The sequence below is a fragment of the Amycolatopsis sp. genome (genome assembly GCF_035546795.1).
Taxonomy (GTDB): domain Bacteria; phylum Actinomycetota; class Actinomycetes; order Mycobacteriales; family Pseudonocardiaceae; genus Amycolatopsis_E.
On the sequence record NZ_DASZWC010000002.1, the window covers coordinates 111,719 to 167,440 of the forward strand.

The 55,722-nt window shown below is 70.6% G+C and carries 55 protein-coding genes (2 of these 55 only partly in view); 27 read left to right on the top strand and 28 right to left on the bottom strand.

Annotated elements, in window-relative coordinates; genetic code table 11:
• Positions 1–2 carry a 2-nt sliver of an NDMA-dependent alcohol dehydrogenase gene (locus tag VHD82_RS02140; RefSeq protein ID WP_325696373.1) on the bottom strand. Its footprint begins 1,120 nt before the window's first position, so just 2 of its 1,122 coding nucleotides fall inside the window; only part of the start codon is in view: it crosses the left edge, with 2 bases visible at positions 1–2; its stop codon lies off the left edge, out of view.
• Positions 3–21: 19 nt separating this feature from the next.
• The gene (locus VHD82_RS02145) at positions 22–1,464 is read right to left on the bottom strand and encodes an aldehyde dehydrogenase (RefSeq protein WP_325696375.1); all 1,443 of its coding nucleotides are present in this window, start codon (positions 1,462–1,464) and stop codon (positions 22–24) included.
• Positions 1,465–1,641: 177 nt separating this feature from the next.
• Here VHD82_RS02145 and VHD82_RS02150 point away from each other — a divergent pair, with 177 nt between their 5' ends.
• The 4 genes from VHD82_RS02150 to VHD82_RS02165 all read left to right on the top strand — a co-directional run bounded on the left by VHD82_RS02150 (position 1,642) and on the right by VHD82_RS02165 (position 5,070).
• Positions 1,642–2,073: an FAS1-like dehydratase domain-containing protein gene (locus tag VHD82_RS02150; protein WP_325696377.1), complete on the top strand. Its 432-nt coding sequence runs from the start codon at positions 1,642–1,644 to the stop codon at positions 2,071–2,073.
• Positions 2,070–2,486 carry a MaoC/PaaZ C-terminal domain-containing protein gene (locus tag VHD82_RS02155; RefSeq protein ID WP_325696379.1) on the top strand — a complete coding sequence of 139 codons (417 nt, stop codon included), beginning with the start codon at positions 2,070–2,072 and terminating at the stop codon, positions 2,484–2,486. The genes VHD82_RS02150 and VHD82_RS02155 overlap by 4 nt, the downstream gene beginning before the upstream one ends.
• 16 nt (positions 2,487–2,502) lie before the next feature.
• The gene (locus VHD82_RS02160) at positions 2,503–3,855 is read left to right on the top strand and encodes a TetR/AcrR family transcriptional regulator (RefSeq protein ID WP_325696381.1); all 1,353 of its coding nucleotides are present in this window, start codon (positions 2,503–2,505) and stop codon (positions 3,853–3,855) included.
• Between the two features lie 162 nt (positions 3,856–4,017).
• On the top strand, positions 4,018–5,070 hold the full coding sequence (locus VHD82_RS02165) for a ferredoxin--NADP reductase (RefSeq protein WP_325696383.1): 1,053 nt from the start codon (positions 4,018–4,020) through the stop codon (positions 5,068–5,070).
• Here the strand turns inward: VHD82_RS02165 and VHD82_RS02170 are convergent.
• The 7 genes from VHD82_RS02170 to VHD82_RS02200 form a co-directional block, all read right to left on the bottom strand.
• Positions 5,054–6,562, bottom strand: coding sequence for a class I adenylate-forming enzyme family protein (locus VHD82_RS02170; protein ID WP_325696385.1), 1,509 nt, complete (start codon positions 6,560–6,562; stop codon positions 5,054–5,056). The two genes, VHD82_RS02165 and VHD82_RS02170, sit on opposite strands and share 17 nt — an antisense overlap.
• Positions 6,559–7,707: an acetyl-CoA acetyltransferase gene (locus tag VHD82_RS02175; RefSeq protein ID WP_325696387.1), complete on the bottom strand. Its 1,149-nt coding sequence runs from the start codon at positions 7,705–7,707 to the stop codon at positions 6,559–6,561. The genes VHD82_RS02170 and VHD82_RS02175 overlap by 4 nt, the downstream gene beginning before the upstream one ends.
• Complete coding sequence (locus VHD82_RS02180) at positions 7,704–8,732, bottom strand: acyl-CoA dehydrogenase family protein (RefSeq protein ID WP_325696389.1); 1,029 nt, start codon at positions 8,730–8,732, stop codon at positions 7,704–7,706. Before VHD82_RS02180 ends, VHD82_RS02175 begins: the two co-directional genes overlap by 4 nt.
• A 109-nt stretch (positions 8,733–8,841) precedes the next feature.
• Positions 8,842–10,020 carry an acyl-CoA dehydrogenase family protein gene (locus VHD82_RS02185; RefSeq protein WP_325696391.1) on the bottom strand — a complete coding sequence of 393 codons (1,179 nt, stop codon included), beginning with the start codon at positions 10,018–10,020 and terminating at the stop codon, positions 8,842–8,844.
• A gap of 27 nt (positions 10,021–10,047) precedes the next feature.
• Complete coding sequence (locus VHD82_RS02190) at positions 10,048–10,800, bottom strand: aldolase/citrate lyase family protein (RefSeq protein WP_325696392.1); 753 nt, start codon at positions 10,798–10,800, stop codon at positions 10,048–10,050.
• Positions 10,797–11,609, bottom strand: coding sequence for a 2-oxo-hept-4-ene-1,7-dioate hydratase (gene hpaH, locus VHD82_RS02195; RefSeq protein WP_325696394.1), 813 nt, complete (start codon positions 11,607–11,609; stop codon positions 10,797–10,799). Before hpaH ends, VHD82_RS02190 begins: the two co-directional genes overlap by 4 nt.
• A 5-nt stretch (positions 11,610–11,614) precedes the next feature.
• The gene (locus VHD82_RS02200; RefSeq protein ID WP_325696396.1) at positions 11,615–12,487 is read right to left on the bottom strand and encodes an alpha/beta hydrolase; all 873 of its coding nucleotides are present in this window, start codon (positions 12,485–12,487) and stop codon (positions 11,615–11,617) included.
• Between the two features lie 169 nt (positions 12,488–12,656).
• Between VHD82_RS02200 and VHD82_RS02205 the strand changes: the two genes are divergently transcribed.
• The 10 genes from VHD82_RS02205 (at position 12,657) to VHD82_RS02250 (ending at position 22,497) form a co-directional block, all read left to right on the top strand.
• Entirely contained in the window at positions 12,657–12,935 is a 279-nt protein-coding gene (locus VHD82_RS02205; RefSeq protein ID WP_325696398.1) for a hypothetical protein, read from the top strand.
• Entirely contained in the window at positions 12,932–14,071 is a 1,140-nt protein-coding gene (locus VHD82_RS02210; RefSeq protein ID WP_325696400.1) for a thiolase family protein, read from the top strand. Before VHD82_RS02205 ends, VHD82_RS02210 begins: the two co-directional genes overlap by 4 nt.
• An 88-nt stretch (positions 14,072–14,159) precedes the next feature.
• Positions 14,160–14,603 (top strand): Zn-ribbon domain-containing OB-fold protein, encoded by a 444-nt coding sequence (locus VHD82_RS02215; RefSeq protein ID WP_325696402.1) that lies wholly within the window; start codon positions 14,160–14,162, stop codon positions 14,601–14,603.
• On the top strand, positions 14,600–15,865 hold the full coding sequence (locus tag VHD82_RS02220; RefSeq protein WP_325696404.1) for an aromatic ring-hydroxylating dioxygenase subunit alpha: 1,266 nt from the start codon (positions 14,600–14,602) through the stop codon (positions 15,863–15,865). Before VHD82_RS02215 ends, VHD82_RS02220 begins: the two co-directional genes overlap by 4 nt.
• Before the next feature lie 2 nt (positions 15,866–15,867).
• Complete coding sequence (locus VHD82_RS02225; RefSeq protein ID WP_325696406.1) at positions 15,868–16,356, top strand: aromatic-ring-hydroxylating dioxygenase subunit beta; 489 nt, start codon at positions 15,868–15,870, stop codon at positions 16,354–16,356.
• A complete protein-coding gene (locus VHD82_RS02230) occupies positions 16,353–17,918 on the top strand; it encodes a class I adenylate-forming enzyme family protein (protein WP_325696408.1) in 1,566 nt (521 codons plus the stop codon). Before VHD82_RS02225 ends, VHD82_RS02230 begins: the two co-directional genes overlap by 4 nt.
• Positions 17,915–18,676: an enoyl-CoA hydratase/isomerase family protein gene (locus VHD82_RS02235; RefSeq protein WP_325696410.1), complete on the top strand. Its 762-nt coding sequence runs from the start codon at positions 17,915–17,917 to the stop codon at positions 18,674–18,676. Before VHD82_RS02230 ends, VHD82_RS02235 begins: the two co-directional genes overlap by 4 nt.
• Positions 18,673–19,857 (top strand): CaiB/BaiF CoA-transferase family protein, encoded by a 1,185-nt coding sequence (locus VHD82_RS02240; protein WP_325696412.1) that lies wholly within the window; start codon positions 18,673–18,675, stop codon positions 19,855–19,857. The genes VHD82_RS02235 and VHD82_RS02240 overlap by 4 nt, the downstream gene beginning before the upstream one ends.
• Before the next feature lie 17 nt (positions 19,858–19,874).
• A complete protein-coding gene (locus tag VHD82_RS02245; RefSeq protein WP_414637429.1) occupies positions 19,875–21,020 on the top strand; it encodes an acyl-CoA dehydrogenase family protein in 1,146 nt (381 codons plus the stop codon).
• A 10-nt stretch (positions 21,021–21,030) separates the two neighbouring features.
• A complete protein-coding gene (locus VHD82_RS02250; protein ID WP_325696414.1) occupies positions 21,031–22,497 on the top strand; it encodes an aldehyde dehydrogenase in 1,467 nt (488 codons plus the stop codon).
• A gap of 39 nt (positions 22,498–22,536) precedes the next feature.
• Here the strand turns inward: VHD82_RS02250 and VHD82_RS02255 are convergent, their stop codons facing one another.
• Genes VHD82_RS02255 through VHD82_RS02270 form a run of 4 tightly spaced genes read right to left on the bottom strand, consistent with a single transcriptional unit; the run spans position 22,537 to position 25,525 of the window.
• Complete coding sequence (locus tag VHD82_RS02255; protein ID WP_325696416.1) at positions 22,537–22,887, bottom strand: hypothetical protein; 351 nt, start codon at positions 22,885–22,887, stop codon at positions 22,537–22,539.
• A gap of 3 nt (positions 22,888–22,890) precedes the next feature.
• Complete coding sequence (locus VHD82_RS02260; RefSeq protein WP_325696418.1) at positions 22,891–23,667, bottom strand: enoyl-CoA hydratase; 777 nt, start codon at positions 23,665–23,667, stop codon at positions 22,891–22,893.
• On the bottom strand, positions 23,664–24,674 hold the full coding sequence (locus VHD82_RS02265) for a TIGR03617 family F420-dependent LLM class oxidoreductase (protein WP_325696419.1): 1,011 nt from the start codon (positions 24,672–24,674) through the stop codon (positions 23,664–23,666). Before VHD82_RS02265 ends, VHD82_RS02260 begins: the two co-directional genes overlap by 4 nt.
• Complete coding sequence (locus VHD82_RS02270) at positions 24,671–25,525, bottom strand: acyl-CoA thioesterase (protein WP_325696421.1); 855 nt, start codon at positions 25,523–25,525, stop codon at positions 24,671–24,673. The genes VHD82_RS02265 and VHD82_RS02270 overlap by 4 nt, the downstream gene beginning before the upstream one ends.
• 98 nt (positions 25,526–25,623) lie before the next feature.
• Here VHD82_RS02270 and VHD82_RS02275 point away from each other — a divergent pair, with 98 nt between their 5' ends.
• Positions 25,624–26,838: a CoA transferase gene (locus VHD82_RS02275; protein ID WP_325696423.1), complete on the top strand. Its 1,215-nt coding sequence runs from the start codon at positions 25,624–25,626 to the stop codon at positions 26,836–26,838.
• Positions 26,839–26,988: 150 nt separating this feature from the next.
• On the opposite strand, the gene VHD82_RS02280 is transcribed toward VHD82_RS02275, so the two are convergent.
• From VHD82_RS02280 to VHD82_RS02290, 3 genes are read right to left on the bottom strand one after another with little or no spacing between them, the layout of a single operon-like run.
• A complete protein-coding gene (locus tag VHD82_RS02280; RefSeq protein ID WP_325696425.1) occupies positions 26,989–28,173 on the bottom strand; it encodes a thiolase family protein in 1,185 nt (394 codons plus the stop codon).
• Positions 28,170–28,595, bottom strand: coding sequence for a Zn-ribbon domain-containing OB-fold protein (locus VHD82_RS02285; protein ID WP_325696427.1), 426 nt, complete (start codon positions 28,593–28,595; stop codon positions 28,170–28,172). The genes VHD82_RS02280 and VHD82_RS02285 overlap by 4 nt, the downstream gene beginning before the upstream one ends.
• Entirely contained in the window at positions 28,595–29,218 is a 624-nt protein-coding gene (locus VHD82_RS02290; RefSeq protein ID WP_325696429.1) for a cysteine hydrolase, read from the bottom strand. The genes VHD82_RS02285 and VHD82_RS02290 overlap by 1 nt, the downstream gene beginning before the upstream one ends.
• A gap of 94 nt (positions 29,219–29,312) precedes the next feature.
• Here VHD82_RS02290 and VHD82_RS02295 point away from each other — a divergent pair, with 94 nt between their 5' ends.
• On the top strand, positions 29,313–30,146 hold the full coding sequence (locus VHD82_RS02295; protein ID WP_325696431.1) for an SDR family NAD(P)-dependent oxidoreductase: 834 nt from the start codon (positions 29,313–29,315) through the stop codon (positions 30,144–30,146).
• Here VHD82_RS02295 and VHD82_RS02300 read toward each other — a convergent pair.
• The gene (locus VHD82_RS02300; protein WP_325696433.1) at positions 30,139–32,217 is read right to left on the bottom strand and encodes a PKD domain-containing protein; all 2,079 of its coding nucleotides are present in this window, start codon (positions 32,215–32,217) and stop codon (positions 30,139–30,141) included. The two genes, VHD82_RS02295 and VHD82_RS02300, sit on opposite strands and share 8 nt — an antisense overlap.
• A 156-nt stretch (positions 32,218–32,373) precedes the next feature.
• On the opposite strand from VHD82_RS02300, the gene VHD82_RS02305 reads away from it, so the two are divergent.
• Complete coding sequence (locus VHD82_RS02305; RefSeq protein WP_325696435.1) at positions 32,374–33,135, top strand: SDR family NAD(P)-dependent oxidoreductase; 762 nt, start codon at positions 32,374–32,376, stop codon at positions 33,133–33,135.
• Positions 33,136–33,138: 3 nt separating this feature from the next.
• Here VHD82_RS02305 and VHD82_RS02310 read toward each other — a convergent pair whose 3' ends face one another.
• Positions 33,139–33,441 carry a hypothetical protein gene (locus VHD82_RS02310; RefSeq protein ID WP_325696437.1) on the bottom strand — a complete coding sequence of 101 codons (303 nt, stop codon included), beginning with the start codon at positions 33,439–33,441 and terminating at the stop codon, positions 33,139–33,141.
• Positions 33,442–33,536: 95 nt separating this feature from the next.
• On the opposite strand from VHD82_RS02310, the gene VHD82_RS02315 reads away from it, so the two are divergent.
• Positions 33,537–34,709 (top strand): amidohydrolase family protein, encoded by a 1,173-nt coding sequence (locus tag VHD82_RS02315; RefSeq protein WP_325696439.1) that lies wholly within the window; start codon positions 33,537–33,539, stop codon positions 34,707–34,709.
• Between the two features lie 75 nt (positions 34,710–34,784).
• Here VHD82_RS02315 and VHD82_RS02320 read toward each other — a convergent pair whose 3' ends face one another.
• The gene (locus VHD82_RS02320; RefSeq protein WP_325696440.1) at positions 34,785–35,849 is read right to left on the bottom strand and encodes a phosphotransferase family protein; all 1,065 of its coding nucleotides are present in this window, start codon (positions 35,847–35,849) and stop codon (positions 34,785–34,787) included.
• Positions 35,850–35,900: 51 nt separating this feature from the next.
• On the opposite strand from VHD82_RS02320, the gene VHD82_RS02325 reads away from it, so the two are divergent.
• Positions 35,901–36,980, top strand: coding sequence for a TIGR03857 family LLM class F420-dependent oxidoreductase (locus VHD82_RS02325; RefSeq protein WP_325696441.1), 1,080 nt, complete (start codon positions 35,901–35,903; stop codon positions 36,978–36,980).
• 1 nt (position 36,981) lies between these two features.
• On the opposite strand, the gene VHD82_RS02330 is transcribed toward VHD82_RS02325, so the two are convergent.
• From VHD82_RS02330 to VHD82_RS02345, 4 genes are read right to left on the bottom strand one after another with little or no spacing between them, the layout of a single operon-like run.
• The gene (locus tag VHD82_RS02330) at positions 36,982–37,902 is read right to left on the bottom strand and encodes an LLM class F420-dependent oxidoreductase (protein ID WP_325696442.1); all 921 of its coding nucleotides are present in this window, start codon (positions 37,900–37,902) and stop codon (positions 36,982–36,984) included.
• Positions 37,899–38,495, bottom strand: coding sequence for a nuclear transport factor 2 family protein (locus tag VHD82_RS02335; protein WP_325696444.1), 597 nt, complete (start codon positions 38,493–38,495; stop codon positions 37,899–37,901). The genes VHD82_RS02330 and VHD82_RS02335 overlap by 4 nt, the downstream gene beginning before the upstream one ends.
• A complete protein-coding gene (locus VHD82_RS02340; RefSeq protein WP_325696446.1) occupies positions 38,495–39,079 on the bottom strand; it encodes a flavin reductase family protein in 585 nt (194 codons plus the stop codon). The genes VHD82_RS02335 and VHD82_RS02340 overlap by 1 nt, the downstream gene beginning before the upstream one ends.
• The gene (locus VHD82_RS02345; protein WP_325696448.1) at positions 39,076–39,498 is read right to left on the bottom strand and encodes a limonene-1,2-epoxide hydrolase family protein; all 423 of its coding nucleotides are present in this window, start codon (positions 39,496–39,498) and stop codon (positions 39,076–39,078) included. The genes VHD82_RS02340 and VHD82_RS02345 overlap by 4 nt, the downstream gene beginning before the upstream one ends.
• A 138-nt stretch (positions 39,499–39,636) precedes the next feature.
• Here VHD82_RS02345 and VHD82_RS02350 point away from each other — a divergent pair, with 138 nt between their 5' ends.
• The gene (locus tag VHD82_RS02350) at positions 39,637–41,886 is read left to right on the top strand and encodes an acyl-CoA dehydrogenase (protein WP_325696450.1); all 2,250 of its coding nucleotides are present in this window, start codon (positions 39,637–39,639) and stop codon (positions 41,884–41,886) included.
• Between the two features lie 51 nt (positions 41,887–41,937).
• Here VHD82_RS02350 and VHD82_RS02355 read toward each other — a convergent pair whose 3' ends face one another.
• Positions 41,938–43,467, bottom strand: a complete 1,530-nt coding sequence (locus VHD82_RS02355) for a class I adenylate-forming enzyme family protein (RefSeq protein WP_325696452.1) — start codon at positions 43,465–43,467, stop codon at positions 41,938–41,940.
• Between the two features lie 149 nt (positions 43,468–43,616).
• Between VHD82_RS02355 and VHD82_RS02360 the strand changes: the two genes are divergently transcribed.
• Genes VHD82_RS02360 through VHD82_RS02370 form a run of 3 tightly spaced genes read left to right on the top strand, consistent with a single transcriptional unit; the run spans position 43,617 to position 46,468 of the window.
• Positions 43,617–44,696 (top strand): CaiB/BaiF CoA-transferase family protein, encoded by a 1,080-nt coding sequence (locus VHD82_RS02360; protein WP_325696454.1) that lies wholly within the window; start codon positions 43,617–43,619, stop codon positions 44,694–44,696.
• Positions 44,689–45,864, top strand: a complete 1,176-nt coding sequence (locus VHD82_RS02365; RefSeq protein ID WP_325696456.1) for an acyl-CoA dehydrogenase family protein — start codon at positions 44,689–44,691, stop codon at positions 45,862–45,864. The genes VHD82_RS02360 and VHD82_RS02365 overlap by 8 nt, the downstream gene beginning before the upstream one ends.
• A 10-nt stretch (positions 45,865–45,874) precedes the next feature.
• Positions 45,875–46,468: a DUF2889 domain-containing protein gene (locus VHD82_RS02370; RefSeq protein ID WP_325696458.1), complete on the top strand. Its 594-nt coding sequence runs from the start codon at positions 45,875–45,877 to the stop codon at positions 46,466–46,468.
• Positions 46,469–46,536: 68 nt separating this feature from the next.
• Here the strand turns inward: VHD82_RS02370 and VHD82_RS02375 are convergent, their stop codons facing one another.
• The 3 genes from VHD82_RS02375 to VHD82_RS02385 are packed head-to-tail and all read right to left on the bottom strand — an operon-like array spanning position 46,537 to position 51,283.
• Complete coding sequence (locus tag VHD82_RS02375) at positions 46,537–47,799, bottom strand: ABC transporter substrate-binding protein (protein WP_325696460.1); 1,263 nt, start codon at positions 47,797–47,799, stop codon at positions 46,537–46,539.
• Positions 47,800–47,834: 35 nt separating this feature from the next.
• A complete protein-coding gene (locus VHD82_RS02380) occupies positions 47,835–48,554 on the bottom strand; it encodes an ABC transporter ATP-binding protein (RefSeq protein WP_325696462.1) in 720 nt (239 codons plus the stop codon).
• A complete protein-coding gene (locus VHD82_RS02385) occupies positions 48,551–51,283 on the bottom strand; it encodes a branched-chain amino acid ABC transporter permease/ATP-binding protein (RefSeq protein ID WP_325696464.1) in 2,733 nt (910 codons plus the stop codon). Before VHD82_RS02385 ends, VHD82_RS02380 begins: the two co-directional genes overlap by 4 nt.
• 323 nt (positions 51,284–51,606) lie before the next feature.
• Here VHD82_RS02385 and VHD82_RS02390 point away from each other — a divergent pair, with 323 nt between their 5' ends.
• The 4 genes from VHD82_RS02390 to VHD82_RS02405 are packed head-to-tail and all read left to right on the top strand — an operon-like array spanning position 51,607 to position 55,475.
• Complete coding sequence (locus VHD82_RS02390; protein WP_325696466.1) at positions 51,607–52,653, top strand: phosphotransferase family protein; 1,047 nt, start codon at positions 51,607–51,609, stop codon at positions 52,651–52,653.
• Positions 52,650–53,414: an SDR family oxidoreductase gene (locus VHD82_RS02395; protein WP_325696468.1), complete on the top strand. Its 765-nt coding sequence runs from the start codon at positions 52,650–52,652 to the stop codon at positions 53,412–53,414. Before VHD82_RS02390 ends, VHD82_RS02395 begins: the two co-directional genes overlap by 4 nt.
• 19 nt (positions 53,415–53,433) lie before the next feature.
• The gene (locus tag VHD82_RS02400) at positions 53,434–54,726 is read left to right on the top strand and encodes an acyl-CoA dehydrogenase family protein (protein WP_325696470.1); all 1,293 of its coding nucleotides are present in this window, start codon (positions 53,434–53,436) and stop codon (positions 54,724–54,726) included.
• Entirely contained in the window at positions 54,723–55,475 is a 753-nt protein-coding gene (locus VHD82_RS02405; protein WP_325696472.1) for an SDR family oxidoreductase, read from the top strand. The genes VHD82_RS02400 and VHD82_RS02405 overlap by 4 nt, the downstream gene beginning before the upstream one ends.
• Positions 55,476–55,552: 77 nt before the next feature.
• On the opposite strand, the gene VHD82_RS02410 is transcribed toward VHD82_RS02405, so the two are convergent.
• A protein-coding gene (locus VHD82_RS02410) for a helix-turn-helix domain-containing protein (RefSeq protein ID WP_325696474.1) crosses the window boundary here: on the bottom strand, positions 55,553–55,722 show its 3' end. 457 nt of this gene lie beyond the right edge of the window; 170 of the gene's 627 nt are visible here — the last part of the coding sequence; its start codon lies off the right edge, out of view — the gene reads right to left on this strand; it ends in the stop codon at positions 55,553–55,555.

A 55,722-nucleotide genomic window follows, 5' to 3' on the forward strand; every position in this document is an offset into this window, starting at 1 on the left:
ACTGGTGTTTCTCCTTCGAAGTCAGTTGACGGGCAGCACGATCGTCTGGGGTTCGACGTAGGCGTCGATGCCCTCGGGCCCGCCTTCACGGCCGGTGCCCGAGGAGCGCACCCCGCCGAACGGGCTGCCGAGATCCATCGGCGCCGACGAGTTCACCGCGACCGAACCGGTGCGCAGCCGCGCGGCGACCGCTTCGCCCCTTTCCGGGTCGGTGGTCCAGACCGCGCCGGCGAGCCCGTAGTCGGAGTCGTTGGCGATCGCGACCGCCTCGTCCTCGGTGCCGTACGGGATGACGGTGGCGACCGGGCCGAAGATCTCCTCGCGGGCCACCGGCATCTGATTGTCCACTTCGGACAGCACGACGGGTTCGAGGAACCAGCCGGGCGCCGCCGGGCGGACCCCGCCGGTCACCAGCCGGGCACCGGCGCCGACCGCGGCGCGGACATGGCCCTCGATGCGCTCGCGCGAACGTTCCGAGATCACCGGGCCCAGCTGGGTTTCCGGGTCCGCCGGGTCACCGACCCGCAGCGCCGCGACGGCCGCGCCGAGCGCGTCGACCACCTCGGCGTAGCGGGCACGGGGCACCAGCACACGGCTCAGCGCCATGCAGACCTGGCCGCTGTTGTCCATCGCCCCGGACACCAGCTGCCCGATCGTGGCCTCGTCGAGGCGCACGTCGTCGAGCAGCACGGCGGCCGATTTGCCCCCGAGCTCGAGGGTGCAGCGGCGCATGTCGGCACCGCACCGCGCGCCGATCCGGCGGCCCACCGCGGTGGAGCCGGTGAAGCTGATCTTGTCCACGCCCGGGTGGCCGACCAGGTGCTCGCCGGCTTCCGGGCCGCCGGGCACGACGTTGAGCACGCCGTCCGGCAGGCCGATCTCGGCGGCGGCCTCGGCCAGCACGAAGGCCGACAACGGCGCCTCCGGCGCGGGCTTGAGCACGACGGTGCACCCGGCGGCGAGCGCGGGCCCGAGCTTGAGCGCGGCGATGAACAGCGGCGCGTTCCACGGCACGATCGCGCCGACGACGCCGACCGGCAGCTTGCGCACGCGCACGTCGTTGCCGAACACGCCGCGCCGGGTTTCGTTCCAGGGGTAGGAGTTCGCGACCGCGCGCGCGGCGTGCAGCGCGCCGAGCGCGGTGGCGACCTGACCGGTCCGCGCCCAGGTGCGGGGTGAGCCGACCTCGTCGGAGATCAGTTCGGCGAGTTCGCCCGCGCGCGTTTTGAGAGCTTTGCCCAGACGGCCGAGCAGGTCCGCCCGCTCCCCCGGACTCCAGCGCGGCCAAGGGCCGTTGTCGAACGCCTCGCGCGCCGCGCGCACCGCCGCGTCCACATCGGCCGCGGTCGCCATCGGCACGAACCCCACCGGCGCACCGGTTGCGGGCGAGCGCACCTCGATCCGGCCGTCCGTCGCGGGAGCACGCCAGTCACCGCCGACGAAGACGTGTTCGTAGCTGCGCAAGCCCGGCTCCTTCCCAGTCTGCTTCCTGAACAGTATTCTGACAGTAGCGTCACGATACTGCAACCAGGGATCTGGCAGAGAAATGACTTCTCCGCTAGCTTGTGCAGAACGAATTGACCGGCTGGTAGGCGGATGTTCTGACGTCACGTTACTGGGCCGGGAGCAAAGGGAGAGGCGATGAACGCACCAGTGGGCGCGCGCGGCGCGGAGTACGAGATGGTCGTCGAACGCGGCAAGATCGCCGAGTTCGCCACGGCCATGCAGTCCGAGGACCCGGCCTACCGCGGCCCCGGGGCCATCGTGCCGCCGACCTTCCTCACCAGCAGTGCCCTGTGGGCGCCCGAAGGCGCGCGAGTCGACGTCGGTTTCGACCGTAAACGCCTGCTGCACGGCGAACAGGAATACGTCTTCCACGGGCCGCCGCCACGGGCGGGCGATGTGCTGACCGTCGTGGACCGCGTCGAGGACAGGTACGAGAAGCCGGGCAAGCGCGGCGGGAAGATGCGGTTCGCCGTGGTCGTCACCGAATACCGCGCGCCGGACGGCACCCTCGTCGCCGAAGGCCGCTCGACCCTGATCGAAACCGCGCCGAAGGCAGGTGCCCAGTGACCAGCACACCAGCGCTGACCGTCGGCACCAAGGCCGAGCCGCGCGAGTACGGCCCCCTGACCACTCGCATGTTCGCCCGCTACGCCGGCGCGTCGGGCGACTTCAACCCGATGCACTATGACGACACGCTGGCGCGTTCCGCCGGCTATCCGTCGGTGTTCTCCCAGGGCATGCATTCCGCCGCGCTGCTGGCGTCCTTCGCGGTGGACTGGCTCGGCGCGGCGAACGTCCGCCGGTTCCGGGCCCGCTTCCGCGAGCAGGTGTGGCCGGGCGACGTGCTGACCTGCGGCGGCGAGGTGACGGCGATCGAGGAGACCGCCGAGGGCCGGCTCGTCACCGTGGAACTGACCGCGACCCGGCAAACCGGTGGCGTCGCCATCGGCGCGTCCGCGGACTTCCTGGTCACCGGTTAGCCGTACCCTGAAGCCGATGGCAGCACAGTCAGAAAACGAGACCCTCCGGCGCGAGGGCTACGGCCCCACCAGCCTCGTGGTGGGGCAGCGTGGCGCGCGCACCCGTCAGAAGATCGTCGAGGAGACCCTGCGGCTGTTCGAGGCGCAGGGCTTCCACGCCACCTCGGTCGACGCCATCGCCAAGGCGGCGGGCACCTCCCGGTCCACGCTCTACCAGTACTTCGAGAGCAAGGACCAGATCTTCGTCGAGCTGCTCGACGAGTGCGGGTCCGCGCTGATGCGGGTGGTCCGCCGGATCGGGCCGCTCGGGCCGACCAGGCTGGGCTTCGACAACCTGCACTGGTGGCTCGGCGAATGGGCCTACGTCTACGACAAGTACGCCACCATGTTCGTGCAGTGGGCCAGCGTCGACACGCCCGGCACGAGCGTTCGGCCGCTGGTCACCGGCTTCACGAAGGCCTATGACGCGCGTATCGCGCAGCGCCTGGAGTCCTCCGGGGTGAGCGGGCTGGAGCCACTGGACGCGGCGCTCGCGATGACCAGCGTCGTGCACCGGTTCAACTACTTCCGATACCTGGGGCTCACCCCGAAGCGGCTCAACCCGGACCAGCTGCTCGACGGGCTGGCCGTTTTCGTGCAGCTGCTGCTGTTCCCGGAAACCCCGCTGGACGTGTTCGACATGGTCGAGCTGCCGCCGCACCCGAAGCGGCGGGCCGCTCGTACCGCGCCGGCGCGGTACGAGAGCCTGGAGAACGTCCCCGACCGGCTGGCCGGGCTGCGGCCCCGTGCCGCGGCGACGGTCCGGCAGCTGATCGACGCGGGCGCGCATCTGTTCGCCGAGCGGGGCTACCACGGCACGGGTGTCGACGACGTCGTGGCCGAGGCGGGCTTCGCGCGCGGGACCTTCTACAAGTACTTCGACGAAAAGCTGGATCTGCTGCTGCAGCTGACCCGGGAATGCGCCGAGAACATGCGGGAGCTGGTCAGCGCCTTCCTCGACGTCGACCCCTCGGCCGAGGACGGCCCCACCGAGCTGCGCACCTGGCTGACCGGCTACCTGCCCTTCCACTCGCGCTACCTCGGCGTCATGCGGGCGTGGCTGGAGGGCACCACCTCCGACCCGCGCCTGCTCGCCGTGGTCGGTGAGTCCACCCGGGACATGCACTCCTCGGCGCTCCAGGTGCTGGCCAGGGTGCGGCGGCCGCATCCGCTGGACGCCGATCTGGCGGCCGTGATCCAGGGTGCGCTGCTGGAGCACGTGCCCCAGACCTCGCTGCAGCAGCGCCCGGACCGGCCCGCGAGCGAAATCGCCGATCTGATCGCGACCGCGATGGAGCGCGGCCTGTTCAATCCGGGCCCGAAAGCCTGAAACCCGGCCCGGCGTCCCTGCCTGTGGGACTCGCCATGTTGTCGCAGGCTCACGTTTCTGACAGTATGTATATCTAGCGAGCACGCGTGAGGACCGGCCTGGCCGGACTTGTCTCCGTGGCTCGCGGTTCGTGATCCCAGGTTCTGACGAACGGTACATACGATGACGGAAACCACCGGCCGTGCCAGCACACTCCGCGTCTCCCGCGTGGTCGAGGAGACCGCGGACGCCCGCTCACTGGTGTTCGACGTGCCCGACGCCGAACGCGAGCGGTTCCGCTACCGGCCAGGCCAGTTCCTCACACTCCGGATTCCCAGTGAGCGCACCGGATCCGTGGCCCGCTGCTATTCGCTCGCAAGCTCTCCCGACCAGGACGAGCAGCTCGCGGTCACGGTCAAGCGCACCGCGGACGGCTACGGTTCGAACTGGCTGTGCGAGAACGCCGTGCCGGGGATGGAGATCACCGTGCTGCCGCCCGGTGGCGTGTTCACCCCGAAGGACCTCGGCGCCGATCTGCTGCTGTTCGCGGGCGGCAGCGGGATCACGCCGATCATCTCGATCGTGAAGTCCGCGCTCGCGCGCGGGTCCGGCAAGATCGTGCTGATCTACGCGAACCGGGACGAGTCCTCGGTCATCTTCGCCGGTGAGCTGGCCGCGCTCGCCGCGAAGCATCCCCGCCGGCTGACGGTCATCCACTGGCTCGAATCGGTGCAGGGCCTGCCCGCGCGCGGGCACCTGCAGGCGCTCGCCACCCCGTACACCGGCTACGACGCCTTCATCTGCGGCCCCGGCCCGTTCATGGCCGCGGTGACCGACGCGCTGTCGACGGCGGGAATGCCGAAATCCCGGGTACACGTGGAAGTCTTCACCTCGCTGTCCGGCGACCCGTTCGCGGAGCCGGTGCCCACACCGGAGGACACCGAGGCCGCCGGCGGAGACACCGTGCCGGTGGAGGTCGAGGTCAACGGCGAGACGCACACACTGGACTGGCCCGCCACCGTGCCGCTGGTGGATTTCCTGCTGAGCAAGGGAATCGACGCGCCCTACTCCTGCCGCGACGGCGAATGCGGCTCGTGCCAGGCCACCCTGCTCAAGGGCAGGGTGACCATGCTGCACAACGAGGTGCTCGGTGAGGACGAGATCGCCGAGGGCTACTTCCTGGGCTGCCAGGCCGTTCCCGAGCCCGGCACCGACCCGCTCAAGATCGAGTTCTGACCGCCGCGGCGGTGGCGCGCAAGGCATCGCGATCGATCTTGAGCATCGCGGTGAGCGGCAGTTCGGGCACGATCCGCACCTCGTCCGGCGCCTTGTAGTCGGCGAGCCGGTCCTTGGTCCACGCGCGCAGCGCGTCGCGGGTCGGCGGCCGGGAGGGGTCGGCGGGCACCACGAACGCGACACCGATCTCGCCGATCACCGGCGCGGGCGTGCCCACGACCGCGACCCGCGCCACAGCGGGATGTTCGGTCAGCACGTTCTCCACTTCGAGCGGATAGACGTTGTAGCCGCCGCGGATGTACAGATCCGACGCGCGCCCGGACAACACGAGGTTGCCCTCGGGGGTGAAGCTCCCGAAGTCGCCGCTCAGTAACCAGCCGTCCGGCGTCAGCACCTCGGCCGTGAGCTCCGGCTGGCCCCAGTAGCCGCGCATCACGCACCCGCCGCGCACCCGGACCCGGCCCACTTTCCCTGGCGGCACCGGTACTCCCTGCTCGTCGGTGACCGCCACCTCCATCCCGTCCTGCGGACGGCCGACGGTGCGGAACTGTGTCTCGGGCGAGTCCTCGGGCTCGGTGCCGCAGATGGACGGGGACTCCGTCATCGCGTACCGGACGACCAGCGGCACCCCCAGCCGCGCCGCGGTCTTCTCCACCAGTTCCGGTGGCGCGGGCGCGGTCGCGGCGATCCCGATCCGGAGGTGGGGCAGCTCGCCGCTGTCCGGCTCCTCCAGCAGCTTCGCCCACTGCGTCGGCACTCCGCCCGCGACGGTGATCCGTTCCTCGCGCAGGATCCGCGCCATCTCCGGGGCCGACCACGGCACCGGCGAGATCACCATGGCGATCCCCCAGGCCAGCTGGTCCCACAGTTTGCCCATGTAACCGGCATGCGCGAACGGGGTCGCGACGAGCCGGCGGTCGTAGGGCGCGCTCATCACCCCGGCCGAGGCGGCCGCGGCGGCGAGGTTGCGCGAGTCGAACCAGGCACCCTTCGGCGTGCCGGTGGTGCCGCTGGTCCAGATGATCACGACCGGGTCGGCGGGCGACACCGGCACCGGCGCCGCGAGCCCAGGGCCGTCGCAGGCGGCCGCGAGTTCCTTCCGCGCCAGCACCGGAATTTCCGCTGGGGGCTCGGGCAGACCCGCCTCGGTGTCACGGATGACCAGCGCCGGGCGGGCGCGGTCGAGCACCGCGGCGACCTCCCGCGGGCCGAGGCGGGTGTTGAGACCCGTGGTGACGGCGCCCAGCCGCGCGATCGCGGCGTAGCAGATCGCGTAGTCGGCCGACGAGGGCAGCATCAACGCGACGACATCGCCGTGCCCGACGCCCCGCGCCGCCAGCGCGGCGGCGAGCCCGTCGGAGGCGCGGGCCAGCTCCGCGAAGGTGAGCCGGACTTTTCCCGGCTCGACATAGGCTTCCCGATCGCCGTGCTGCTCCCCCGCCGCGTCCAGCACCTCCGCCAGCGTGCTGAACTGTCCGCGCAACGCGGTCACGGCTGGTCCGTGCCGAGGATCACCGTGCCACTGGAACAGAACCAGCCGCCGGTGCCGCTGACACAAGCCAGTTTCGCGTCGGGCACCTGGCGTGGCCCGGCTTCCCCGCGCAGCTGGCGCACGGCCTCCACGACGAGGAAAAGGCCGCGCTGGCCCGGATGGCAGGCCGAAAGCCCGCCGCCGTCGGTGTTGGTCGGCAGCGCTCCGCCGAGCCGCAGCCGCCCGTCGGCGACGAACGGGCCACCCTCACCCTTCTTGCAGAAACCGAGGTCCTCCAAGGAGGTCAGCAGCATGTAGGTGAACGCGTCGTAGATCTCGCAGACGTCGATGTCGTCCGGCGTGACCCCGGCGCGCTCGAAGGCCAGCGGCCCGGAGACCGCGGCGGGCCCGGCGGTCATGTCCTCCCACTGGCTCGTCGACATGTGCGACGCCGCTTCGCCGGAACCCAGTACCCACACCGGTTTCCCGGGCAGGTCGGCAACACGGTCCTCGGCGACGAGCACCGCGGCGGCCGCCCCGTCCGAGCGGATGCAGCAGTGCAGCTTCGTGAACGGGTCGGCGATCATCCGCCCGGACAGCACTTCGTCCACCGTGATCGGGTCGCGGTAGGCGGCCTCGGGGTTGTCCTTGGCGTTGGCGCGCGCGGACACCGCGATCTCGGCGAGCTGCTCGATCGTCGTGCCGTACTCGTGCATATGGCGGCGCGCGGCCATCGCGTACTTCGCGATCAGTGTGTGCCCGTAGGGCGCTTCCCACTGCAGAGGACCGCGCGAACCCCAGTTGAGGTTCGCGGTGCGCAGCCCGCTGCGCAGGTCCGAACGCGACGTCGACCCGTAGGTCAGCAGTACGACATCGGCATGGCCCGCGGCGATGGCGTCGGCCGCGTGCGCGACCATGACCTCCCACGACGCGCCGCCGACCGAGGTCGAGTTGATCCAGCGCGGCCGCAGCCCGAGGTATTCGGCGACCTCGATCGGCGGCAGCGTGCCCTGGCCGGTGGAGCCGAGCCCGTCGATCTGGTCCGGCCGCAGCCCGGCCTCGGCGAGCGCGCGCCTGCTGGCCTGCGCGATCATCCCGTACGGGTTGGTGGCGAGCTTCGCGGTGTCGGCGAGCGCCACCCCGGCGACCACGGTCCGGCGGCTCATTGCGCGGCCTCCTCGGCGAGCAGTTCACCCAGATGTTCCCGTGGTGAACCGAAGAACTGGTCGAGCATGTGCGCACGCTTGAGGTAGAGGTGCATGTCGTGCTCGTAGGTGTAGCCCATTCCGCCGTGCAGCTGGATTCCCGCCTCGGCGTTGCCGATGGCGGCCCGGCCGGCGACGGTCTTGGCGGCCAGCACCTGGAACTCCGCGTCGGCACGGGCCGAGCGCAGGCTGATCGCGGCGAACACGGTCTGCTGCCACGCTGCCTCGGCCGCCACCGCCATGTCCACGCACGCGTGCTTGACGGCCTGGTTGACCCCGATCGGACGGCCGAACTGCACCCGGTTCTTCGCGTGCTCCACGGCCAGTTCCTTCGCCGCTTCGGCGAGGCCGACCTGGAGCGCGGCCGAGAGAACCAGTCCACGCAACCGGATCGGATCGTCCTCAGTGGACACCCAGCACAGCAACGGCGCTTCGGCGGCCACGGCCTCCGCCATCCGGGAGCCGGGGTCGATGCTCTCGACCGGTGTCAGTCCGGTGAACGACTCCTTCGCCACCAGCCCGGCACCGGCGGGCTCGACGACGAGCAGGTAGTCCGCGTCCGGGGCGTCGAACAGGTCGAACCGGCCGGTGACCGAGTGGGCCTGCCCCGGCTCGCCGTCGCGGCGCTGGGCCAGGCCGACCTGGGTCTCGCCCGCGACGATCGCGGCGGCCAGATCCCGGTGCCCGGTCAGCGAAGCGAGCCGCGCGCCGAGCACCGACGCCGTCAGCGGGCCCGGCACCAGCCGTCGCCCGAGCTCGCGGAACAGCAGGACCTCGTCTTCGAGCGGGAGGCCGGAACCGCCGGCGTCCTCGGCCACGCTCACCCCGAGCAGCCCCAGCTCGGCACCGGCCGACCAGAGCTTGCGGGCGATCGCGGCCGGCTCGGCCCGGCGGTCCCGGATGGCGCTGACCGGGAGCTGCTCGGCGCAGAACTCGGACGCGGCACCGACCAGTTCGAGCTGGTCGGGTGAGGGGAGAAGATCCACTGTTCCTCCTGCTGTGTTGTTGGCACCAATCCGACGGCAGCAACGGCGGAAACGGGGTGCCACGGGTAGGTCGGCTGCAGACCGTGTCCGCCTTCTTCGGATCGGATTGCTACCGGGGCAGACCGAGCACGCGGTCGCCGATGATGTTGCGCTGGATCTCCGACGTACCTCCGCCGATGGAGGCCGAGAAGGAGTACAGGTAGTGCCCGGACCAGCCGTAGGGCCGGTCCCAGCGCGAGGTCAGCCGCAGCGCGTCGGCGCCGAGGATGTCCATCGCCAGCCGGGCGACCCGTTTGGCGATCTCGGCGTAGTACAGCTTCAGCATCGAGCCTTCGGGGCCCGGCTGCGCCGCGGTGAGGTTGCGGCAGATGCCCGCGTACGTCATCGCCCGCAGCGCCGCGACCTCGGCGCGGGCGGTGGACAGCCGCCGGGCCAGCTCGTCGTCGGCGATGGCCGGGCGGCGGCCGTCCGGGCCGGGGCGCTCGCGGGCCGCGCCGATCAGGTTCTCCACCAGTTCGGCGAGGCGCACCTGGCTCGCGGTGTAGGCGGTGCCGCGTTCGAAGGACAGCGTGGACATCGCCACCCGCCAGCCCTTGTCCGGCGCACCGACCACATTGGACACCGGGATCCGCACCTCGTCGTAGAAGACCTCGCAGAACTCGGCGCCGCCCTCGATCGTCTCGATGGGCCGGACCTCGATACCCGGCGAGCGCATGTCGCAGATGAGCCAGGTGATGCCGTGGTGCTTGGCCTCGCCGCGGCTCGTGCGCACCAGCAGTTCCTGGTAGTCGGCCATCATCGCGAAGCTGGTCCAGATCTTCTGGCCGGTCACCACGTAGCTGTCGCCGTCGAGTTCGGCGCGGGTGCTCAGCGACGCGAGGTCCGAACCCGCTCCCGGCTCGGAAAACCCTTGGCACCACACGTCTTCCCCGCGCAGGATCCGCGGCAGATGATACGCCTTCTGCTCGTCGCGGGCCGTGGTGATCAGGGTCGGCCCGGCGTGGTTGAGGCCCACGAAACAGGCGTCGATACTGGGCAGCCCCGCCTTCGCGTACTCCTCGTACCAGATCAGCTGCTGCACCAGGGTCAGCCCGCGGCCGCCGTACTGCTCCGGCCAGGCGATGCCCGCCCAGCCCCCTTCCCACTGGGTGCGCTGCCAGGCCAGGTCGTACTCCCGGATCGCGGCGGGGTCCTCGGTGGGCCGCGCCTCGGTGGGAGCGTGCTCGGCGAGCCAGGTCCGCACCTCGTCGCGGAACTCGGCCTGCTCGGCCGTGAAGTCCAGATCCACTCGGGCTTTTCCTTTCGGGTCTTGGTCTCAGCGGTACCGCGCGGCGAGTTCTTCGCTGCCCCGGGCGAGCAGCGTGACGTCTGCGCCCACGACCACGAAGCGCGCACCGGCCGCCAGGTAGCGGCGTGCGGTGGGTTCGGCGAAAGCGTTGACACAGGCGGCTTTCCCGGCCGCGGTGACGGTGCGGATCGCGTCCTCGATCGCGGCCAGCACGTCCGGATGCTCGGGTTCGCCGAGATGGCCGAGTGAGGCGGCCAGGTCGGCGGGGCCGAGGAACACCGCGTCCACCCCGTCCACGGCCGCGATCGCTTTCAGCTCGTCCAAGCCGCGCTGGGATTCCACCTGCGCGGTCAGGGTCAGCCCGGCCGCCGCGTCACGCAGGTAGCCCGGCACGCGTCCCCAGCGGGATGCGCGGGCGAAGGCACCTCCGACGCCGCGAATGCCCTCGGGCGGGTACCGCGTCGCGGCGACCAGATCCCGCGCCTGCGCGCCCGTCTCGACCATCGGCACCATGAGGTTGTGCACGCCGACGTCGAGCATCTGCTTGATCAGCACCGGGTCGTCCGAGGGTGCACGCACCACGACGTCCACCGGGTAGGGCGCGACGGCCTGCAGCTGCGGCACCAGCAACGGCACGGTGTTGGGCGCGTGCTCGCAGTCGATGACCAGGCAGTCCAGCCCGCCGCCGGCACAGATCTCGGCGTTGTAGGCGCTGCCGGAGACCACCCACATGCCCACCAGTGGCGCGGATTCCCGCAGCCGTGCGCCCCAGCCCGTCATTTCGCCGCCTCGAACCGGATGCTGACGGTGCCCAGCGGGCCGTAGTCGGCGAGGAAGACGTCCCCGTCCTCGGCGTGGACCGGCCGGGTGAACGACCCGGCGAGGATGACCTGACCGGGCTCCAGCCGCACGCCGTGCGGGGCGAGCCGGTTGGCCAGCCACGCCACGCCGTTGGCGGGATGGTTGAGCACCGCCGCGGCGACCCCGGACTCCTCGATCACGCCGTTGCGGTGCAGGACCGCGGAAACCCAGCGCAGGTCGATGTCGAGCGGGCGGGCGACCCGGCCGCCGAGCACGATGCCCGCGTCGGCGGCGTTGTCGGCGATGGTGTCGACGATGGTGCGCAGATGCCCGGTCTCGGGGTCGCTCATCTGCACCCGCGCGTCCAGGATCTCCATCGCGGGCGTGACGTACTCGGTGGCGCTGAGCACGTCGAACACCGTGACCCCGGGCCCCTTGAGCGGTTTGCCGAGCACGAACGCCAGCTCGACCTCGATCCGCGGGTAGATGTAGCGCCCGTGCGGCACGGTGGCGCCGTCGTCGAAGAACATGTCGTCGAACAGCGCGCCGTAGTCGGGCTCGGTGATCGAGACCGCACGCTGCATGACCTGCGAGGTGAGCCCGATCTTGCGGCCGCGCAGGACCTGGCCGCGCGCCAGCTTTTCGGCCACCCACGCGCGCTGCACGGCGTAGGCGTCCTCGATGGTCATTTCGGGGTACTGCAGGGAAAGCTGCCTGATCGGGGCCAGGGTGCGTTCCGCCTCGTCGAGCCGGGCGACGGCGTCGGCGATCTGCTCCTCGTTGAGCATCTGCCTCACCCTCGCAGGAACTTGAGCGCGGCGGGGTTGAACGTCTCCGGGTCCTCGAAATGCGGCCAGTGCTTGACATCGGGCATCTCCAGCAGCTGCGAGTTCGGCAGCAGCGCGGCGACCCGGCGGGCGGTGTTCTCGTACTCGCTGTAGTCCTTGCCGGACGCGACGACCAGGGCGGGCGCCTTGATCGACGACCACTGCTGCTCGGTCAGCAGGTTGCGCTCACGCGCGTCGGGATCCTGCAGGATCAGCAGGTGGTCGATGGTTTCGCGGGTGTCGGGGAGCCGGTAGATCGCCTGGCGCAACGCGATCACGTCGGGGATGCGGTTGCGCTCGTCGGCGATCAGGTGGTCGAACATCGCCTTGATCGAGTCCCAGTCCGGGTTCTGCACGGCCTGGGTCCGCTCGGCCCGGATGCGGGCCATGTTCGAGGCGGTGGCGACCAGCCCGGCCGGTGACATCAGGATGATCTTCTCGACCCGGTCCGGGTGGTCCAGCGCGAGGCGCGCGGTGACCCAGGCGCCCAGTGACATGCCGATCACCGACGCGCGGTCCATCCCGAAGTGGTCCAGCACGGCGGCCGCCTGCCGGACGTAGACCGCGATTTCGTAGTCGTAATCCGGCTTTTCGGAGAACCCGTTGCCGACCATGTCCACCGCGACCACGTGGAAGTGCTCGCTCAGCGCGGCCAGGTTCGGCGCGAACGTCTCCCAGTGCCCGCCCGTGCCGTGCAGCAGCAGCACCCCGGGCGCGGCCGGGTCGCCCGCCTCGGCGAACCGGGTCCGGACGCCGCCCGCGTCACACCGGCCCTGCCGGAAATCCAGCTCCCGCAGCCAGGTCCAGATGCTGCGATACTCGTTCTCCTGGGCGCTCACGCGGTCTCCCTCCCGGCCAGAGCCGTGAATTTGGTGAAATCGGCCAACCTGTCCACGTCGGGAGCCTCGGCCGTTGTGCACTTGAGCTGGGCGATAGGAAGAGTATCCATCGCCTACCCTTCTTCGTAGGGCATTGTTTCTGACAGTGAGTGTACGATATAACGATGACGTGGTCACCGTCGACAGAAACCTGGCAGGCGTGATGGAAACCGCGAACGGCCAGGACCCCCGGATCCGCGAACTCGCCTTGCTGGCCAACGAGTTCGCCTCGGTCCGCATCGCGCTCGACGAGCGCGGCAACGGCCCGAGGCTGCTCGTGCAGGACCTGGAGAACGGTGCGGAGATCCTGTTGTCCCCACTCGAACTGGCGAGCTTCTGCCTCGCCAGTCCCGACGACCGGCTGGACTGGCTGCGGGTCGGGCACTACCGGGACGAGCGCGCCAGATGAGTCCCGAGCCCAGGATCACCGGCCTCGGCCGGACAGCCATGTCCATCCGCCCCGGCGGCACCGCGTCCGCCCTCGCGGTGGAGGCGCTGCAGGCGGCGCTCGCCGACGCCGGGCTCACCCGCGCCGACGTGGACGGGCTGCTCGTCGGGTCGAGCCAGGGCGTGCGCCCGGACCGGGTCGGCGTCACGCTCGCCCAGCACGGGGGCTTGCGTGACCTGCGGCTGCTGGAGCACGTGGAGATCAAGGGCGCCACCACGGTGGCGATGATCGAGCGCGCCCGGCTGGCGATCCGTTCCGGTGCGGCGCGCACGGTCGTATGCGTGTTCGCGGACGCGCCGATCTCCTCGGGCGGTGGCGCCGGGTCCACCTACGCCCACAGCGGCGGCAACTCCGGTACGCGGGGCCTGGAACGCGCCTCCGGCGTACTCGGCTCGGTCCCCACCTATGCCCTGCTCGCGCAGCGGTGGCTCACCGTCACCGGCGGCGACCCCGGCAGCCTGTGCGAGGTCGCGCTGACCGCCCGTGCCTGGGCCCTGCACAATCCCGAAGCCGTCCAGCGCAAGCCGCTCGACGCCGAGGCCTACTACGCGAGCCCGCTGGTCTCCACTCCCTTGCGCCGCTTGGACTGCGCGCGGCCCGTCAACGGTGCGGCCGCCGTCGTGGTCAGCAGCGAGGGCGACGGAATACGCATCCGCGGCGTCGGCCGCGAGCACCCCGTGCGGCGCCGCCGCGCCGGTGGCGAGTCGTGGTTCGGCGGAGGCCGTCGCGCGCTCGACGACGCGCTCGGCGAAGCCGGGATGAGCCGCGCCGATCTCGACGTGCTGGAGCTGTACGACCCCTTCAGCATCGTCACCCTGTGCCTGCTGGAGGAGTACGGGTTCTGCGAGCCGGGCAAGTCCGGTCCGCTCGTGTCCTCGGGCGCGCTGGCGCCGGGCGGAAGCCTGCCGACCAACACCGGCGGCGGCCAGCTCTCGGGTTTCTACCTCCAGGGCATGACGCCGCTCGTGGAAGCCGTCGTGCAACTGCGCGGCGAAGGCGGCGGGCGTCAGGTGCCCGGCGCGCGGACCGCGCTCGTCGGCGGCATCGGCGGCAGGCTGGACCACCACGCTTGCCTGATCCTGGAGCGTGCGGCATGAGGACTGCTTGCAGGTCCGAATCATCGGGCACCATGCTTGCCGACGAGAAGACACTGCCGCGGCTTGCCGCGTCCGGCAAGGAGGCTGCATGAGCACCGACTGGTTGCTGGACGACAGCCTCGCACCGTCCATTGAGGACGAAGCGCTCGGCGAGCTGTACCGCGGCGCCGCCAGGGGCGAGCTGGTGCTGCCGTTCTGCTCCGCATGCGAACTACCGCTGGAACCCGAACAACTGGTCTGCGACGGCTGCGGCGCCACGGGCCCGGTCTGGCGTCCCGTGCCGCCCCGTGGCCGCGTGCACACGGCGACCGTCGTGCACCGCCTCGAACCGGGGCTGGTGCGCACGGCCGAGCCGTACCCCGTCGCCGACGTCGAACTGGCCAGCGGCCACCGCCTGGTGCTCACCGCGGTCACCCCCGGCGGCCCGCCCTCGATCGGCGACCCGGTGTCCATCGGGTTCCGCGAGCTCGGCGGCGTCGCCGTCCCCGCCTTCGAAGTATCCGTAGCTGCCAACGCAAAGGAGTCCCGATGACCGAACTGGACACGCGGGCGCGCGATCTGGTCCGGCCCGACCGGATACACGGCTCGGTCTACACCGACCCCGCCGTGTTCGAGCTGGAGCTCGAGCGCATCTACCGCGAGGGCTGGGTTTTCGTCGCGCACGAGAGCGAAGTGCCCGAGCCCGGCGACTACGTGACCCGCCGGATCGGCCGTGAACCGGTGATCGTCAGCCGCGGCAAGGACGGCGAGGTGCACGTGCTGGCGAACCGGTGCGCGCACCGCGGGAACCGGCTGTGCAACGCCGAACGCGGCAACAGCACCACGTTCCGCTGCCCGTACCACGGCTGGACGTTCAAGAACGACGGCGCGCTGGTCGCCGTGCCGATGCGCGGCGGCTACTCCCCGGAGTTCCTCGCCGACCGGTCCCAGCTGGGCCTGTCCCCCGCGCCGAGGATGGACAGCTACGGCGGGTTCGTCTTCGCTTCCCTCGCCCCGGAAGGGATCTCGCTGCGCGAGCACCTCGGCCGGGCGACCGGCGCGATCGACCGGCTGCTCGCGCTGTCCCCCGACGGCAAGCTCGACCTGCGCGCGGGCTGGATGAAGCACCACCACTTCAGCAACTGGAAGATGGTGATCGAGAACAACGTCGACGGCTACCACGCCCTGTTCACCCACCAGTCGGTGTACGAGGCCGTGCGCGAGGCGAAGGTCTCGCACGTGCCGAGCAAGGTCGAGGTCTACGTGCGCGACCTCGGCAACGGGCACTCCGAGATCGACTACCTGCCCGAGTACTCGCGCCTCGACGAGGAGTTCGTCTGGTTCGGCCGCGCGCCCCGGGCGAAGCTGCCCCGTTACGTGGAAGCGATGGAGCAGGCGCACGGCAAGGAAGCCACGCACAAGGCGTTCGTGGTCGGCCCGCCGCACACGATGATCTTCCCCAACCTCTTCCTCGCCGAGATGAACATCATGTTCGTCGAACCGCTCGCCCCCGGCGAGACGATCGCCTACACCACCCCGGCGCTGATCCCGGGCATGGACGAGCTCAACAGCCGGATGCTGCGCCGCACCGAGGGCGCGATGGGCCCGGCCGGGTTCCTCATCGCCGACGACGGCGAAATCGGCGCGCGCAACCAGATGGGCCTCGCCGCCACGCATCCGGAATGGATCATGCTCGCTCGCGGCGCGACCACGGACCAGGCCGACGAGACCGGCATCGTCAACCACGACAAGAGCTCCGAGACCCCGCAACGCGGCCTTTGGCAGCACTGGGCGTCCGTGCTGGACGGAGAGTGACCATGACCAGTACCGAGACCACGGCCGTGGGTGTCGACCCGGCGATCCTGTCGTTCCTGTACCTCGAAGCACGGCTCGCGGACGAAGCACGCTACTCCGAGTGGGAAGCGCTCTGGGACGACGACGGGCTCTACTGGGTGCCGATGTCGGAGAACGCGGACCCGGCGCGCGACCTGTCCTACATCTACGACAACCGGCGCCGGATCCACAGCCGGATCGCGCAGCTCAACACGGGCGCGCGGCATTCCCAGACCCCGCCGTCGAAACTGCGCCGCCTGCTGACGAACACCGAACTGCTCGAGCGCGACGCCGAAACGGTCACCGTCGGCTCGAACTTCGTGCTGTACGAGTACCGCTACCAGATGACCACCTGGGCGGGCCGCGTCATCCACCGCGTCCGGCTCACCGAGCAGGGCCCGCGGCTGGTCGCCAAGACCGTGCACCTGGTCAACGCCGGTGGCCCGGTCCCGACGCTGGCGTTCCTGCTGTGAGCACGGCGGCGGCAACGGCGCCGCGGTCGGAGGACCTGCTCGCCGGCACCGTCTGGCACCTGGTCACCCGGCGAGCGGCCGAGAGTCCACATGCGACGGTCGTGGTCGACGAGAACCGCCACCGGGTCACCTTCGCCGAGCTGAAGGAGGCCGCCGAGCGCACGGCCGCCGGCCTGCTGGCCCGGGGCGTCCGGCCCGGGGACGTGGTGTCCTGGCAGCTGCCGAACCGGATCGGCACGATCACCCTCGCGGTGGCGCTGGCCCGACTCGGCGTGGTGCAGAACCCGCTGGTGATGATGCTGCGGGAACGCGAGCTGAAGTTCATCTGCGCTCAGGCGGGCACGCGCTGGCTCGCGGTGCCCGGCACGTTCCGCGGGGTGGACCACGAAGCGATGGGACGGGCCGTGGCGCAGGCCCAGCCCGGCCTGGAGGTCCTGCTCGTCGACGGCGAGCTGCCCGAGGGCGACCCGGCGGCACTCCCCCCGCCGCCCGAAGACCCCGCGGCCGTCCGGTGGATCTTCTACACCTCCGGCACCACGTCGGATCCCAAGGGCGCCAAGCATTGCGACCGTGGGCTGATCGCCGCGTCGAACACGTTCTGCGCCCATCTCGGCGTACGGCCCGAGGACGTCACGGCGACCCTGCTGCCGCTGGCGCACGTCGGCGGGATCGCGCACATCCTCACCGCGCTGATCGCCGGCAGCACCATGGTCACCAGCGCCGTCTTCGTCCCGGACGAGACCCCGGAACTGCTCGCCGCGGAGGGCGTCACGCTGCTGGGCTCGGGCCTGCCGTTCATCCAGGTCTACCTCGCCCGCCAGCGGGAACGGGACACACCGCTGTTCCCGAAGGTCCGGGTCACCATGTGCGGCGGGTCCCCGCGCCCGGAAGCCTTGCACTACCAGGTGAAAGCCGAGCTGGGCGGGGTCGGCGTGGTGTCCGGGTACGGGATGACCGAATGCCCGTACCTGACCTGGGGCCGCTGGGACGACAACGACGCCGACCACGCGAAGTCCGAGGGCCCGCCCGGCCCCGGCGGTGAAGCGATCGTGGTGCGCGAGGACGGATCGCGCGCCCCTGACGGCGAGCCGGGCGAGATCCGGGTCAAGGGGCCGCAGCTCATGCTGGGCTACGTCGATTCTTCGCTGGACGCCGACGCGTTCGACGAGCACGGCTACTTCCGCACCGGCGACCTCGGCTACCGCGACTCGCGCGGCTACGTCACGGTGACCGGCCGGCTGAAAGACGTGATCATCCGCAAGATGGAGAACATCTCCGCGCGCGAACTGGAGGAGCTGCTGAGCACCCATCCCGCGGTCGCCGACGTGGCGGTGATCGGCGTGCCGGACCCGGAGACGGGCGAGCGCGCCTGCGCCGTCGTCGTTCCCGGAAATCCCGCCGCACCACCGGATCTGGCGACGCTGTGCGCGCATCTGCGCGAGCACGGACTGAGCATCCGCAAGCTGCCCGAGCAGCTGGAGCTGATCGATTCGCTGCCCCGCAACGCGATGGGCAAGGTCGTCAAGCGCGAGCTGACCGCGCGGTTCGGGGGCACCCGATGACCGTGCTGTTCGACGTCACCGGCCACGTCGCGACCATCACCCTGAACCGGCCGGACAAGCTGAACTCGTTCAACGAGAAGATGACCCGGGAGATCGCCGGGATCTGGCAGCGGGTCCGCGACGAGGACGACATCCACGTCGCGGTGCTCCGCGCGGCCGGGGACCGGGCCTTCTGCACCGGCATCGACATGACCGAGGGCCCGTGGTGGACCGGGCAGAGCGTGTGGAACCAGGAGGACCCCGGCGTGCTGCTGGGGCCGAAGCAGCACCGGGTGTGGAAACCGGTGATCGCCGCCGTGCACGGGATGGCGGCGGGCGGCGCGATGTACTTCCTCAACGAGGCCGACATCGTGATCTGCTCGCAGGACGCGACGTTCTTCGATCCGCACGCCAACAGCGGCATGGTGTCCGCGCTCGAACCGGTCGGGATGCTGCGCCGCGGCGTCCCGCTCGGCGACGTCGTCCGCTGGGCCTTGCTGGGCAACGAAGAACGCATCACCGCGGAAACCGCGCTGCGGCTCGGGCTGGTCACCGACGTGCTCCCCCGCGACGAGCTGTGGCCCGCCGCGCAGGCGCTGGCCGAAGAGATCGCGAGCCGCCGCCCGGAGGCCATCCAGGGCACCATCCGGGCGATCTGGGAGTCGCTGGACGAACCGCCTTCGCTGTCGCAGCGGCACGGGCTGGCCTACACCCAGCTCGGCAACCCCGGCCGGGGTGAGATGCCGCGGGGACAGCGGCGGGAACGGCGGCTGCGGTGACCGGCCGCCCGCTCGACGGCATCACCGTGGTGAGCCTGGAGCAGGCGGTCGCGGCCCCGTTCGCGACCCGTCAGCTGGCCGATCTCGGCGCCAGGGTGATCAAGGTGGAGCGGCCGGGCAAGGGCGACTTCGCCCGCGGCTACGACGAGACCGTGCACGGGCAGTCGAGCTATTTCGTGTGGCTCAACAGGTCCAAGGAATCGGTCACGCTGGATCTGAAGTCCGAAGACGGCAGGCTGATCCTGGACGAGCTGCTCGCCGGGGCGGACGTGTTCGTGCAGAACCTCGCGCCGGGCGCGGCCGCGCGGATGGGGCTCGGCGCGCCCGAGCTGGCCGGCCGGTTCCCGCGGCTGGTGGTCTGCGACGTGTCCGGGTTCGGCGCGAGCGGGCCGTGGGCCGGCCGCAAGGCCTACGATCTGCTGGTACAGGCGGAAAGCGGGCTGATGTCGCTGACCGGCACGCCCGCGGACATGGTCAAGGTCGGCATCTCGGTGGCCGACATCGCCGCGGGCATGTACGCGTACTCGGGCATCCTCACCGCGCTGTTGCAGCGCGCCAACACCGGGCACGCGCCCGCCGTGGAGGTGTCGCTGTTCGAGGCGCTCGCCGAGTGGATGGGCTCGCCCGCCTACTACACCGAATACGGCGGCAGCGCACCGGAACGCGTCGGCGGCCAGCACGCCACGATCGCGCCGTACGGGCCTTACCCGACCGCGAGCGGCGATGTGCTCGTCATCGCCGTGCAGAACGACCGTGAGTGGGCCCGGTTCTGCGCCGACCTGCTCGCCGACGAAGGACTGGCGACCGATCCCCGCTTCGCCCGCAATTCGGCGCGGGTCGCGAACCGGGCCGTGCTCAACGACCTGATCGCCGCCCGGCTGTCCGATTTGGACACCGACGCCGCGGTGAAGCTGCTCGACGCGGCGGGTATCGCCAACGCACGGCTGCGCACCATGCCGCAGTTCCTCGACCATCCCGTGCTCGCCGGACGCGGGCGCTGGCACGAGGTCGGCACCCCCGGCGGCCCGGTGCGGGCCCTGCAGCCGCCGGTCACCCTGGGCGGGGTGCGCCCGCGGATGGACCCGGTCCCCGCCGTCGGCGAGCACACCGGGGAGATCCTGCGCGCACTCGGCCGCACCGACACCGAAATCGATCGGCTCCGCGCCGACCGCGTCATCTAGCTGGAGGCCTGGTGGAGCTGAATTCCGAAGAGCAGGCGGTGGTCGACACCGTCCGGGACTTCGTGGACCGCGACGTCCGGCCGGTGGCCGCCGAACTGGAACACGCCAACGAGTACCCCGAGAAGCTCATCGAGCAGATGAAGCAGCTCGGCATCTACGGGCTGGCGATTCCCGCGCCGTGGGGCGAAGCCCCGGTGTCGGCGCCCTGCTACGTCGGGGTGACCGAGCAGCTCGCGCGCGGCTGGATGAGCCTCGCCGGCGCGATGGGCGGGCACACGGTGGTCGCGAAGCTGCTGCTCGCGTTCGGCACGCGGGAACAGCAGGACCGGTACCTGCCCAAGATGGCGACGGGCGAGATCCGGGCCACGATGGCGCTGACCGAACCCGGCGGCGGCTCGGACCTGCAGGCGATGAAGACCGTGGCCAAGCGCGACGGCGACGGATATCTGGTCAACGGGGCGAAGACCTGGATCAGCAACGCGCGGCGCTCACAGCTGATCGCATTGCTGTGCAAGACCGATCCGGCCGCGATGCCCCGGCATCGCGGCATCTCCGTGCTGCTCGTCGAACACGGCCCCGGTCTGGAGGTCTCCCGCGACCTGCCGAAGCTGGGCTACAAGGGCGTCGAGGCCTGTGAACTGTCCTTTTCGGACTACCGCGCGCCCGCGTCGGCGGTGCTGGGCGGTGTCGAGGGGCACGGGTTCTCGCAGATGATGAAGGGCCTGGAGATCGGCCGCATCCAGGTGGCGTCGCGGGCGCTGGGCGTCGGCCGGGCCGCGTTCGACGACGCGCTGAGGTATTCGCAGGAACGGGAAAGCTTCGGCAAACCGATCTGGCAGCACCAGTCGATCGGGAACTACCTGGCCGAAATGGCGACGAAACTGACCGCCGCCCGCCAGCTGACGCTGTACGCCGCGCGCAAGTACGACGCGGGCGAACGGTGCGACATGGAGGCCGGGATGGCGAAGCTGTTCGCCTCCGAGGCCGCGATGGAGATCGCGCTGAACGCGGTGCGCGTGCACGGCGGCTACGGTTATTCGACGGAGTTCGACGTGGAGCGCTATTTCCGCGACGCCCCACTGATGATCGTCGGCGAGGGCACGAACGAGATCCAGCGCAACGTGATCGCTTCCCAGCTGGTCAAACGTGGCGGCCTGAACTAGGAGAAATGCGATGGAGCAGTTCAATCTCTACATCGACGGCAAGGCGGTGCCCGCCGCGTCCGGCCGGACCTACGAGAGTGAAGATCCCTACACCGGGAAGCCGTGGGCGCAGGTGGCGGACGGCGCCGCCGAGGACGTGGACCAGGCCGTGGCCGCCGCGCGGGCCGCGCTGTCCGGGCCGTGGGGCGCGCTGACCCCGCCGGAACGGGGTGAGCTGCTGCGCAAGCTGGCCGCGCTGATCACCCGCGACGCGGAGCGGCTCGCCGAGCTGGAGGTGCGCGACGGCGGCAAGCTGATGCGCGAGATGTCGGGGCAGGCCAAGGGACTCTCGGCCTGGTACACCTACTACGCCGGGCTGGTCGACAAGCTGCAGGGCGAAGTCATCCCGACCGGCAAGCCGAACTATCTGGTCTACACCCGGCACGAACCGGTCGGTGTGGTCGCCGCGATCACGCCGTGGAACTCGCCGCTGCTGCTGCTGACGTGGAAGCTCGCGCCCGCGCTGGCGGCCGGGTGCACGATCGTCGTCAAGCCCAGCGACTACACGCCCACGTCCACGGTCGCGCTCGCCGAGCTGATCACCGAGGCCGGGTTCCCGCCCGGTGTCTTCAACGTGATCACCGGCTGGGGCCCGGAAACCGGGAAGGCGCTTTCCTCGCACCCCGGGGTGGACCGGGTCGCCTTCACCGGCAGCACCGAGACGGGCCGGGCGGTGGCGCACGCGGCCGCCGACAACATCACGAGCGTCAGCCTCGAACTGGGTGGCAAGTCGGCGCAGGTCGTCTTCGCCGACGCCGACCTGGACGCGGCCGCCAACGGCCTGATCGCCGGGGTGTTCGCCGCGGCAGGGCAGACCTGCCTGGCCGGTTCCCGGTTGCTGGTCGAGGAATCCGTCGCCGAAGCGCTGGTCGAGAAGGTGGTCGAACGGGCGAACCAGATCGTCATCGGCGACCCGCGCGCCGCCGGCACCGAGATGGGCCCGCTGGCCAACGACCGCCAGTACGCCAAGGTGCTGGAGCATTTCAAGGCCGCCCGAGAGCAGGGCGTGACCATCGCCTGCGGCGGCGAAGCGGTGTCCGAACTCGGCGGCTACTTCGTCCGCCCGACGGTGCTGACGAACCTGCCCGCCGACGCGCGCGCGATCACCGAGGAGATCTTCGGCCCGGTGCTGGCGGTCAGCACGTTCTCCTCCGAGGACGAGGCGGTCAGCCTGGCCAACGGCACGCCCTACGGCCTGGCCGGTTCGGTGTGGACGAAGGACGTGCACCGGGCGCACCGGGTCGCCGCGCGGCTGCGGGCGGGCACCGTCTGGGTCAACGCCTACCGCGCGGTGGCTCCGGAGGTGCCGTTCGGCGGGATGGGCCTGTCGGGCATCGGGCGTGAGAACGGCGCGGACGCGATCCTCGACTACACCGAGACCAAGGCCGTGTGGGTGGAGCTGTCCGGCGAGACCCGCGACCCGTTCACCCTGGGCTGATTCCGTTGGGGCCCTTGGGAAAGGGCCCCAACGGTCAGCTCACGCGGTGCGCCGGGGGCCGTGCGGGCGCCAGGAGGTCATCACGATGGTCCCCATGTCCAGGCTCTCGCTCAGCGTCATCTCGCCGGCACCGATGCGGCGCAGGAACTCCGCCATCACCTCGTCCGGATCCCCGTCCAGCTCGTAGGTGGCGAGGTAGCGGTGGGCGGGCGAGCCCATGCCCTCGGCCTCCGGCGAGTTCATCGGCGCGAGCTCGTAGCGCTGCGCGGCGCACACCCCGGGCACCTTCAGCACATCCGCGAGATGGGTCTGGTCGTACCACTCGTTGTAGGCGTCTTCCTGACCCTCGGCCGGGTTGGACAGCACCAGCAGGACACTGTTTTCGGTCATCTGTTACCCCTTTTCTCCGTTGAACTGGGCACGATTGCGGTTCAGCACGGCGACCCGGCGCTCCTCCAGCCCGCCGAGGTCGGAGTCGTGCGCGCCGGCGATCCTGGTCTCGATCTCCAGTGCCGGGCCGAGCAGGCTGCCGGCGCTTTCGGTGTAGATCCGCTTGAGCCCGGCCATCGCCGGCACGGGCACCCCGGCTATCGCGGCCGCGAGTTCGAGCGCCCGGTCGCGCAAACCGTTGTGGGGTACCACTTCGGTGACCAGCCCGAGCCGCTCCGCGCGCGCGGCGTCGACCACCTCGCCGGTCATCGACATCCGGCGCGCCTGGGCCGGCCCGACGAGCTGGGGCAGGCGCGCGGTGAGGCCGCCACCGGGGAGGACACCGACGCGCACGTGCGTGTCGGCGAAGACGGCGCGATCCGACGCGACCAGGAAATCGCACCCCAGCGCCAGTTCCAGCCCTCCGGTGAAGGCGGCCCCGTTGACCGCGCCGATGATCGGCGTGCGCACCAGTGCGGCCTGGCCGATGCAGTTCTCCTCCTCGAACCGGCGGAAGTACGCGGCGCCTTCGGACGCGGCCTGCTTCAGGTCCACGCCCGCGCAGAACGCCGGATCGGCGCCCGTCAGCACTATCGCGTGCACCCCGGCGTCGCCGTCCGCGTCGAGCAATGCCTTGTACAGCGCGCTGATCAGCTCGCCGTTCAGCGCGTTGCGCGCCTCCGGCCGGTTCAGCGTGAGGACACGCACCGCGCCCACGTCTTCGGTCAACAGCACGCTCACGCCACCACTCCCGTCCGCGCCACGCCCGCCACTTCGGCGAGCACCTCAGGATCCGCCGCGTACGGCGTGTACAGCGGCGTGCGGGTGAACACGTCGCCGTAGCGCCGCACCAGTTCCCGGCCGGCTTCGGCCGGTTCGCCCACGACGGCGAAGGCGTGCAGCACCTCGTCGGGAATCAGCGAGCCCATCTCGGTCCACCGGCCCGCCTTCGACATCGTGTGCAGCTCGTCGCCGAGCGCGCCCCAGCCGTGCTTCTCCAGCACGGACCGGTAAGCGGGAGTCGAGGCGTAGAACGCGATCTGGCCGCGCACGGCCGAATCGGCGGCCGCGAACTCCGCTTCGGTCCGGCCGGTCACGACGAACGGCGAGCCCACGATCTCGAAGCCGTCCAGGTCTCCCCCGCGGCCGGCGGCGAGCGCGGGCAAGGTGACTTCACGCAGGTAGGCCTCGGTGGTGAAGCCGTGGCACAGGAAACCGTCGGCGACCTCGCCGGCGACCTTCGTCATCGCCGGCCCGACCCCGGCGAGCAGCACCCGCGGGCTGCCGTGCCCGTGCGGTTCCGGCGTGAACATCGGGGTCATCAGGGTGTGCTGGTAGAACTCGCCCTCGAACTCCAGCGGCGCGCCCTCGTGCCAGCAGGCCCAGATCGCCCGCAGCGCCAGGATGTACTCCCGCATCCGCGGCGCCGGATGCGACCACGGCATACTGAACCGGCGGGTGATGTGCGCCCTGATCTGGCTGCCCAGCCCGAGCAGCAGGCGCCCGCCGGAGAGCGCCTGCAGGTCGTTGGCCAGCACGGCGGTCGACATCGGGGTGCGGGCGAAGGCCAGCGCGATCGCGGTGCCCAGCGAGATCCGCCGGGTGGCCGTCGCGGCGAGGCTCAGCCCCAGGAACGGGTCGTGCTTGATCTCGCTCGTCCAGAGCCCGTCGTAGCCGTCACGCTCCGCGCGCTCGGCCGCGCCGCGCGGATCGAGCACGCCCGCCGGAACAGTGGTGTCGACCTTCACCGAGCCTCCTTACCGTATGGTCCGCGCGCCCAGTCGGGCCGGGTGTCGGGCCCGCGGAACAGCGCTTCCTGCGTCAGGCTCGCGGCCAGTGTCCCGTCGGCGCGGCGGACGGTGCCGGTGTACCAGCCGCGTCCGCCGGCGACGGTTTGCGGCACCAGGTCGGTCAGCACCCACTCGTCGAGCCGGACGGGCCGGTGGAACCAGAGCGCGTGATCCAGGCTCGCCCCGGTCACGCCGTCGTTGCCGTGCAAGGGAAAGAGGCCGCTGGAGATGTCCGAGAGGTAGGTCAGCACGCAGGCGTGCACGAGCGGCGACTCCGGCAGCGCCGCGGTGCAGCGCGCCCAGAACCGGGTCGGCCATTCGGCGTCCTCGTGCTCCTGGGGCGGCAGCCTGGCCTCGATCGAGAGCAACCGGGGCAGGAGCGCTTCGCCCAGCTCGTCCGCGGGCGGTACGGCCGGCGCTCCGCCGAATTCGCGGTCGGCACCCGGCTCGGGCGCCACGAACGAGGCGGAGAGGGTGAAGATGGGCTTACCGTCCTGGATCGCCACGACGCGCCGCGCCGAATACGAGCGGCCGTCGCGGTCGCGGTCCACCCGGTAGATCGTCGGCTTGGCGGTGGCGCCGCCGCGAAGGAAGTATCCGTGAAGTGAGTGCGGGGCCCGTTCCTCCGCGACTGTCAGACCGGCGGCCTTCAGCGCCTGCGCGGCGATCTGCCCGCCGTAGAGCGGATAGGGCTCGTCGGCGGACGGTGCCGCCCGGTAGAGGTCCTGCTCGACCCGCTCCAGCTCGAGCAGGCCGAGCACGGAGCCGGGGCCTGCCACCGGGGTGGCGGCCTGGTTCAGCGATGCCATTCCGGAAACATACCTTGAGTCAGATTCGTCGGTCCAGCCTCAGCAAAAGCCCACCAGAAACACATGACATAAGGTGACGCGACCGTTAGAATTCTCCCGTGATCGCCATCATGAACGGAATCCGCGTACTCGAAGTCGCGTCGTGGACCTACGTCCCCGTCGCCGGCGGCATCCTGGCCGAATGGGGCGCCGACGTCATCAAGGTCGAGCATCCCGAGACCGGAGACCCGCAGCGCGGGCTGGTCACCTCGGGCCTGGTCCCCCTCGGCGGCGTCGCCCACATGGTCGAGTTGCCCAACCGGGGCAAACGCAGCGTCGGACTGGACATCAAGTCCGAGGAAGGGCGCGAGCTGCTGCTTCGCCTCGCCGCGCAGTCCGACGTCTTCCTCACCAACTTCCTGCCCGCGCAGCGGGCGAAGCTGAGGATAGACGTGGACGACATCCGCGCGGTGAACCCCGACATCATCTACGCCCGCGGTTCGGCACACGGCCAGCACGGCCCGGAGGCCAACGAGGGCGGCTACGACAACTCCACCTTCTGGGCCCGCTCCGGCGCCGCCGACACGGTCAGCCCGGACGAGCTCGGCTACCCGGTCACGCAGCCCGGCGCCGCGTTCGGCGACGTGCTCGGCGGGCTGACCATCGCCGGCGGCATCTCGGCCGCGCTGCTGCACCGCGAGCGCACCGGCGAAGCCCTCACCGTCGACGGCTCGCTGCTGTCCATGGGTGCCTGGGCGATGGGCGCGAGCATCGCCGCGTCGGCGGCCTTCGGGGTCGAGCGCATCCCGCGCTACCGCCCGGCCGACGCACCGAACTCGCTGGTCAACAGCTACGCCACCAAGGACGGCCGGTTCGTCTCGCTGGTCATGCTGCAGACCGACAAGTTCTGGCCGGAACTGGTCGCCGCGCTGGGCCGCCCCGAGCTGGCGACCGATGAGCGCTTCGCCGACCACGCCGCCCGGATGAAGAACAACAAGGAGGCGAACGCCGAACTCGCCGCCCTGTTCGGCGCCCGCACCTTCGAAGAGGTCACCGAAGTGCTGTCCGCGGGCCGCGGGCCGTGGGCGCCGGTACAGCGGCCGATCGACGTGCTGTCCGACCCGCAGATGGTCGCCAACAACTATCTGCGGGAACTCAAGGACGCCAACGGGAACGCGTTCCAGCTGGTGCCGGCGCCGCTGCAGTTCAACGGTGAGCCGGGCGACACCCGCCGGGCGCCGGGGCACGGCGAGCACACCGACGAGGTGCTCGGCGAGCTGGGCCTGGACATGGACCGGATCATCGAGCTGAAGGTCGCCGGCGCCGTCCTGTAGGACGACCCGGTGGCGGTACCGTTTTCCGCGGTACCGCCACCGGGACTGTGCCGTTCGTTACCAATCCGGCCACAGCCACGGCGGAAACCGGTCTCTACGAGCAGATCGGCCGCGGGTGCGTATCCACCTATTTCCGGTCGGATTGGTAACTCAGCCTTCGCGGCGCAACAGCAGGCAGCCGGCCTCGGGCCCGCCGCCGATACCCACCGCCGCGATCTCCACGTCCTTGGTGATCTGCCGCTCCCCCGCCTCGCCCCACAGCTGCACACAGGCTTCGTGCAGGAACCCGTAGCCGTGCAGCCGGCCCGCGGAGAGCTGGCCGCCGTGGGTGTTGATCGGCAGCCGGCCGTCCGGCGCGTAGTAGGCCGAATCCTCCAGGAACGGGCCGACCTCGCCGTGCTTGCAGAAGCCCAGCGCCTCGATCCACTGCGCGCACAGGTAGCTGAACCCGTCGTACAGCTCGGCGAAGTCCACGTCCGCCGGGGTCAGCGTGGTCTGGCTCCACATGTGCTGCGCGGAATCGTGCGCGGCCATCGTGGTCAGGTCCGTGCGCTGGTCCCAGGTGTGCCGCTCGTAGAGGCCCGAACCGGCGGCCTCGATCGCGATCGCCGGACGGCCCGAGTTCCCGGCCGCGTCCCGGCGGGACAGGATCACCGCGGTGGCCCCGTCACACGGGACGTCGCAGTCGTAGAGGCCGAACGGGTAGGAGATCAGCCGCGCGGAGAGGTAGTCCTCCAGCGTCATCGGGGCGGTGTAGATCGCCTTCGGGTTGCGCGCCGCGTTCCGCCTGCCGTTGAGCGGAATCTGCCCGAGTTGCTCGCGGGTCAGCCCGAACTCGTACATGTAGCGCTGGGCGTAGAGGGCGATCCAGTTCGCCGGGGACGCCGCGCCGAAGGGCATCCGGAACTCCGAGTGCCCGCCGGCGCGTTGCGCGACGTTCGTGAGCGCCTGCGCACGCCCGGCCGCCTGCGCGGTGGACTCGAAGACGCTCCGGAAGCACAGCACGTGAGTGGCGCGGCCGGTGGCGATCGCGGCGGCCGCGTCCATCAGGGTGCCCGCCTGGCCCGGGGTCTCCGAACCGCTGATCACCCACGTCGTGCGCAGGCCCAGCGCGTCACGGATGTCGTGCGTGGTGGCCCCGACGAAGCCGCCCTCGGCCGGCACCGGGCCGGGATAGCTGGCCACACCGTCCACATCGGACGGATCGAGCCCGGCGTGCGCGATGGCCTCCAGTGCCGCGTCGATGGCCAGGTCCACCCCGCCGCGGCCGAGCTTACGGCCCACCGCGGACTGACCGACCCCGGCGATGACCGCCTTCCCGTCGACGAACGTCATGCCACAATCCCTTCAGCAGGCCGGAAAACCGGAATCCACACATCCTCGTGCTGCTCGAACACGACCTCGACGGCCATCCCGATCCGCACGTCCTCGACCGCGCAGTCCACGATCTGCGTGGTCAGCCGGACCTCGGGATCCTCGGCCAGCTCGACGATCGCCACCACGTAGGGCGGCGGGAACGCGTCGCCGAACCACGGGTGGTGGTTGACGGTGTACGAGGCCACCGTCGCGCGGCCGGAGACCGGCTCCGGGGCGACATCCCTGCTGCGGCAACGGAAACACACGCCCACAGGGGGGTGGAAGTAGCGCGAGCACGAGCGGCAGCGGTGGATCCGCAGCTCACCCTCGGCACCCCCGGTCCAGAACGGGGTGGAATCCGCGGTCTGGGCCGGCAGGATGCGATACGCGGGCCGGGTCATCAGGCCTTCCTTTCTCGGTCGGGCACCGGCGCGGCGATCTCGCGGCGCACGGTCTCGGAGTCGGTGATGCGCGCGACCGCCGAGAGCAGCCCGCGCATCATGAACTCGTGTTCCTCCGGCGAAGTGCCGGCGACGCAGTCGTCCGGGATCCGCACGTGGTAGCCGCGGTTGACGGCCTCCAGCGACAGCCCCGGCACGGCCACGTTGGTCGACACCCCGGTGACCACGAGGGTCTCCACATCCCACAGGCGAAGCACCGCGTCGAGATCGGTGCCGTAGAACGCGGTCAGCCCGGTGGTGCGGAGGCTGACGTGGTCGCCGTCCCGTGGCGTGAGTTCCGGTGGCGCCAGCGTGTCGGGCGTGCCCGCGATCATCGACCGGCGTTTGATCGCCAGTGCGTTGAGCAGCGAGTTGCGCCGCAGGCCGGCCAGGTCCGGGCGGTGCGCGATGTGGCAGTGCACCACCGGCAGCCCGGCCGCGCGGAAGTCCTCGGCCAGCCGCGCGATCCGGGGCACGATGCCCCGTTCGGCCGCCTGCCGCGCGAGCGCGGGCGTGACCGACCGCTCCGGGTCGAGGATGCCCTGCTGGCACTCGCTGATCACGAGCGCCGGGTTCGGCCCCATCGCCGCTCCCCTCATAAGTCTGACGTGTCGACTACAGACTATTCCCAGTAGAGAGCAGCTTCGCAAGGAATTCTGTTGACAGAATCTGACAGTAGTGACACCTTTCTGGAAGCGGCACACGACGAAGTGGGAGACGGACATGGGTGAGCTGATGGCGGGCAAGGTGGCGCTGGTCTCGGGGTCCACCCGGGGCATCGGGCGGTCGATCGCCGAGCACCTGGCCGGTCAGGGTGCCTCGGTCGTGGTCACCGGGCGCACCGTGGAGAAGGGCGAGAAGGTCGTCAGCCGGATCCGCGAGGCGGGCGGCACCGCGGAGTTCCTCCGCCTCGACGTCACCGACGAGGCCAACGTGCGCGAGGTGATCGAGGAGACGGTGCGCCGGTTCGGCTCGCTGACCACCCTGATCAACAACGCCGCGCCCACCGAGGTCGTCGCCGGCACCGTGAAGGACGTCGCCGACTACACCACCGAGGAGTGGAACAAGGTCCTGGTCGGCACCTTGACGGGCAACGTGTTCTGGGCCTCGAAGTACGCCTGGCCACACCTGTCCGCGGCCCCGGGCGCGGCCATCGTGAACATCTCCTCGGGCCAGGCCATCGCCGGGTTCAAGGGCTTCGGCGCCTACGGTGCCGCGAAGGCCGGGGTCACCTCGCTCACCCGGACCCTCGCGGTGGAGGGCGCGCCGCACGGGATCCGGGCGAACTCGGTGCTGGTCGGCCGCGTCGTCTCCGGCCGGGGCGACTCCGGCCACCACACCGGTGGTGGCCGGCTCACCCGGATCGGCAACCCGATGGACATCGCCTACGCCGTCGCCTACCTCGCCTCCGACCAGGCCGAGTTCGTCACCGGCGCGCAGCTCACCGCGGACGGCGGCTTCTCGATCAACGGCGATGCCGTCGCCGACGCCGAAGCCGCCGCCGTCAGCTGACGACGACGCGCGCCGAGGCGACGTTGGGCAGGCGCCGGAACGGTGTCTGCCCGTCGCCGTCGCGGTGACCGCACACCCGGGCCGTGGCGAAGTACGTGCCCGGCGCGTCGTAGACATGGGTGGTGGTCAGCGAAACCGACTTCTCGGCACCGCTGACCGCGGGCCGGAACGGGAAGGTGCCATGACCGTCGAAATCCCACTCGACGGACACGATGGTGCCACCCGCCGGCGGCGCCTCGGCCCGGACGGTCAGCTCCACCGGGTCCCCGGCCTTCACCTCCGTGCGGGCTTCGCCGTTGGCCTCGACCACGACCACCGGCTGCACCCCGCCCCGCCCGGACGCTGTCGCGGGCAGGCCGACCTGCCCGTCCCGGTAGCTGTACGTGGTGGCAGGTGGCGCTTCCCCGTCCTCCACCCAGCGGATCAGGTCGGCCAGGCCCTGTTCGATGATCGGGAAGTAGTCGACCAGCCAGGTGCTGCTCGCCCGCGAAGGCGAGTCCGGCAGGTACACCGGCGGGATGTGCTCGGCGTTTTCCGTCCACTGCAAGCGAAAACGCTCCGCCGCGCCTTCCTCGCCCTGGGTGGCGCGCACGGCACTCGCGTAGATCAGGCCCTGCGAAGGCCACAACGACGAGTCGTGCGTGTGGTGGATCCACAGCAGCTTGCCCGAGTAGTGCCCGGTGTAGGAGACGCCCATCAGCGGGGACATCAGCGGCACCGGATGCTGCGGGTAGACCGGGATCCCGTTGACCCGCAAGGAATCGAACTGCGGGTCGGCCATCAGGTGGTGCCGGTGGAAGTAGCAGAACGCGAGGAACCGGCGGTTGTCGACGTGGATCTCGTCGCCGGCCCGGACCCCGCGGAAGCGCTGCAGGTTGGCCTCGCCACGCCCGTCGGCGACGAGCAGCTCGCCCGCGGTTCCCGTGCAGTAGAGCTGACGCCCCTCGGCCTCGCCACTGGCCACCCGCAGCCCGGTGCCGAGGCGGTAACCGGCCGGAAGATCGCGCAGTACCACGGCGTAGGGCAGATCGGCGCCCCCGCTCGCGCCGATGATCTGTGCCGTGCCGCGGATCAGCTGGTATTCCGGGCCGGCGAACTCCGGGTCCTGGGCCAGCTCGCCGATCGTGACCACGCGTTCCACGGTGGTGACCACGTCGAGTACGTCGTCGCGCACGGCCTCGGGATGGTCGTGCCCGACATAGCCCGGCTGCGTCCAGAAGTTCTCGAAATAGGCCGGATCCTGCTCGAACAGCTGGTCGGCGATCGAGGACCAGAGCCAGATCTGCCCCATCGGCGCGCCGATCATGTACTCGTCGCCGCGCGGGAAACCCTGCCGGTACAGGCTCGCGAGCTCCTCGCGCTCGTGCGAGGTGAGCCCGGCGAACGGATCGCCGCTGCCGCCCGGGCGGGTCGCGTCCACCAGCGGTTCCATCTTGTCCCGCAGCAGCCGCTGGACGTTGAACATGCACGCGAAGCTCATCACCTGCGCGCCACGGATCCGTTCGGTGGCAGGGAAATCCGCCACGTCACCGCCACCCATGAACGGCAGCGCCCCGTCGAACACGTCGGGAGCGTTCTCCAGCAGCAGTGGCGACCGGCGCCCGCCGCCGGAGCCGCCCCACACGTAGGCGTGATGCGGCGGGGAGCCGTACACTTGCGCGGCGACGTGCTTGGAAAACCGCGCGGCTTCGGCCGCCGCGCGCCAGCCGTACAGCGTCGCGTCCTCGCCGCCCTTGGGATCGATGTCGTCGCCGATGTGCCCCATGTTCGATTCGACCATGTAGCCACCGAGGCGGGCCGTCAGCCCGACCCCGCCCATCGCGTCCCCGAGCGCGCCGCCGAAGAAGTCTTCGTGCCCGGCGTGCGCGCCCTCCATGGGCTGGATCAGCCTGCCCTGCCATTCGGCGGCGGCGGGGAAGTAGAAGGTGAATCTGGTGTCACAGCCGGAAAACCCGCCGTGCACGTGACGGTGCGGGTGTGGCTGCTCCCGCCATTCGTCGACGTCGACATAGGGCTCACCGAAATAGGAATCCGTGACCCGGTAGGACGCACACTCGATCGATGCCGTCATCTCGTCTCCTCGGCCCAGGGCCGCGACAGCGCGGCCGCAGGCCGAGACTAGGAACAATCTGACAGTGTGTCAACGCTCACATGCGCCGGACGCCTTGTACCTCCCGGCGCCACGTCAGCACAGTAGACAGTCATGTCACATCAGGAAGGATCTCTCATGACAGACTCGCTCAGCGGAACCCGGGTGCTCGTCACCGGTGGCGCCAGCGGCATGGGCGCGGGCGTCGTGCGCGCGTTCGCCGCCGCCGGCGGTTCGGTGATCTCGTGCGACATTCAGGAAGACGCGGGCACGGACATCGCGAAGGAAGCGGGCGCCCGGTTCGTCTCCTGCGACGTTTCCTCGCCCGGCTCGGTGGAAAACGCCTTCGCGGAGGCGGCGAACCTGCTCGGCGGGCTGGACGTGCTCGTGCACGCCGCGGGCATCGCACCGGGCGCGCCGGCGGAGCAGATCACCGCCGAGGAGTGGGACCAGGTCCTCGACATCAACGCCAAGGGCACGTTCCTCACCAACCAGGCCGCGTACCGGCGGCTGAGCGAGTACGGCGGGCGGATCATCAACTTCGCCTCCGCCGCCGGGGTGATCGGCCTACGCAACAAGGCGCACTACGCCGCGAGCAAGGGCGCCGTGCTGGGCTGGACCCGGACCGTCGCGCAGGAATGGGGCGCCGCCGGCATCACGGTGAACGCGATCGCGCCCGCCATCTCCACGCCGATGTACGCCAAGACGCGTGCCTCGATGAGCGCCGAACAGCTCGCGGCACACGACGCGCAGCTGAAGGCCGTGATGCCCATCGACGGCAGGCTCGGCGAGGTCGACCGCGACCTGGTGCCGCTGCTGGTGTTCCTCGCCGGGCCGGGCGCCCGGTTCATCACGGGTCAGGTGTTCGCCGTCGACGGCGGGATGCTGATGGTCCGCTGAGGCTCACCAGGTGGTGTTGCGGCGCGCCTTGCCCGGATAGCCGAAGAACTTCTCGAAGTTCGCGTCATTGATCGGCTGCGCACGGTTGCGCTCGGCACCGGCCTCCAGATCACGCAGCCGCTCCTGCGCCTCCTGGAGCGCCGCCTCGTCCCGCGGAGTACTCTCCGCAAGCTCGCGAACACGTGCACGCATCGTCCGAATCTCGATTTCCAGGCGCGCCCCGGCCTCGCCGAACGTCAACAGGTCGTAATCGTCCTCCTCGGGCCGCTCGACCGTGATTTCCTCTTGTTTCTGGGACATCTCCACTCCTTCACGCCTCTGGTGAGACCCGCTACAAGGTTATATTGTCAGATAGACACCGCGTCAGAAAGTACCTCGGTAGAACCCACTGGAGGGCAAAGATGCCATTACAGGACCACCATCAGATCGTCTCGGTCGACGACCACCTCGTGGAGCACCCGCGGGTGTGGCAGGACCGCATCCCCGCGAAGTTCCGCGACGCGGCGCCGTTGATCAAGGAGGTCGACGGCAAGCACCTGTGGCACTACGACGGCAAGATCTTCCCCACCATCGGGCTGAACGCGGTGGCGGGCAAGGACCCCAAGGAATGGGGCCTGGACCCGGTCCGCTACGAGGACATGATCCCCGGCTGTTACGACCCGGTCGCCCGGGTGAAGGACATGGACCTGGACGGGGTCCAGGCCGCGCTGTGCTTCCCGTCCTTCCCCGGTTTCGGTGGCAGCACGTTCTTCCGCGCGCAGGACAAGGAGCTGGCCTACCTGTGCGTGCAGGCCTGGAACGACTTCTACATCGACGAATGGTGCGCGAGCGCCCCGGAGCGGTTCGTCCCGATGGCCATCCTGCCGGTGTGGGACATCGACCTGACCGTCAAGGAGGCCGAACGCGTCGCCGCCAAGGGCGCCCGCACGCTCTCCTTCCCGGACAGCCCGGTGCCGCTCGGCCTGCCGTCGTTCCACAGCGACCACTGGGACCCGCTGTGGCAGGTGTGCAGTGACACCGGGATGCCGGTCTCCCTGCACTTCGGCTCGGGTTCGTACATGCCCGGTTTCTCGTTCAGCGCCATGAAGCCGGTCGCCGGAGAGATGCAGCCGGTCGACGCGCCGTTCGTGGTGCCGACCGTGCTGTTCTCGTCGAACCTGATGTGGAGCACGGTCGACCTGCTGTTCTCCGGCGCGCTGCAGCGTTTCCCGAACCTGCAGATCTCCCTCGCCGAGGGCGGGATCGGCTGGATCCCCTACATCCTGGAGCGGTGTGACTTCGTGTGGGACCGGCACCGCTGGTACCAGCCCATCGACCGGGAGACCCGGCCCAGCGACCTGTTCCGCGAGCACTTCTGGGGCTGCTTCATCGACGACGAGCACGGTGTGGCGAACCGCTACGCGATCGGCGTCGACCGCCTCACGCTGGAGATCGACTACCCGCACTCGGACTCGAACTGGCCCAACAGCCGCAAGCGCGCCCACGAGGTGCTGGCCGACGTGCCCGACGACGAGGTCGAGATGATCGTGGAGACCAACGCGCGCCGCATGCTCAACTTCCCCCGCGCGAGCTGAACCGCGCGGGGCGGGTAAGCCGAGACGCGGTGAGAGAACGCCGGGAGCGGGCCATCCCCCCGCTCCCGGCGTTTCTCACAGCCTGCCCAGCGACTGCTCCACCAGCCCCACGGCACGCGTGGGATAGATCGCCGCGATCTCCGCCGGCACCCGGCCGGTTTCCACCAGCACGTCCGCGAGCCTGCTGGAGATCAGGGTCATCACCACGCCCGCGAGCAGTTCGTAGTAGTCGATGTCCGGCACGGGCGCGCCACCGAGCTCGGTGTAGCGGGCGATCGTCCCGGCCCGGTCCGGCACACCCGCCAGGCGCTTGCGGCCCTGCGCTTCGCACAGGTACTGCTCGAACATCAGCCACCAGCCGAGGTCGATCCCGGCGGGCCCGACTGTCGCGGTCTCCCAGTCGAACAGGGCCGCGACCGACAGGTCGTCCGCGAAGCAGATGTTCCCCGGCCGCGCATCGCCCCACACCACGCCTTCGCCGGGGTCGGCTGGCCGGTGGCTCAGCACGTGCGCGAGGCCCGCGTCGAGGATCTCCGGGCCGAACCGGCGGCTCGGGCCACACCAGTCGTACCAGCGTTCCAGCTGCATGAGATAGCGGTCCAGCGCCGTCCCGGTGCCCTCGGGTTCCAGGAACGCCAAGCCGTCCCGCCAGTCCACCCGGTGCAGCGCGACCAGCGCGGCCAAACCGTTGTCGTGCAAGGTTTCGCGCTGGGTGGCGGAAAGTTCGGTGGTCCAGCCGCGAGCGTGCCAGCTCGGCACGTCGCCGGGGATCCGGCCGGGTACCCGCTCCATGACGTAGAACGGCGCGCCGAGGACAGCGGGATCCGGTTCGGTGAACCAGATCCGGGGCACCGGCACGCCCGGCTTGCCGGCGAGCCCGCGCATCACGGCGGCCTGGCGGAGCGCGTCGGGCGCGACGAACAGCTGCTGATCCGGGGACTGCACGCGCACCACCAGCTCAGCGTGCCCAGTCCCGCCTTCGGGCGTCGTCCAGGACGCGTCGGCGAACACCGTCCGGCCCGAATAGCCCGCGTCGGGCTGTGTCAGCTCCCCGAGCCGGACGTCGCGCCAGCCTTGCCGCTCCAGCCAGTCGCCGAGCACTTCGCGGGTCACCGTCGTGTCCGTGGAGTTGGTGGTCACGGAACCTCCCTACTCTCGACCTATCGTGTACATAGTGTCAGAATAATCGGCATGACTACACCCTCTGCGGCAACTTCCGCCGGCCCGAACCCCATTCCAGCCGACCCCGGCGTGCTGGGCGCGTACGTGCTGCCGGGCCGGGTGGCCGATCCGCGTCCGGCCATCGACCAGGCCAGGGCGGCCGAGGAGCTGGGGCTGGGCACGGTCTGGCTGAGCGAGCGCTGGGGCACCAAGGACTTCGCGGTGCTCGCCGGCGCGTTGGGCCAGGTTACGAGCAGGGCCAAGGTCGCGGCGGGGATCACGCACTTCCAGGTCCGCCACCCCGCGGTGCTCGCGTCGATGGCGATGACCGCGCAGGGGCTCACCGGCGGGCGGATCGTGCTGGGGTTCGGCCGGTCGGTGGCGGCGATGTGGAAGGCGGTCGGGCTGCCCCCGGCGAACAACCGGATCCTGGCCGACTCCGCCGACATCCTGCGGCGACTCTGCAAGGGTGACAAGGTGTCATATGACGGGCCTGTCGGGCGCTTCCCGGCGATGCGCCTGTCCGATCTGCCCGACGTCCCGCCGCCGCCGCTCGTGCTCGCGGCCATCGGCCCCAAGACGCTGGCACTGGCCGGGGCCCACTTCGACGGCGTGATCCTGCACCCGTTCCTGACCCCGGAGGCGGTCGCCCGCTCGGCCGCGACGGTGCGCGCCGCGGCCGAGGATGCGGGCCGCGATCCGGCCGCCATCCGCGTCTACGCCACCGTGATCACGGCGTCCGGGCTGCCCCCGGAGGAGGAGGCCGCGGTGGTCGGCGGCCGTGCGGTGACCTACTTCCAGATCCCCGGTTTCGGTGAACAGCTCGCCGAAACCAACGGCTGGGACACCACCGCGGTCAAGCGCCTGCGCGAACACCCGCAGCTGGCCGGGATCAAGGGTTCCGCGGACTTCGTGCGCACCAGGGACCAGCTCACCGAAGCGGCGAAGGCGCTGCCCGCCGAATGGCTGGCGGCGTCCTCCGCCGTCGGTTCGCCGGAACACTGCGTGGCCCGGTTCGGCGACTACCTCGCCGCCGGGGCTGACGAGCTGGTGCTGCACGGCAGCACGCCCGACCAGCTCCCGCCGGTGATCAAGGCGCTGCGCCGCTGAGTCAGCGCGCCGGGGAAAGCAGGAGGTCACCGATCTGGCCGACGTCGCGCCGGAAGTCCGCCAGGCTGCGGCTCGCCGGTTCGACCGTCAGCCAGGTGACCCCTGCCTCGGCGTAGCCGTCCAGCGCCTTGCGGACAGTGGTGGCGAACTCGCCGGCGTCCTGGCGGAGCAGGCCACTCTCGAACGGCGCGAACGAGATGTCCAAAGGGGACAGTCCGGCCGCCGACCGCTTGCCCTGCATCTCCCTGATCCGGCCGGCCAGCTCGGAAGCCGTTTCCAGTGGCGGTGTCCCGGTGATCTTCGCGACCTCTTTGGACTGTCCCATCGGGATCCAGCCCTGCGCGAGGGTGACCGCCCGCCGCCGCGCGGCCGCGCTGTTGCCGCCGATCCAGATCGGCGGGCCGCCGGGCTGCACCGGGGCGGGCAGCATCTCGTGTCCGGTCGCCGGGAAGGCAGGCCCGGGATGGTCCTGGCCCGTCCAGGCCGCCCGCATCGCCGGGATCGCGGCCTCCAAAGCCTTGCCACGCCCGGGAAAGTCGGCGCCGAGCGCCTCGAACTCCGGCTCCAGGTAGCCCGCGCCCATCCCGACGATCATCCGGCCGCGCGAAAGCGTGTCCAGGCTCGCGATCGCCTTGGCCGAGAGGTACGGGTTGCGGTAGGCGCTCACCAGTACGTAGGTGATCAGCTTCAGGCGCTGGGTGGAGGCGGCGACATAGCTCAGCGACACGAACGGATCGAAGGCGTGGTGCCCGCCGGTGGCGAGCCAGTTCCGTTCCGGGTACGGGTGATCGCTCATCGCGAACCCGTCGAACCCCGCCTCCTCCACGATCCGCGCGACCGTGCCGAGGTCCCCGTCCCCGCGCCAGGTTTCGTAGTGTTTGACCGCCCGCATCGGGAACATCAGGGCGAACCGCACGCTCATCGGGCCGGCCTCGGGTGCCGCACGCCGAACGTCATATCCCGCAGGCTCGCGATCGGCGGCACGTCCTTTCCCACCCAGGACGGCTTCGGCTGGTGTCCCTCCGGCGGCCGGGCCCAGTCGACCCAGGTGCCCCAGTCCAGCCGGGACAACGGATCCCGCGCGCGGTCGCCCGCACGTTCGCGGGCGGCGGTGTAGCGCTGGTTGAACAGCTTCATCTCCGCCACCGTCCACCAGTCGTCCTCCGAGGAGAACCTGCCGTCCCCGGCGTACTGGATCACCTGCAGCGACGGGAACTCGATCGGCTCGCCGCCGGGCTCCGGGTTGTCGGCGCGGTTGAGGACCTTGTACACGATGTGCGAGCCGTCGATGTTGTACCAGACCAGCGGCGAGTACACGTGCGCCGCGAACGACATGGTGCCCTCGAGGAACTGCTGGATCTCCGCCTGCCCGTGGAAGGTGCCCCAGAAGTGGTCGTTGTAGGTCGCGTCCTCGGTGAACAGCCGGGACCATGCGGCCCAGTCCTCGCCGACCGGGCCGGTCAGGAAGTAGCGCCGGAACGCGCTTTCCACCTCGTCACGGGGAAACTGCGCCATCAGTCCACCAGTCCCCGGTTGCGGCGCGCGCTCTCCAGCTGCGGCACGTGGTTGGCCTCGTACTGCTCGATCCATTCCTTGGGCAGGTTCGCCCACGCCGGCCCGATGCGCAGCCGCTCCCCGTCGCGCAGCTTGCCCGCGCCGACCACGTCGGCGAGGAAGATCGTGTTCTCCTCGCCGTCGAGGGTGCCGACCACGCGGCCTTCGACGTAGCTGAGCGCGTCCCGCAGGATCGGTGCCCCGGTGACGCCCGGTTCGGTGTCGAACTGCGCGAGCTTGTCCCCGTCCCGCCCGGAGCTGCCGCCGAGTCCCATCAGGATCTTCAGCGAGGCCTCCATCGCGGGCTCGGGAGTCGCGGCCAGCAGGTGCATCACGAAGATCCCCGACGCCAGCACCAGGTCGTGCGTCAGGTTGTACTTGGTGAGGCTGATGGTCACCCGCGGCGCCTCCGGGACGATCCCCCCGGAACCGGCGGACAACGACATCAGCCCGTTGGACCGTCCTTCGTGCGTGGTGGTGACCGCGACCGGGAACGGCCGCAGGCCGGACAGGGTGTAGTCGGCCGCCTTGAGATCCAGGGTCATCGTCGCTCCTCATCCGTGGTGCCGGCGGCGGCTTTCATCCGCTGCCCGAGTGCCACCGAGTCCCAGTACTCGCGCCAGGCGGTGATCCGGCCCGACTCGTCGCCCTCGAAGACGGCGACGAGCTCGTTGGCAACCCGCGCGCCGCCGGGCAGCACGAGGTGGTCGGTCCGTTCGACGACGACCGCGCCGTCTCCGGCCACCACGCGGTGGATTTCGCACTCCAGCGCCGAATAGTGCGCGGTCTGCCGGACCAGCTCGCCGGCGATCGCCTCGGGCCCGGTCACCTTCGCCATCGCGGGGACCTGGACGTGGTACACCGCGTCGGCGGTGAAGAACCCGCCGATCCGCTCGCCCGTCAGATCGCCGCGCTGGACGGACTCCAGTAGCCGGAGCACCGTCGCACGCACTGCCACACTCACCGAATACTCTCCTTCTGACACTTTCGTCACCGTATCGGCACGCTCACTTCGAGGCAACAGCCTAAACAGCACAATATTTAAGCCACATCGGGTAGATTCTGACATTGCGTATCTATGCAGGAAGGACCGTGATCGACAATGCGGAGCAACGTCGCCGTGGCGGATACCCCGGACCAGCAGGCACTGGCCGACGCCGTCACCGGGCTGCTGGCGAAACAATGGCCGGCCGGCGCGGCGCACAAGCAGGTGAGTGACCCCGGCTCGGTCACCGAGCTGGCCCTGTGGCCGCCGCTGGCCGAGCTCGGGCTGGCCGGGCTGCCGGTACCGGAGTCCCGTGGCGGATCCGGCGGCAGCTGGGCCGATCTGGCGGTCGCGATGGAGGCCTGCGGGGCGGTGCTGGCCCCGACGCCCGCGGTCGCCGTGGCCGGCGCGATCGGCACGCTGGACCGGCTTCCCGGCGAGGAGTCCGGCGCGCTGTTGAGCCGGATCTGCTCGGGCGCGCTCGTCCCGGCCGTCGCCTGGACCGAACGCTCGGGCCTCGGTGGGGCCCGCGGCGGATTCCAGGCGGAGCTGGGCGAGGACGTCGTCCGGGTGTCCGGCCGGGCCGATGTGGTGCTCTCCCCCGAGGCCTCGGGGTACCTGGTGCTCGCCGAAAGCCCGGACGGGCCGGTGCTGCTCGCCGTCGAACCGGACGCCGACGGCGCGACGATGCGCCGCATCGAAGGCCTGGACCTGTTGCGGCCCTTGGGGGCGCTGACGCTGTACTCGACTCCGGCGACGGTCCTCGCGCGCGGTGGCGCGGCGGTCGCGGCCGTGCAGCGCGGCGTGGTGACCGCGGGCGCCGCGCTGGCGAGCGAGCTGGTCGGCGCCGCCGGGCACTGCCTGGCCGCGGCCGTCGCCTACGCCGGGGAACGCACACAGTTCGGCCACCCGATCGGCTCCTTCCAGGCGATCAAGCACATCTGCGCCGATCTGCTCACCGGCGTGGAACTCGCCCGCGCCGCGGCCCGGCATCTCGCCGCGCTGCTCGACTCCGGCGCGTCCGCGCCGGAACTCGAGGACGCCGTCGCGCTGGCCCTGCTCCAAGCCACCACGGTGGCGCGCAAGGCGAGCGCGGACTACATCCAGATCCTCGGCGGGATCGGCTTCACCTGGGAGCACGAAGCGCACCTGTACTACCGGCGCGCCGGGGCGGCCGCGCCCCTGTTCGGCGGCAGCGCGGCGCACCGCCGCCGGCTCGACCCGACGACCGGCAACCACGGCCACGCCGTCACCGCCTCGGCGCCAGGCACCCCGGCGGCGGAACTCGCCGCGCACGTCGAACGCCTGCTGCCGGCCCATCGCGAGAAGTGGGGCAGCGACGACTCGTTCACCGCGCGCCTGGACTGGCAGCGCACGCTGCACGCGGTGGGCTGGATCGCGCCACAGTGGCCGACGGAGTTCGGCGGGCGCGGGCTGGGCATCGTGGACCAGGTCGCCTGCGACCGGGTGCTCGCCGAGCACCGCGCGCCCGATCTGGCCGGCGTGCTCGGCGTGAACAACGTCGCACCGACCCTGATGCGGTACGGCACGCCCGAGCAGCAGCGCTATCTGCACGGCATCCAGTCCGGGGAAACCGTGTGGTGCCAAGGGTTTTCCGAGCCCGGCTCGGGCAGCGACCTGGCCAGCCTGCGCACCCGCGCGGTACTCGACGGGGACGAGTTCGTCATCAACGGGCAGAAGATCTGGACCTCGGAGGGAATGGAGGCCGACTACTGCCTGCTGCTCGTGCGCACCGACCCGGATGCCAAGCCGCACAAGGGAATCTCCGCTCTGCTGGTGCCGCTGGACACCCCGGGGATCACCCGGCGGCCCATCACCCAGATCACCGGTGAAGGCGGCTTCGCCGAGCTGTTCTTCGACGACGTCCGGGTGCCCAAGGACGCGCTGCTCGGCCCGCTGAACGAGGGCTGGACCGTCACGATGACCACCCTCGGCTTCGAGCGCGCCGGCGTGATCATGATGGCGAGCCGGCTGGAGCAGACCGTCTACGACCTGGTCGGCGAGCTGTCCGGGCGGGACCTGGACGACGGGATCCGGCTGGAGCTGACCGACCGGCTCGTCGAGTCCCGCCTGCTGGCCCTGCTCGGGCAGCGGGCGCTGGGCCGGATCGCCGCGGGCGGCGCGCCGGGCGCGGAGCATTCGGTGATCAAGCTGGCGTGGAGCCTCGCGATGCAGGCGGTCGGCGACACGCATCTGGCCGCGCTCGGCCTCGACGGGGTCGCGGGCGACACCACGCGATCCGCCCAGCTGGCCTATCTGCGCTCGCGCGCGGCGACGATCGCGGGCGGCACCACCGAGATCATGCGCAACATCCTCGCCGAGCGGGTGCTGGGCCTGCCCCGGTGAAAAACCGGTGGGGGCGGTACCCGCGGGTACCGCCCCCACCGGGGACCGGGATCAGGACAGCTGCGCGCGCAGCTCGCGTTTGAGCACCTTCCCCGCGGGCCCGAGCGGCAGCTCGGTGCGGAACACGAAGCGGCGCGGCTGTTTGTAGCCGGCGAGCTGGTCCCGGCACAGCCCCTTGAGCTGCGCCTCGAACGCGGTCGCGTCGACCTTCCCCTTGGGCACGATCACCGCGACCGGGGTCTCGCCCCACTCCTCGTCCGGCACGCCGACCACCGCGGCGAGGTCCACCTGCGGATGCCCGCCGAGCACGCGCTCCAGCTCGGCCGGGTACACGTTGAACCCACCCGAGATGATCATGTCCGTGCGGCGGCCCTCGATGTGCAGGTAGCCGTCCTCGTCCAGGCGGCCGAGGTCACCGGACCACAGCCCGTCGGCCCGGAACGTCTTGGCCGTCTGCCCGGGGTTGTTCCAGTAGCCCAGCGCGTTGGACTCGCAGCGGATCACGATCTCGCCGACCTCGCCCGGCGGGAGCTCGTTGCCGTCGTCGTCGAGGATCCGGATCTCGGCATGGGGGGTTTCGCGGCCGCACGAGGTGAGCAGCGACTCGCGGCCGGCGACCATCTGCCGGTGCTCGTCCGGGCCGAGGATCGTGACCTGGCCACCGGCTTCGGTGAGCCCGTAGCGCTGCTGGAGGTCGCAGCCCAGCAGGTTCATCGCCTTCTCCGCCAGCCCGACGGGCACCGGCGCGGAACCGTAGCTGATCCGGCGCAGGCTGGACATGTCGCGCGCCGGGCCCTCTTCGAGGATGCGCAGCGTCCGGTGCAGCATCGTCGGGATGAACGTGGTGAACGTGACCCGGCTGCGCTCGATCTCGTCGATCACCGCGTCGGCGTCGAACCGGGGGTGGATCACCATCGTCTGCCCGAGGTAGAGCCAGGACAGCGTGCGCACCATGCCGCCGGCGGTGAAGAACGGCGTCGTGGCGAGCATGACGTCGGAGTGCCGGGCCTCGGTGGAGATGCTCGTGTCGAGCACCTGCGCGAGCATCCCGCGGTGGGCGTTCACCACGCCCTTGGACCGGCCGGTGGTGCCGCTGGTGTAGAGGATGAACTGCACGTCGGCGTCGGTCAGGGTGGCCGGGGTCGGGTCGAGGGCACGGCCCTTGGCCAGCGCCGTGTCGTACGACTCCCCCGCGTCGCTGCCGCCGATCTCGAGCAGGAAGTCCAGCCCGGACAGCACCTCCCCGTGCCGCTCCACCTGGTCGTGGTGCAGGATCGCGGCACGCGCGCCGGAGTCGCCCAGTACGTGCGCCACCTCGTCGGCGGACTGGCGGATGTTCAGCGGCACCAGGATCAGGCCCGCCTTGGCCATGCCGAAGACCAGTTCCGGCCATTCCAGGCAGTTGCGGGCGGACACGGCCACCCGGTCGCCCGTCGCCAGGCCCCGGTCGAGCAGGTGCGTCGCCAGCCGGTTGGCGCGCTCGTCGAGCGCGGACCAGGTCAGCGCGGCATCTCCGTGCCGGAGCGCGATCTTCGCGGGGTAGCGCCGGGCATTGCGGCGCGGGATGTCACCGACCAGCATGAGACCTCGAAACAAAAGTAGTGAACGCACTGTCAGATCTATTCTGTAGTGAAATCCACTCAAGAGGCAAGCACCTGGCAAAACTGGCTCGCCAAGCCAACGTCGAGGCCACTATCAATGTGTACATATGGTCAGTTATGGTCGAGTACATGACCGTTGACCCCACCGGCCCGCTGGCCGGGACGAGGGTGGTGGAGCTGGCCGGGATGGGGCCGGGCCCGCACGCCGCGATGCTGCTGGCCGATCTCGGTGCCGACGTGGTGCAGGTCCGGCGGCCGGACGTGGACCGGCCGCACCGGGGACGCCACGTGCTGGAGGCCGACCTCAAGGACCCGGGCGACCGGGACCGGATCCTCGACCTCATCGCCCGCGCCGACGTGCTCATCGAGGGCTTCCGGCCGGGCGTGACCGAACGGCTCGGGCTCGGGCCGGACGAATGCACGGCGCGCAACCCCGGCCTCGTGTACGCGCGGATGACCGGCTGGGGCCAGCACGGCCCGCTGGCCGGGAGCGCCGGACACGACATCAACTACCTCGGGCTGACGGGGATCCTGCACGCGATCGGCCGGGCCGGCGAACCTCCGGTGCCGCCGCTGAACGTCGTCGGTGACTTCGGCGGCGGCTCGCTCTACCTCGTGCTCGGGGTGCTCGCCGCGCTCGTGGAACGGCAGGCTTCGGGACGCGGCCAGGTGGTGGACGCCGCGATCGTGGACGGTGCGTCGAGCCTCGCGCAGGCGATCTGGGTCCAGCGCGGCAGCGGCCGGTGGCGCGACAAGCGCGGCTCGAACCAGCTCGACACCGGCAGGCCGTACTACGACGTCTACGAAACCGCGGACGGCCGCTACATGGCCGTCGGCGCCCTCGAACCGCAGTTCTACCGCGAGTTCGTGACCCTGCTCGGGCTCGATCCCGCGAGTTTGCCCGCGCAGCACGACGAATCGGGCTGGCCGGTGCTGCGCAAGGCGTTCACCGCGACGTTCGCGACGAAGACCCGTGCCGAGTGGACGGAAGTCTTCGAGGGCAGTGACGCGTGTGTCACGCCGGTGCTCGCCTTCGGCGAGGTCGCCGGGCATCCGCACATGGCCGCCCGCGAGGTGATCACCGAGGTGGACGGCATACCGCAGCCGGCGCCCGCCCCGCGCTTCTCCCGGACCCCGGCGCGGACCCCGCGCGAACGCGGCCCGGTGGCCGCCGAAACCGTTCTGACGCGTTGGAGGGACCTTGCCTGAACCCGATTTCCCGACCGGTGCCTGGGAACTGCCGGAGGAGTTCCGGATGCTGGCCGACACCGTCCGGCGGTTCATGGCGGCCGAGGTGCGCCCGGCCGAGGACAAGCTCGACCACGACGCCGCCGGCCTGCCGCCCGAGCTTTTGCTTCCGCTGCAAGAGAAAGCGCGCGGGCTGGGGCTGTGGGCGCTGCAGACGCCGGTCGAGTACGGCGGCGCGGGGCTGAGCATGCTCGGCCAGGTCGTGGTGGCCGAGGAAGCGGCGAAATGCCGGATGGGCGCGTTCTTCCCGGCGGCGGGCGCTTTCGGCGGGAACCCGCCCAGCGTGCTGTTCCAGGCCAGTCCCGAACAGTTCGACCGCTACGCCCGTCCGATCATCGAAGGCAAGGCGGGCAAGGCTTTCACCGCGATCAGCGAGAGCGCCGGCGGGTCCGATCCCGCGCGCGCGATCCAGTGCCGCGCCGAGCGCCACGGCGACCATTACGTGCTCAACGGCACCAAGATGTGGACCAGTCACGCGCTGACCGCCGACTGGGGCGTGGTGTACGCGCGGACGGGCGCGCCCGGCGAACGGGACGGCATCAGCTGTTTCATCGTGGAGCGCGAGACACCCGGGCTGAGCATGGTGCCGATCGAGGTGATGAACTCCTTCTCCCCCGCCGAACTGCATTTCGAGAACGCCAGGGTCCCGGTGGCCAACCGGATCGGCGACGAGGGCGCGGGTTTCCGGCTCGCGTCGGATTTCCTGGTGCGGGGCCGGGTGCTGTACGCGGCGGGCCCGATCGGCATCGCGCAGGCCGCGCTGGAGATGACCATCGGCTGGGTCAAGGACCGCGACGTGTTCGGCGCGAAGCTGGCGGACAAACAAGGTGTGCAGTGGATGCTGGCCGACAGCGAAGTCGAGCTGCGCGCCGCCCGCCTGCTCACCTACCAGGCCGCGTGGAACGTCGACCTCGGCCGCGAAGTCCGGGTCGACGCGTCGATCGCCAAACTGCACGCGACCGAGACCGCCTTCCGGGTGCTGGACCGGTGCGTGCAGCTGCACGGCGCGCTCGGGCTCGCGAAGGAGATGCCGCTGGAGCGCTGGTTCCGCGACCTGCGCGTGAAACGGCTCGGCGAAGGGGCGACCGAGGTGCAGCGCATGGTGGTCGCCCGCCATCTGCTCAAGTGAGGAGACGATCTTGCCCGACCGAGAATCCGGGATCCCGCCCGCGCCCGAGGGCGTCGTGCACCGGCGCAGCATCATCATGGACTCCTACCCGCTCGACGACGAGCACTTCACCGTCGTGGGCAGGCTGACCGACCAGATCCCGTGGGCGGAGCCGCATCAGCAGCGGATCCACGACATGACCCTGCGCGTGACCGTGCACCTGCCCGATCTGGTGATCACGGCCGCGGACGCGGGCATGTCCTCGTTCCCGCACGCCGAATGCCCGCTCATCGCGCCCGCTTTCGCCCGGCTGGCCGGGATTTCCGTGCGCCGGGGCTTCTCGCGCGAACTGCGGCAACGGCTCGGCGGGGTTTCCGGCTGCTCCCATCTCGGCGAACTGGCCCGGGCGATCGGTCCCGCCGTCGTGCGCACGGCCAGTGAGCGGATCGCGTTCGCCCGGCAGGGCAAACCGGCCGACCCCTCGGGCGGGCCGGTGCCGCTTCCGCTGGGCAGCTGCCACATCTGGGGCCCGGAAGGCGCCGGGCCGCGCAAGATCGAGGCGGGCTGGGTGCCGGGTTCGGTGGACCGCCCGGTGCCGGCGCTGGAGACCTTCCTCGAAAACTGAAGCCACGCACGAAGAGCTGCCCCCGCCGCACCGGTCAGCCGGTACGACGGGGGCAGTCCTGTTGGTTGTCAGCCGCCGGTGGTCAGCAGGTCACCGGCCTGCACCACCTGGTAGTTCGACAGCGTGCCGTCCTGCGCCGCGTCGGCGATGATGCCGTTGGCACTGCAGATGTTCGGCGACAGCGACACCGCCTTCCCGTTGCACTGGAAGGTCGCGCCGCCGTTGAGCGGGTAGGGCACGGGCGGTGCGGACTGCACCGCCGCCTGCAGCCCGGCCGGCGAGGTGTCGGTGACCTTCGCCGCGTTCAGCGCACGGACCAGGCCCAGCGCCACGGCGTAGCCGATACCGGGGATCGAAGCGGGCGCGGTGCCGTCGCCATAACGCGACAGCGCCGCCTTGAAGGTCTTGAACTCCGCGTCCTCGCTGTTGAACTCGAGGCTCGCGACCACCTTCACCCCGTCGTACCCGCCGGGGATCGAGGCGCTCGCGTCGGAGTTCACACAGGTTTCCGACGCCAGGATGGTGGACTGCACCCCGAGCGTGCGCAGGGCCTTGATGGCGCTGCTGCAGAAGGTGGCGTCACCGAGCAGCATGTACATCTTCGGGCTGTTCGCTTCCGCCGCCTGGATCTGCGGGGTCATGTCCGCCGTGCCCGGCGGGATCGGCACCACGTTGTAGGCCACGTTGGCCTTGCCGAACAGCAGACTGCCGATCTGCTGCGCGGGACCGCTCGCCCCGGGCACGTCGATCACGACCATCGTCGCCCGCCCGAAGCCCTGCTGTTTCGCATACGCCGCAGGGGTGCTGAAGTAGTTGAGGGCGTTGGTCATCGAGAAGATGCCCGGCGTGGACAGCCCGGCCTTCGAGGCGGCCTGGGAGAAGAACGCGGGGATCTTCGCCGCGCCCAGCACCGAGATCACCTGGTCGGCTTCGGCGAGCGTGCCCGCGACGACGGCGGACACCTTGGCGCTGACCATCTGGTTGGCACAGTCGGTGGCCTGCGAGGGTGAGTTCTGTGTTTCGCAGACCTTGAGCTGGATCGCGTGCCCGTTGATCCCGCCGAGATAGTCGTTGGCGTAGCCGATCGCGGCCTGCGCCCCCTTGATCTCGGCGCTCTGGTCGATGGAGGTGCCCTTGCCGTCGCTGATCAGCCCGAGCAACACCGGGCTGCCGGTGGCTTTGTTCGGGGTGCCCAGTGCCTTGGTGATGTCGGCGTCGCTGGCGTTGTCGCCCGACGCCCCGCTGGAACAGGCACTGAGCGTCAGTGCCACCGCGGCCAGCACCGCCGGCACGACGGCACGGACACGTCTTTGTGTGAGACCGGCTCGCATGTCGGTTGGACCTTTCCTAGGGTTCGGGGGACGGCTCAGGCCGCCCCCTCCTCGGCGCCGCCGAGATAGGCGGCTTCGAGCCGCCGCCGGTCGGCGGCGAGTTCGGTTGCGGATCCGGCGAGCGTGATGTCGCCGTGCACCAGGACGATCGCGTGGTCGGCGACCTCCAGCGCCAGCCGCACGTGCTGTTCGACGAGCACGACCACGGCACCGGTCTCGTCCACGATCCGCCGCACCACGGGCAGCAGGTCCTCGACGATCACCGGCGCCAGCCCCATGCTCATCTCGTCGATGAGCAGCACCTTGGGGTTCTGCACCATCCCGCGCGCCACGGCCAGCATCTGCTGCTCGCCGCCGGAGAGCGCGCCCGCGGCCACGCCGAGCCGGGCCCGCAGGGCGGGGAACATGTCCAGGATGTCGTCGAGCGACGGCCCGCCGGCGCGGCGCGCGAGTACGACGTTCTCCCGGACGGTCAGCGTGGTGAACAGCGCGCGGTCGTCGGGCACCAGGATCACGCCCGACCGGTTGGCCGTCCGGGGTTTCCCCCGGGGCAACGGTTTCCCGTCGAGGAGCACCTCGCCGCCGAGGCTCGGCAGCAACCCGGCCAAGGTGGTCAGCAGTGTCGTCTTCCCCGCGCCGTTCGGGCCGAGGACGGCGAGCACGGTGCCGTGTTCGACGGTCAGGTCCAGCGGGCGCAGCACCGGCACGGAGCCGTGCCCGGCCACCAGCCCCCGGGTTTCCAGCGCGGCGCTCATGACAGCGCCGCCTCGTGCGCGCCGCCGAGATAGGCCGCCGCGACCGCGCGGTCGGCCCGGATCTCGGCCGGGGTGCCCGCCGCGATGACCTTGCCGAAGTTCAGCACCTGGACCTGGTCGCACAGGCTCAGCACCAGCCCCATGTCGTGGTCCACCATCACGATCGTGATCCCGGCGTCCCGCAGCACCTGCAGCCGCTCGCCCAGCCACGTGCTCTCGGCCGTGTCGAGCCCGCCCGCCGGTTCGTCGAGCAGCAGCACCCGTGGCCCGCCGGCCAGCGCGCGGGCGATCGAGACGAGCTGACGCTGCCCCTGGGACAGCTCACCCGCGGGACGGGAACGCAGGGAACCCAGGTCCAGCAAGGAGAACACCGCCTCGAGCGTCTCCTCCGGCGGACGTTCCCGCCGTCCGTGCGAGGCGGTCAGTCCGACCACCACGTTCTCCTCCGCACTGAGGTCGTCGTAGAGTTCGAGCGCCTGGAACGTGCGGCCGAGTCCGGTGCGGACCCGTTGGTGCGGCGCGAGTTTCTCGAGCGAACGGCCGCCGAGGGTGACCGATCCACTGTGTCCGGCGAACCCGCTGATCGCGTCGAGCAGCGTGGTCTTGCCCGCGCCGTTGGGCCCGATCAGGCCGACGATCGCGCCCTCGGGCACGTCGAAGCTCACGTCGTCCACCGCGACGACGCCGCCGTAGCGAACTTGCAGGCCTCGCACGGAAAGCAGGTCGGCGCTGCCCTTGTTTTCCCGCTCCCGCCGCTTTCCCGGGCTGGGCGGTGGCGATTTCTCTTGCGCCACAACGGGTTCACGCCGGGCGCGGACCGCGGCGAGCTTCTGGTGCGCCGGGCCGACGATGCCCTCGGGGTTCATGATCACCGTGAGAATGAGCAGCACGCTGGACACCACGACGTACCAGCCACCGGTGCCGACCACCTCGTCCACGATGATGAACACCAGCCCGCCGGTGGCCGAGAAACCGGCCAGGATCCCGCCGGAGACCGAGGTGATCCCGGTGAGGTAGACGGTCGCGAACAGGCTCAGCCCGGCGACGGCCGAGAACGCGTCGTAGGTGATCGTCCGCTGCTGGTACGCCAGCAGCGCGCCGCCCAGCCCGGCGATGAACGCGGCGATGGCGAAGACGAGGATCTTCACCCGCACCACGTTGACCCCGGCCGCCGCGGCCGACCGCTCGTTGGCGCGGATCGCGAGCATCTGCGAGCCGAGACCGCTGCGCCGCAACCAGGCCACCCCGATCGCGACGAGGATCAGCACCAGCAGGCACAGCAGCCCGAACGTGACGCGCGGATAGGCGTCGCCGGTCCCGATCCCGAGGTCCCAGCCGAACAGAGTCGGTTCGGCGACGGTGACCCCGGAACTGCTGACGAAGTCGAGATTGCGGAACCAGAACGCCTCCAGCGCGAACGCCAGCGCCAGCGTCACCACCGCGACGGTGAGTCCTCGGATGCGCAGCGCCGGCAGCCCGATGACCACGCCGAGCACGGCCGCCGCGACCGCGGCGAGCAGCGGGGCGATGGGGAACGGCAGATGGAGGCTGTTGCCCAGCGGGCCGAGCGCGAACCCCGCGGCGCCGGCGAGTGTCAGCTGCGCGAGCGAAAGCTGGCCCGCGTAGCCGCTCACCACCACCACCGACAGCGCGATGATCGCCATGATCATGCTGACGATCAGCCCGGCCCGGAACCGGTCCTGCAGCACCAGCAGGGCGACCACCGCGATGACCGCGCCGACCACGGCCGTGGGCAGGACGAGTCTCGGCCGGGGCGCGCGCCCGAGCGTGCGCAGGATGAGCGCGCCGCGGGTGGGCAACGGCCGGGCGCGGACCACCAGCACGAGCATGATCAGCACCAGCGGCACCAGCTCCGGCAGCCCGGAGGAGGGCAGCCAGCTCAGGTGGGTCTGCAGGTACTGGACTTCCGACTGCAGCATGCCGATCACCAGCCCGGCCGCCGCGGCCACGAAGATCAGCTGGAACCTGGCGAGGATCGCCGCCGCCAGGGCGGGCACGATGAACAGCGTGTAACCCAGCGGGACCACCGGCACGATCGGCGCGATGAGAATGCCCGACAGTCCGGCGATCGCCGAACTGAGCATCCAGTTGTACGCGGCGACCCGGTCCGGGGAGAGCCCGCTGACGTACGCGCCGCGCTCGGTTTCCGCCGATGCGCGCGTGGCGAGGCCGAACCGGGTGTAGCGGAAGATGACACCCAGCAACGCGGCGACCACGAGGATCGTCAGTGCGAAGTAGACCCGGTCCGAGGACATCCGCAGGGTGCCGAACTTCCACAGTCCGGTCGGGAAGATCGGCTTGACGGCCACCGGGATGGTGCCCATCCGCTCCGCGATCACCCCGCTGACGACCAGCGAGACGCCGAGCGCGGCGACGGCCTTGGCGACCGGCGGCGCGGTGCGCAGCGGCCGGAAGATCAGCACGTACAGGACCAGCCCGAACAGCGCCGACACCACGAGGGTGAGCAGCAGCGCGGGCACCAGGCCCAGCGGCCCGCCGATGTCGACGCTCACCGGCAGGCCGGGCACCAGCAGCAGGAGCTTGCCCTGGCGCAGCAGGGCGTAGACATAGGCGGCGTGCAGCGCGATCGCACTGGTCCCGAAGTTGAGGACACCGGAACTGCGATAGGTCAGGACGAGCGCCAGCGCGAGTGCGCCGAACACCGCCCCGTTCCCGAGTCCGAGCAGGAGAAAAACCAGATGGGTCATCGTTGAACCTCAGCTCTCGCTCGTGCCGTCAGCACGGCCGGGCTCGATGTGGACGAGACGTTAGAACAACACCGAGATCATGTAAATAGGTAAACCGAATCGAGACCATCGTCCGCCGCGATCGACGGCGGCAAAAAGACTATCCATCAAGGTAATCCCAGCGCAACGGTGCCCGCACCGGCAGCTGCCCCCGCAGGCAACGTTTCGGTACCGAGATGTACACACTGCCAGAATTGTCCAGCGACGGGCAGCAGGTCGATATTATTTGGCGTGGCTAAGCGAAACCCTTGCGTTCTCTGCCCGGAGAACTCTATTCTCCGAGCGTGAGCACTGAAAACACGACCACCAGCACCGGCCTGGACGAACAACGGCTGGCCCGCTGGCTGGACGCCCAGGGCCTGCCCGGCGGCGGCGGCGACCTCGTGGTCACCGCCCTCCAGGGGGGCTCGCAGAACCAGCTCTACGAGCTGCGCGCCGGGGAAACCCGGCTGGTGCTGCGCGCCGCGCCCGGCCATGCCTCCCCCGAACGAGCCGAGCGGATGCTGCGCGAGTACCAGCTGGTCCGCGCCCTCGCCGGCACCGATGTCCCGCATGCCCGCGTGCACGCGGCGAGCACCGAAACCGACATCGCCGGCCAGCCGTTCTACGTGATGGACCACGTCGAGGGCTGGTCGCCGATGCAGGGCGGCTGGGCGGCCCCGTTCGACACCGACACCAACGCCCGCGCGGGCCTGGCCACCCAGCTGGTCGACGGGATCGCCCGGCTCTCCAAGGTGGACTGGCGCGCGGCCGGACTCGAAGGATTCGGGCGCCCGGAAGGCTTCCACGACCGGCAGGTGGACCGCTGGCTGTCCTTTTTGGACAAGTACGCGTTCCGGGAGCTGCCGGGGCTGCAGGTGACCGCGGACTGGCTGCGCGCGCACCGCCCGCGCGCCTACACCCCCGGCATCCTGCACGGCGACTACCAGTTCGCCAACGTCATGTACGCCCACGGCGCCCCGGCGCGGCTCGCCGCGATCGTCGACTGGGAGATGGCCACCATCGGCGACCCGCTGCTGGACCTGGGCTGGGCGCTGATCGCGTGGGGACCCGAGGGCGACGACATGACGCACGCCCGTTACCTCGACTACACGGGTATGCCCTCGCGCGACGACCTGCTGGAGCACTACGCGACGGTGAGCGGGCGGGGCGTCGAGGACATCGACTACTACGTCATCCTCGCCCGGTTCAAGCTCGGCATCGTGCTGGAACAGAGCGTCGCCAGGGCCGCGGCGACCGGCGGCGATCCGAAGGTGGCGCGCTTCGACGGCATCGTGCTGGAGCTCATCCGCAAGGCCGCCGAACTGACGAGGAGCACGACGCTGAAATGACCACTCCGCCCTTCGACCGCTTCGACCTCACCGGCAAGGTCGCCCTCGTCACCGGCGGCAGCCGGGGCCTGGGCCGCGAGATGGTGCTCGCGTTCGCCCAGGCCGGCGCGGACGTCGTGATCACCAGCCGCAACCTGGAGAACTGCGAGGCACTCGCCGCGGAGGTCACCGGGAGCACCGGCCGCGAAGCGCTCCCCTACGGCTGCCACCTCGGGCACTGGGACGAGCTCGACGGCCTGGTCGACGCCGCGTACGAGCGTTTCGGCCGCGTCGACGTGCTCGTCAACAACGCGGGCATGTCGCTGCTGTACGACCAACCCGCCGACGTGACCGAGAAGATGTGGGACAGCGTCGTCAACCTCAACCTCAAGGGCCCGTTCCGGCTCACCGCGCTGATCGGCACCCGGATGGCCGAGCGGGGCAGCGGCTCGATCATCAACGTCAGCAGCACGGGCTCGATCCGGCCGACGCCGAACATCCTGCCGTACTCCGCCGCGAAGGCCGGGCTCAACGCGATCACCGAGGGCTTCGCGTATGCGTTCGGCCCGAAGGTGCGGGTGAACACTCTGATGGCGGGCCCGTTCTTCACCGACATCAGCAAGGCGTGGGACCTCGAGCGCGTCGAGGAGGGCCTGCAGCGGCACGCACTGCGCCGAGGCGGGCAGCCCGAGGAGATCATCGGCGCAGCCCTCTTCCTGGCCAGCGAAGCGTCCAGCTACACCTCCGGCTCCATCCTCCGCGCCGACGGCGGCATCCCCTAACCACCCGAGGAGAATCCCCATGTCTTGGGATTTCAGTACCGACCCGCAGTTCCAGGCGAAACTGGACTGGGCGGAAGAGTTCGTCCGGGAGCGGGTCGAGCCGCTGGACCTGGTGTGGCCCGCCCCGGCCAACTACCAGCCGCTGACCCTCCAGCGGCGCAAGATCGTCGACCCGCTCAAGCAGGCCGTGCGCGAGCAGGGTCTGTGGGCCTGCCACCTTGGTCCCGAGCTGGGTGGCAAGGGTTACGGACAGCTGAAACTGGCTCTGCTCAACGAAATCCTCGGCCGCTCCACGTGGGCGCCGGTCATCTTCGGCACGCAGGCGCCGGACACCGGCAACGCCGAGATCATCGCGCATTTCGGGACACCGGAACAGAAACGGCGCTATCTGGAACCGCTGCTGGCCGGTGAGATCTTCTCCTGCTACTCGATGACCGAGCCGCAGGCCGGCGCCGACCCGGCCGAGTTCACCACCCGCGCCGAGCGCGACGGCGACCACTGGGTGATCAACGGCTGGAAGTTCTTCTCCTCCAACGCGCGCTGGGCCGAGTTCCTGATCGTGATGGCGGTGACGAACCCGGAAGCCGGCGCGTACCGCGGCATGTCGATGTTCCTGCTGCCGCGCGACACCCCGGGCGTGAAGATCGTGCGGAACGTGGGCCTGATGTCCGAGCCTGCCGAGGACGGTTCGCACGCGCTGATCCACTACGACAACGTGCGGGTTCCGGCCGACAGCCTGCTCGGTGCGGAGGGCGGCGCGTTCGGCGTGGCGCAGACCCGGCTCGGTGGCGGGCGGGTGCACCACGCGATGCGCACGGTCGGGCTCGCCCAGCGCGCGCTGGACATGTTGTGCGAACGCGCGCTGAGCCGGCAGACCAAGGGTTCGGTGCTCGCCGACAAGCAGAAGATCCAGGAGTACGTCGCCGATTCCTACGTGCAGCTCAAGCAGTTCCGGCTGTTCGTGCTGAACGTGGCCTGGCAGATCGATCGGTACAACGACTACAAGCGGGTGCGCAAGGACATTTCGGCGATCAAGGCGCTGACGCCGACCGTCCTGCACGACATCGTGCAACGCGCGATCCAGGTGCACGGGGCGCTCGGGGTGTCCAACGAGCTGCCGCTGGCGCACATGTGGGTCACCGCGCCGGTGCTGGGCCTGGCGGACGGGCCGACCGAGGTGCACAAGTTCGCCGTCGCGCGCGAGGTGCTCAAGGGCTACCGGCCGAGCGAATCGTTGTGGCCCAGCGAGCACATCCCGACCCGGCTGGCCGAGGCGAAGGCCAAACTCGAACTGGAAGCCGGCAACCTGTGAACTTCGCGGGGAAGGTCGCCGCCGTCACCGGTGGCGGCAGCGGGATCGGCCTGGCACTGGCGGAAAAGCTGGCGGCGCTGGGCTGCCGGGTGGCGGTCGGCGACGTGCACGCCGACCGCCTGCCCGAGGTGCGCCGCCGGATCCCGGGCGCACTCGCCATGGCGCTCGACGTCGCCGATCCCGCGCAGGTGAGCGAGTTCGCCGAGCGCACGGTGGCCGAATTCGGCGCGGTGCACGTGGTCTGCGCGAACGCGGGCATCATCGGCCCCCTCGGGGAACGCCTGTGGGAAGTCCCCGACGCCGGGTGGCGGCGTGTCATCGACGTGAACCTGCTCGGCGTGGTGTCGACGCTGCGCGCGTTCGTCCCGCGGCTGCTGGCGAACCCGCCCGGGCATGTCGGGATCACGGCGTCGATGGCGGCGGTCACCACCAGCGCGACGATGCCGGCCTACTACGCCACGAAGCACGCGCTACTGTCCATTGCGGACAGTCTGCAGCTGCAGTTCGCCCGGGACGGCCACGATGTCGGGGTGAGCGTCCTGCTGCCGGCGCAGGTGACGACCCGCCTCGGCGAGTCACTGTCCGATGTGGACGCCCCGGGCAACCCGCGGGGGATCAGCCCGGCGGAGGTGGCGGACCGGTTCGTGACGGCCGTGCGCGACCGGCGGCTGCACGTCTTCACCCACCCCGGCTCGTCCGCGCTGGCCACCGCCCGGATGGCGCAGGTGACCGGCGAGACCACGCCGTAGGGCCCCGCTCGGGCCGGGCAGCTCGGCGAGCTCCGGTCCTTCGGGCGGGCCTTACGCGCGGCAGACGACGGCGCGCATCAGCGGCGCCGCTTCCGGGGCGCGCCGATTCCCTTGATGCAGAAGGAGATCAAGTGTTCGACGTCGGCGCGTGCCGGATGGGTTTCCAGCGCGAGATGACGCCGCATCGTGGCGATCGCGGCGGCGAACACCGCGTCGGTGTCGCGTTCCGGGTCCTCGCTGCCCAGCT

Coding starts and splice junctions, on each gene's coding strand:
- VHD82_RS02150 (WP_325696377.1), top strand. CDS start 1,642: ATGAACGCACCAGTGGGCGCGCGCGGCGCGGAGTACGAGATGGTCGTC.
- VHD82_RS02160 (WP_325696381.1), top strand. CDS start 2,503: ATGGCAGCACAGTCAGAAAACGAGACCCTCCGGCGCGAGGGCTACGGC.
- VHD82_RS02165 (WP_325696383.1), top strand. CDS start 4,018: ATGACGGAAACCACCGGCCGTGCCAGCACACTCCGCGTCTCCCGCGTG.
- VHD82_RS02175 (WP_325696387.1), bottom strand. CDS start 7,707: ATGAGCCGCCGGACCGTGGTCGCCGGGGTGGCGCTCGCCGACACCGCG.
- VHD82_RS02190 (WP_325696392.1), bottom strand. CDS start 10,800: ATGACGGGCTGGGGCGCACGGCTGCGGGAATCCGCGCCACTGGTGGGC.
- hpaH (WP_325696394.1), bottom strand. CDS start 11,609: ATGCTCAACGAGGAGCAGATCGCCGACGCCGTCGCCCGGCTCGACGAG.
- VHD82_RS02210 (WP_325696400.1), top strand. CDS start 12,932: ATGAGTCCCGAGCCCAGGATCACCGGCCTCGGCCGGACAGCCATGTCC.
- VHD82_RS02215 (WP_325696402.1), top strand. CDS start 14,160: ATGAGCACCGACTGGTTGCTGGACGACAGCCTCGCACCGTCCATTGAG.
- VHD82_RS02220 (WP_325696404.1), top strand. CDS start 14,600: ATGACCGAACTGGACACGCGGGCGCGCGATCTGGTCCGGCCCGACCGG.
- VHD82_RS02225 (WP_325696406.1), top strand. CDS start 15,868: ATGACCAGTACCGAGACCACGGCCGTGGGTGTCGACCCGGCGATCCTG.
- VHD82_RS02235 (WP_325696410.1), top strand. CDS start 17,915: ATGACCGTGCTGTTCGACGTCACCGGCCACGTCGCGACCATCACCCTG.
- VHD82_RS02250 (WP_325696414.1), top strand. CDS start 21,031: ATGGAGCAGTTCAATCTCTACATCGACGGCAAGGCGGTGCCCGCCGCG.
- VHD82_RS02255 (WP_325696416.1), bottom strand. CDS start 22,887: ATGACCGAAAACAGTGTCCTGCTGGTGCTGTCCAACCCGGCCGAGGGT.
- VHD82_RS02270 (WP_325696421.1), bottom strand. CDS start 25,525: ATGGCATCGCTGAACCAGGCCGCCACCCCGGTGGCAGGCCCCGGCTCC.
- VHD82_RS02280 (WP_325696425.1), bottom strand. CDS start 28,173: ATGACGTTCGTCGACGGGAAGGCGGTCATCGCCGGGGTCGGTCAGTCC.
- VHD82_RS02285 (WP_325696427.1), bottom strand. CDS start 28,595: ATGACCCGGCCCGCGTATCGCATCCTGCCGGCCCAGACCGCGGATTCC.
- VHD82_RS02290 (WP_325696429.1), bottom strand. CDS start 29,218: ATGGGGCCGAACCCGGCGCTCGTGATCAGCGAGTGCCAGCAGGGCATC.
- VHD82_RS02300 (WP_325696433.1), bottom strand. CDS start 32,217: ATGACGGCATCGATCGAGTGTGCGTCCTACCGGGTCACGGATTCCTAT.
- VHD82_RS02305 (WP_325696435.1), top strand. CDS start 32,374: ATGACAGACTCGCTCAGCGGAACCCGGGTGCTCGTCACCGGTGGCGCC.
- VHD82_RS02315 (WP_325696439.1), top strand. CDS start 33,537: ATGCCATTACAGGACCACCATCAGATCGTCTCGGTCGACGACCACCTC.
- VHD82_RS02325 (WP_325696441.1), top strand. CDS start 35,901: ATGACTACACCCTCTGCGGCAACTTCCGCCGGCCCGAACCCCATTCCA.
- VHD82_RS02330 (WP_325696442.1), bottom strand. CDS start 37,902: ATGAGCGTGCGGTTCGCCCTGATGTTCCCGATGCGGGCGGTCAAACAC.
- VHD82_RS02335 (WP_325696444.1), bottom strand. CDS start 38,495: ATGGCGCAGTTTCCCCGTGACGAGGTGGAAAGCGCGTTCCGGCGCTAC.
- VHD82_RS02340 (WP_325696446.1), bottom strand. CDS start 39,079: ATGACCCTGGATCTCAAGGCGGCCGACTACACCCTGTCCGGCCTGCGG.
- VHD82_RS02350 (WP_325696450.1), top strand. CDS start 39,637: ATGCGGAGCAACGTCGCCGTGGCGGATACCCCGGACCAGCAGGCACTG.
- VHD82_RS02355 (WP_325696452.1), bottom strand. CDS start 43,467: ATGCTGGTCGGTGACATCCCGCGCCGCAATGCCCGGCGCTACCCCGCG.
- VHD82_RS02360 (WP_325696454.1), top strand. CDS start 43,617: ATGACCGTTGACCCCACCGGCCCGCTGGCCGGGACGAGGGTGGTGGAG.
- VHD82_RS02375 (WP_325696460.1), bottom strand. CDS start 47,799: ATGCGAGCCGGTCTCACACAAAGACGTGTCCGTGCCGTCGTGCCGGCG.
- VHD82_RS02380 (WP_325696462.1), bottom strand. CDS start 48,554: ATGAGCGCCGCGCTGGAAACCCGGGGGCTGGTGGCCGGGCACGGCTCC.
- VHD82_RS02385 (WP_325696464.1), bottom strand. CDS start 51,283: ATGACCCATCTGGTTTTTCTCCTGCTCGGACTCGGGAACGGGGCGGTG.
- VHD82_RS02395 (WP_325696468.1), top strand. CDS start 52,650: ATGACCACTCCGCCCTTCGACCGCTTCGACCTCACCGGCAAGGTCGCC.
- VHD82_RS02400 (WP_325696470.1), top strand. CDS start 53,434: ATGTCTTGGGATTTCAGTACCGACCCGCAGTTCCAGGCGAAACTGGAC.